The organism is Ochrobactrum sp. S1502_03, assembly GCF_044435015.1.
GTDB lineage: Bacteria > Pseudomonadota > Alphaproteobacteria > Rhizobiales > Rhizobiaceae > Brucella > Brucella chromiisoli.
This window is the reverse complement of sequence record NZ_JAYEXN010000016.1, coordinates 1-54339: the sequence shown is the minus strand read 5'-3', so window position 1 is coordinate 54339 and position 54339 is coordinate 1. Positions and strand designations below refer to the sequence as shown.

Genomic DNA, 54339 nt, shown 5'->3' with positions numbered 1-54339 from the left:
TTCGGTGGGACTGTTCGGCGTTGCTGTTGGCCAGCTCCTGAATGATCGGGCAGTCGGGGCGATTATCCCCATGGCAGTTATGCGCGAGGTGACGCAACGTGTTGGCCATGTCCTGAAGCTGGCGCATCTTGGCCTCCAGTTCTTCAACATGAATAAGCGCAACCTTCTTCACATCCGATGATGCACGATTGCGATCCCGCCAGAGCGCGAGCAGTGCTTTGATCTGATCGACCTGAAATCCGAGATCACGGCTTGAGCGAATAAAGCGCAGCGTTTCGACATCTTTTTGCGTGTAGACGCGATAGCCGGAACTGGTCCGATCGGCGGCGTCGATCAGTCCGATGGCTTCATAATGGCGGATCATTTTCGCCGATATGCCCGATGCGGTGGCTGCCTGTCCGATATTCATCCCGTTCCTCGCCGCTTATAGAGCATTTCCTGTTTTGATTGAATTATTGGAAATGCTTTCTCTTTGCCAGCATATAGGAACGCTTACTCGCTATTTATAGATCTAACCCGGAATTTGTCCCATACGTTTTGCAAGCAGACGTTCAAGCGCCTGAAAGCCATCGAAAATCAAAATAGCAAGCGCGGCCACCACCAGACCGCCTTGCATAATGAAAGCCAGATTGTTGGAAATTAGCCCGGCGATGATGACTTCGCCGAGCGTCTTTGCTGCGACCGTGGAGCCGATTGTGGCGGTTGCAAGTCCGATCACCGCAGACAGCCTGATGCCGCCCAGAATGACCGGTGTTGCAAGGGGCAATTCCACTTTTACAAGGCGCTGCATGCTGGTCATTCCCATGCCGCGGGCAGCTTCGACCACGGGCGCGGGTAGGGTGGTCAAACCTGTGAGCGTATTCTCAAAAATTGGCAACATCCCATAAAGAAACAGGGCGATAAGTGTTGGCTTATCGCCAAAACCAAACACCGGAACGGCAAGGGCGAGCACGGCAACAGGCGGAAAGGTCTGCCCGATATTCACAAGGCTTCGTGAAAGCGGAAGAAACTCCGCACCCGATGCACGCGTAACCCCGATTGCCATTGCAGTGGCGATGAGCGCTGAAGCACATGTTGCAGCGGCGACAAGCCCAAGATGCTGCAATGTCAGGGTCAGCAGACTTGCGCGCTCATAAATGACCGGTGCGCCTTCATTGACAAGCGGACGCAACAGCGGTTCGAACATATGCGGATGCAAAAGAAACAGCAACAACACGACAAAAAGCAGCAGGCGCGGCGCGAGATACACAAGAAACTTCATCTGGGACGCTCGGCCTGATGCAGAAGTGTTTCCAGCGTCACGCGGCCCAGAGACCTGCCGTCATGATCGTGAACCGGCAGCGCTTTACGCCCTGACCAAAGCAGCTCCGCCAGTGCATCGCGCAGCGACGCTGTGACGGGAAAGGCTGCGCCTGTGGCGTCTCCCGGTTGTAGCACCGTTTTAAGGTCGGTTAATGACAAAAGCCGGAACGGGCGTTCACCGGTGCCGACCAGACGCTCCACGAATTCGCTTGTCGGATGTGCGAGGATTTCCGCCGGTGCGCCATATTGCAGCAACTTTCCATCGTCCATCACCGCAATACTGTCGCCAAGCGAAATCGCTTCCTCCATATCATGCGTAACCAGCAGGATGGTCGTGCCAAGACGTTTTTGGATGGCTTTGAGATCTTCCTGTGCCTTCAACCTGACAATGGGATCAAGTGCTCCGAAAGGTTCGTCCATCAGCAGAATATTCGGGCTTGCTGCAAGGGCGCGGGCCACCCCGACACGCTGCGCCTGCCCGCCTGAAAGCTCATGCGGATAACGGTCGCGATAATCTTGCGGCGCAAGCTGGAATAATTCGAGCAATTCATCGACACGGGCTTCTATACGGCTTTTTGACCAGCCTAAAAGAACAGGAACCGTGGCGATGTTTTCGGCGACGCTGCGATGGGGGAAGAGCCCATGTTGCTGGATGACATAACCGATACGCCGCCGCAGTTCATAGCCTGGCACATCGTGAATAGTTTGGCCGTCAATGCGGATTTCGCCATGTGTTGGCTCCTCCAGCCGGTTGACCATGCGCAGCAAGGTTGTTTTGCCCGAGCCGGACGTTCCGACAATCGCTGCAATGCTGTGCGGCTTGATCATGAAGCTGACGCTGTCAACGGCTGCCCGTCCGTTATAAAGCTTGGTAATGCGGTCAAACTCGATCATGCGGTTTTCTCTTTTTGGGCAATGTCTATGATGGTATCGAGAATGACACCCGCAGCAAAGGCCAGCAGAACGGTGGGGAGCGCGCCCAAAAGCACGAGATCCATGGCGTTCTGTCCAATGCCTTGAAACACGAAAACGCCAAAACCGCCGCCGCCGATCAATGCAGCAATGGTGGTCAGTCCGATATTCTGAATCATCACGATGCGAATGCCAGTCAGAATGACCGGAAAAGCCAGAGGCATTTCGGTTTTAAAAAGGCTTTGCAACCGCGTCATGCCCATGCCGCGCGCCGCATCGGTGATGGGTGCAGGAACATTGGTCAGGCCTGTCACGGTATTGGCAACAATTGGCAGCAGCGAATAAAGAAACAGCGCAACAAAGGCTGGCGCGGCACCAATGCCGCGAATGCCAAGGCTGGCCGCCCACGGAAACTGCATTGCAAACCAGCCAAGCGGAGCGATCAACAGCCCGAAAAGCGCCATGGACGGGATTGTCTGCACGATGTTGAGACTGTTGAGAACATATGCGCGCAATCTGGGCAGGCGATAGCAGACGAGACCGAGGGGGACGCCGATCACGGTTGCGGCAATAAGCGATCCCAGGGCCAGTTCCACATGTCGGCGCGCTTCGTTCCAGAAACTCTGTGCCCGGCTTTGATATTCCTTCATAAAGGAAATGTTGTCCCAGAGCGTAGACGATAACAGCAACCCCAAGAGCACGGTTGCAAAAAGCAGCAGCCCGATGCGGGCGAGCGGTTGCATCTGCAAGCGCACCAGACTGTCAGCCACATAAAGCCCAGCCATGAAAAGCAAAAGCCAGAAGCCTGAGGCGGGCGAAACACGGGCATAGGCGTTGCCCTCCGGCATGAGGTGGGACGCCGCACTTCCCAGCGCCACAAGCAAACATGCAAGGGCAATGCTGCTTGCGGCAAGCCTGAGAAGCCGGGTGTTGACAAACAGCGCAATCATCAGGCTTGCTACAAGGACCGCGAGAAGCACCGCGCTCACTGAACTTGGCAAGGCATCCAACAGGAAGCGTGCCTCTCCCTGCACAATACGGTTTGGACGCAATGTCGCAAAAGGCAGCAGCACTCCGCCCATGCCCAAGACCGCGAAAACCAGTCCGAGTTTGTCAATCAAACGTTTTTCAGTCCCGTGCGATGGGCGGTGATGTGTGATTGTGTCTGACAAGAATTCGCTGCCCTGTCAGCTTAGTTGATAAAGCCGTTTTTCTTGAGAAAGTCTTCAGCAACGGCCTTTGCCGGCTCCCCGCCAAGCTGGACACGACCATTGAGGTCCTGAAGTGTGGTGAGGTCGAGTTTCTCAAAGACCGGCTTCAACAAAGCTTCAATTTCGGGATTCTTCTTAAGGACGTCTTCGCGAATAATCGGCGCTGGCTGATAGACTGGCTGAACGTGCTTATCATCCTCTAGCACCACCAGACCCGAAGGGGCGATGCCGCCATCGGTGCCATAAACCATAGCCGCATTTGCCCCGCTTGTCTGACTGGCTGCCGCTGAAATTGTTGCTGCCGTATCGCCGCCAGAGAGCGTAATGAGCTGATCGGGTTTAAGCGTGAATGCATAGGCCGTTTGGAATGCGGGCAAGGCCGCAGCCGAATTGACAAATTCAGACGATGCAGCAAGCACCACCTTGCCGCCATCGGCGGTGTATTTCCCGAAATCGCTCAAGCTTATCAGCTTGTTTTCGTCGGCGATATCCTTGCGAATGGCAATGCCCCAGGTGTTATTGGCAGGCGAAGGCGTAAGCCAGACAATTTTATTGGCATCATAATCAAGCTTTTTGGCTGTCTCATAAGCCTTGAGTGGATCTTTCCAGAGCGGATCATCCGCCTTGTTGAAAAAGAACGCGGCATTGCCGGTATATTCAGGATAAATATCGATTTCCCCAGCCGTTATGGCCTGACGAACAACAGGCGTGGCTCCAAGCTGGATGCGGTCCTTGGTTTCAATATTGTTGGCGTTGAGAACCGCGATGATAATATTGCCAAGCACGCCACCTTCGGTATCGATCTTGGAGGATACGACAACCTGTGCCTGCGCCACGCTCGCGAGCGCGCTTGCACCGGCTAAAAGGGCGAGTGCGAAAGCAGACCCCTTCAAAAGGCTTTGATAAAACATGTTTCTTTTCCCACTGCGCTGGTTTCATTCCATGTCGGATAAACTATGGCACGCGGGCAAAAAGAAAAGTTTATATAAAATTCCCTCCTGACAACAGTCTGGCAGGAGGGACCAATTCAAGTCAAAAGATCAGGCCGCGAAATCGTTTTGCGTGCCGTGTGCTTCGATAGCCTGCGCAAGACGTTCCAGCGCATGAACATAAGCGGCGGTTCGAAGACTGACATTATGTTGTTTCGCGTGGTTCCAGATGGCGCGTCCCTCGCGTTCCATGATGGTTTTGAGGCGTTCATGGATTTCTTCGAGCGTCCAGTAATAACCCTGACGATTCTGAACCCACTCGAAATACGAAACTGTCACGCCACCGGCGTTTGCCAGAATATCCGGCAGCACAATCGTGCCGTTCGCAGCCAGAATCTTGTCAGCCTCAGCGGTCACAGGACCATTGGCAAGTTCGACAATCAACTTGGCTTTGATGGAACCGGCATTCTCGGCATGGATCATGTTTTCCATCGCGCTTGGCACCAGAACATCGCAATCCACGGCAACCAGTTCACTGGCGGTAATGGCTTCATGCCCCCTGGTGCCAGCGGTGGAAACAACCGATTTGTTCTGTGCCTTGGCTTCCAAAAGGGCATCAAGATCAAGCCCATCAGCGCAGTAGACGGCTCCTGATGAATCCGAAACGGCAACGATCTTGTGGCCATCGCTGGCCATCAGCTTTGCAATAAACTGACCGGCGTTGCCAAAACCCTGAACCGTGACGCGAAGCTGCTTTGAGAGGCCGAGGTCATCTGCAAGATGGCGCACCAGATAAAAGCCGCCGCGTGCTGTCGCATCGTTACGACCCAGAGAACCGCCCAATGCCAGCGGCTTGCCGGTGATAACAGCGGGCGAAGACTGGCCGACGATCTGCGAATACTCGTCTGCCATCCAGCCCATAATCATTGAGTTGGTGTAAACGTCGGGTGCCGGAATATCGCGATCTGGGCCGATAATGCCGGAGAAAGCCTGAATATAGGCGCGCGACAGACGCTCCAGTTCAGCTTTCGAGAGCTGACGCGGATCAACCTGAATGGCACCCTTGCCGCCGCCATAAGGCAGGTTCATGACCGCGCATTTGAAGGTCATCCAGAAAGCGAGCGTTTCGACTTCTTCAGCGGTTGCTTCGGGATGGTAGCGAATGCCACCTTTGGTCGGTCCGCGCGTGTCGTCATAACGGCAGCGCCATGCAAGAAAGGATTTGCGCGATCCATCATCCATGCGGATCATCAACCGCACTTTCATGGTTTCGCGGGCGTATTTCAGCTTTTCGATAACATCCGGATCGATATTGATATGACTTGCAGCCTCATCAAGACGAACGAGAGCGCTTTCGAGTATATTCTCCTTAGTCATAAAATCACCTTTCTTGCTTTTATCCCTCTTTAAAGGGGTGTTTATGAGCGCTTGAGTAGCGCTTCACGCAATAAAAGAAAAGAGAAAAGGACAATATTGTTGTCCTATTAGTATGAAATCTTTTTGAAGATTTCTAATGTGGTGTCTTTTACGAAATACGAAGAACGAAAGGCCCAAAGGCCTTTTGGCGACAATGTCGCGAAATGGTGGTCATGTCGTATTTGTGTCGTCTTTTGACGCAAGTCTGCTGTCGATTTTATGCGCTACCCAATACAAATATCGTCAGAGGTTTTTCATGCGCCACAGGAGAGCATGAACCGTAAGACTGGTGGTTTGTATATGTCCCGCTTTTCGTTAGCTTCCATCGTTGGCAATGCGCTGTCCGGCAACAAGAACTGGAAACCGCAATGGCCGAATGCCGAACCCAAGGCCGAATATGATGTGATCATTGTCGGTGCTGGCGGGCATGGTCTGGGTGCAGCCTATTATCTGGCGAAAGAACACGGCATCACCAATGTTGCGGTGATTGAAAAAGGGTGGCTTGGCGGCGGCAATACTGGTCGAAACACCACCATTATCCGCTCCAACTATCTCTATGACGAGAGCGCACATCTTTACGAACATGCGATGAAACTGTGGGAAGGGCTGAGCCAGGACCTCAATTATAACGTTATGTTCTCGCAGCGCGGCGTGATGATGCTGGCGCACACCGTGCATGATGTGCAGAGCTTCAAGCGGCACATCCATTCCAACCGTCTCAATGGCATCGACAATGAATGGCTGACCAAAGAGCAGGCGAAGGAATTCTGCCCGCCGCTCGATATTTCAGCCAATGCGCGGTATCCTGTTGTTGGTGCCAGCTTGCAGCGACGCGGTGGTGTTGCCCGTCACGATGCTGTTGCATGGGGCTATGCACGCGGCGCAACTGAACGCGGCGTCGATATTATTCAGAATTGCCCGGTAACGGCTATTCGTCGCGATGCCTCTGGTCGTGTGACCGGCGTTGAAACGCCGCGCGGTTTGATCAAGGCAAAGAAGGTCGCAGTGTCGGCGGCAGGTAGCACTTCCGTCGTGATGGATACGGCCGGTGTGCGTATGCCGCTTGAAAGCTATCCGCTACAGGCGCTTGTATCCGAGCCGGTCAAGCCGATCTTCCCTTGCGTGGTCATGTCCAACACGGTCCATGCCTATATCAGCCAGTCCGACAAGGGCGAACTGGTGATTGGTTCGGGCACTGACCAGTATGTCTCTTATAGTCAGCGCGGCGGTCTGCCGTTGATCGAGCATACGCTGGCTGCCATCTGCGAAGTTTTCCCGATTTTTACCCGTATGCGCATGTTGCGCAAATGGGGTGGTATCGTTGATGTTACGCCGGATCGCTCGCCGATTATCGGCAAAACGCCGGTGCCGGGCCTTTATGTCAATTGCGGCTGGGGCACGGGCGGCTTCAAGGCGACGCCGGGTTCTGCCAATGTCTTTGCGCATACGATTGCCCGTGACGAACCGCACTGGATCAATGCACCGTTTACGCTTGAACGCTTCACCACCGGTCGCCTGATCGACGAAGCGGCTGCTGCCGCTGTGGCGCACTAAGGAATAGGGGAAACACAAAATGCTTCTTATCCGTTGCCCTTATTGCGAGATGGAACGTCCTGAACTGGAATTCGCTTATGCAGGTGAAGCGCATATCGCGCGTCCAGCCGACCCCTCGACGCTTTCCGATGATGAATGGCGTGATTTCCTGTTCACACGCTCCAATCCACGCGGCACCCATTATGAACGCTGGCGGCATATCAATGGCTGCGGTCGCTTCTTCAATGCGGTGCGTGACACGGTGAGCGACAAGTTTGTCACCACCTACAAGGCCGGTGAACCCCGTCCTGCTTTGGCAGAAACTCCGGCTGCGGAGACAAAATAATGACCGATATGCGCATTCATAACAAAGGCCGTGTCAATAAGGCCAAATCCGTACGGTTCAGCTTCAATGGCAAATCCTATGCGGGTTTTGAAGGCGACACGCTGGCCTCCGCTTTGCTTGCCAATGGCGAGCATCTGGCCGGTCGTTCATTTAAATACCACCGTCCGCGCGGTATTCTTTCCGCAGGTTCCGAAGAGCCGAATGCGCTGATGGGCGTCTCAAGAGGACCGGGTCGCTACGAGCCGAATACCCGCGCAACGGTTCTCGAACTCTATGAGGGTCTGAAGGCCGAAACGCAGAACCACTGGCCGTCGCTGAAACACGATGTCGGCGCGATCAATGATGCGCTCTACATGTTCTTCTCGGCAGGCTTTTACTACAAGACCTTCATGTGGCCGAAGAGCTTCTGGAACAAGGTCTATGAGCCTTTCATCCGTGGCGCTGCCGGTCTTGGCAAGTCGCCATCCGAACCGGACCCAGACACTTATGCCAGCCGCTATGCTTTCTGCGACGTGCTGATCGCTGGCGGTGGACCTGCCGGTCTGGCTGCCGCGCTTGAGGCCGCAAAGAGTGGTGCGAAGGTTATTCTCGTTGACGAACAGGCCGAATTTGGCGGCTCGCTTCTGTCGGAACCAGAGCCGGTCATCAATGGCCGCGCAAGCTGGGACTGGCTCAGTGAAACTATTGCGGTCCTTAAAGCCAATCCGAATGTCACGCTTTTGCCGCGCACAACTGCCATTGGCTATTATCATCAGAACATGGTCGGGCTTTGCGAGCGCCTGACCGATCATCAGGCAAAGCTCGCCACCAATGCCCCGCGTGAACGCATGTGGCGCGTGCGTGCCAAGCAGGTGGTTTTGGCGCAGGGCGCGATTGAAAAGCCGCTGGTCTTTGCGGGCAATGACCGCCCCGGCGTGATGCTGGCTTCCGCTGCCCGCACCTATCTCAACCGCTATGGCGTCAAGGTCGGCAATCAGGCGGTTGTCGTCACCTCGCATGACAGCGCATGGCTTGCAGCTTTTGATCTCGCGGTTGCAGGCGTGAAAATTCCGGCCATCATCGATGTGCGTTCAAGCGTTGCCGACAGCCTTATCAATCGTGCAAAAATGCTCGGCATTGAAACGCTCACGGGCTGGACTGTGACGGACACAGGCGGTCGCCATCGCGTATCGTCGGTGCGCGCTAATCCGGTTTCCAATGGTTCGGTCGGTGCTGCGCGCACGATTGCCTGTGATGCTCTGCTGATGTCGGGCGGCTGGAATCCGAGTGTGCATCTTTTCTCGCACACCAAAGGCTCGCTGATCTGGGACGAAGCACGTCAGATCTATCTGCCGGGCGAACGCACCGAGGAAAGCCGCTGTGCCGGTGCTGGTAATGGCAATTTCGATTTGCAGGCCGCTCTTCGTGAGGGTGCGGAAGCGGGTGCTGCCGCTGCGAAGGATGCAGGCCATAAAGCCAAGGCATCCGAATATGCGGTTGCCGGTGATTTCATCTGCGATGGCATCAGCGTGCGCGAACTGCCAACGGATCGCGATCCGGGCAAAGCCAAGGCTTTCATCGATTTCCAGAATGATGTGACCGCCAAGGATATTCGTTTGGCTGTGCGCGAAGGCTTTCACTCCATCGAACATGTCAAGCGCTATACCACCAACGGCATGGCGACCGATCAGGGCAAGACGTCGAACATCAACGGTCTGGCTGTAGCAGCCGATGCGCTCAAGCGCCCGACACCGCAGGTTGGCCTCACCACCTTCCGTCCGCCTTATACGCCGACGACCTTTGGCGCTTTCTGCGGTTACAATCGCGGCAAACTGTTTGATGTCACACGCAAGACACCGATTGATAGCTGGGCCGAACAGCATGGCGCAGCTTTCGAGCCGGTTTCGCTGTGGCGCCGCGCATGGTATTTTCCGAAAACCGGCGAAAACATGCATCAGGCCGTAGCGCGTGAATGTCGTGCTACACGTGAATCATTGGGCATGTTCGACGCTTCAACGCTCGGCAAGATCGAAGTGGTTGGCCCGGATGCGGCCGAATTCATGAACCGTATGTATACCAATCCATGGACGAAACTTGGTATCGGTCGCTGCCGTTATGGTCTGCTGCTCGGCGAAGATGGCTTCATCCGCGATGACGGTGTTGTTGGTCGTCTGACACAGGATCGTTTCCATGTGACCACCACGACCGGCGGTGCAGCTCGCGTGCTCAATATGATGGAAGATTATCTCCAGACTGAATGGCCGGACTTGAAGGTCTCGCTCACATCGACCACTGAACAGTGGGCTGTGGTCGCAATCAATGGCCCGAATGCACGTAAGCTCATTGAGCCAATGGTTGAAGGTCTGGATATTTCCGATGAAGCTTTCTCGCATATGTCGGTCGCGGAATGCAAATTCCTCGGCGTACCGGCGCGTCTGTTCCGCATGAGCTTCACCGGCGAACTCGGCTATGAAATCAACGTCCCCGCTCGTTACGGTCTTTCGCTGTGGAAGGCGCTTTATGAAGCGGGTCAGCAATATGACATTACGCCTTATGGCACCGAAACCATGCATGTTCTGCGCGCGGAAAAAGGCTATATCATTGTCGGTCAGGATACGGACGGCACGGTAACACCGGATGATGCAAGCCTTGGCTGGGCTGTTGGCAAGCAGAAACCGGATTTCGTCGGCAAGCGTTCGCTGACACGCCCCGATATGCTGAAAAAGGATCGCAAGCATCTGGTCGGCCTTCTAACCAAAGATCCAAAGCTGGTGCTCGAAGAAGGTGCACAGATTGTCGCTGATCCAAAGCAGGCCGTTCCGATGACGATGCTTGGCCATGTCACGTCGTCTTACTGGAGCGAGGCGCTGGGCCGGTCTATCGCCATGGCTGTGGTATCGGGTGGCAAGGATCGTATGGGCGAAACGCTTTATATGCCGATGCCGGATAGTAGCGTACATGAAGCAGTTGTTTCGGGCATGGTTTTCTATGATCCCGAAGGCAAGAAACTGAACGGATAAGGATTGAACCATGCTTGTTGAGACAAAACCTTATTCGAACCGCAAGGTTGTCATTCCCGGTCGTCTGGAAATCTTTGCTGCAGAAGATGCAGCCCGTTTCATTCTGCGCATTGCGCCTGAAAAACTGGGCTTGGCTGAAAAGGCGCTGGGTGCAAAAATTCCGGCAAAGATCGGCGATCTTATCCGCACGGATGATATTGCGGTCGCCTGCCTTGGGCCGGATGAATGGTTTATCTGGGCTGATGAAAGCAGAGGCGCAGCGATTACGCAGGCTTTCGCAAAGCTTTATGAAAATGAGCCGCATAGCCTGACGGAAGTCAGTCACCGTGAAACCGGCATCGATATTTCCGGTTCCAAGGCCGAATGGTTGCTCAATGCCGCTTCGCCGCTTAATCTTGCCGAGATGGGGCATCCGGGTGCTGCGCGAACAATCTTTGATCACGCCCAGATCATTTTGTTGAAATGGGATGCTGATCATTACCGCATCGAAGTGTGGAACTCGTTTGCGGATCATGTGTGGACCTTGCTGGAACTGGCCAGCAATGAAGTCTGATTGATCCCCTGTGTTACTGAAAACGCCGCCCAACCGGGCGGCGTTTTTGTATTCTGCGCTTCATTTCGGTCTTGCCTTCCATTAATCCATATGTGAAGACTATATTCACATAAGAAATTCATGAGGAGGGGATTTCCCAATGTCGGAAAGCGAACTGCCGCTGAGCGGGCTTGTCGTTGTCGATATGAGCCAGTTTCTGTCGGGGCCTTATTGTTCGTTGCGTCTGATGGATCTGGGCGCACGTGTTATCAAGATTGAACGGCCCGATGGCGGCGACCTTTCGCGCAGACTTTATCTGAGCGACACGGAAATCGGCGGCGATTCCACGATTTTTCATGCGATCAATCGCGGTAAGGACAGTCTTGCGATTGACCTCAAAAATCCTGACGATCTCAACGCGCTGAAGAAACTTCTCACACAGGCTGATGTGCTGATCCAGAACTTCCGTCCCGGTGTTATTAAGCGTCTTGGCCTTGATTACGAGGCAGCGAAAGAAATCAATCCGCGTCTCGTTTATGCATCGATCAGCGGCTATGGCGAAGAGGGCCCATGGGTCGGGCGTCCGGGACAGGACTTGCTGGCGCAGGCGCGTTCGGGCCTGATGTGGCTCAATGGTGATGAAGGGCAGGGGCCGGTCCCCTTTGGTCTGGCGGTTGCGGATATGCTGGCAGGGGCTGCGGCAGCACAAGGTATTCTCGCTGCACTGGTCCGCCGTGGCATCACCAACAAAGGTTCGCATGTCGAAACCAGCCTTCTCGAAGCACTGGTTGATTTCCAGTTTGAAGTGCTGACCACCCATTTGAACGATGGTCGTCGTCTGCCAAAGCGTTCTGAGTTCCGCAGTGCCCACGCTTATCTTTCAGCACCCTATGGGGTTTATCCGGCGTCGGACGGCTATCTGGCGATTGCCATGATGCCGATTGCGAAACTCGCACCCCTGCTTGAAACAGATACACTTACGCCTTTCATGGACGATCCGAAGACCGCATTCGCGAAGCGCGATGAAATCAAACGTCTGATTGCTGCGCGTATTGCGGAGAAAACCGTCGATGAATGGCTCGCCATTCTGGAACCGGCCGACATCTGGTGTGCCCGCGTTCTCAACTGGGAAGAACTGCTCAAAAGCGAAGGGTTTTCAACCCTCGACATGCTGCAAACAGTCACCCGTGCGGATGATGTTTCCATCACCACGACGCGTTCGCCGCTGCGCATCAACGGGCAGCGCCCGAAGGTCGCACGCGCCGCGCCGCGCATTGGCGAGAACAGCAAGCAAATTCGCGAGGAATTCGGACTATGAGCACGATTAAGCTGAAAGGCATGACCTGGAGCCACCCGCGCGGCTATGATCCGATGGTTGCGGGTGCTCAACAATGGCTTGCTGACAAGGGCGTTGAAATCGAGTGGGAAAAGCGCTCGCTACAGGATTTCGAGACCTTTCCGGTTGAGGAACTGGCGCGCAATTTCGATATGATCGTGATCGACCATCCGCATGTCGGCCAGATCACCAAAGAAGGCTGTCTGCTGCCGCTTGATGTGCCGGGGCGCGAAGCGGAACTTGCGGCGCTTGCCGATGGCTCCGTGGGCCAATCTTTTCCAAGCTATAACTGGCAAGGCCGGCAATGGGCATTTCCAGTGGATTCAGCGACACAGGTTCAGGCATGGCGTCCTGACCTGATGGATGATCCGGCCATTTCATGGGGCGAAGTGCTGCGTCTTGCCCGCGCTGGCAAGGTGCTTTTGCCCTTGCGCTCACCGCATTCGTTGATGAGCTTTTATACACTCGCCGCCAATGCCGGAACACCTTGCTCAGTGGAAGGCGAACTGATCTCTGTTGAGGATGGCTCACACGCTTTCGAACAACTGCGCGAACTGGCTTCGTTGGTTGCGCCTGAATGTCTCGGCATGGATCCGATTGCCGTGTTTGAAGAAATGGCAGCGCCGGACTCTGAAATCGCCTGCTCCCCGCTGATTTACGGCTATGTGAATTACGCCATGCCGGGCTTCCGTGACCGGCTGATCCGCTTTGCCGATATTCCATCGGGGCCGGCGGGTGTTGCGGGTTCTGCTCTGGGGGGCACGGGCATTGCCGTTTCAGCCTTCAGCAGGCATCCGCAAGCCGCGATTGATTTTGCTTACTGGATTGCAAGCGGTGACGTGCAAAAGGGGCTTTATGCTGCTTCCAACGGCCAACCGGGGCATGCGGGAGCCTGGGAAGACGATGCAGTCAATGCTGCGACGTTAGGCTTTTATCGCGACACCCGCTCGACGCTGGAAGGCGCATGGGTGCGTCCGCGTCACGATGGCTATATGCCGTTTCAGGAAGCGGCCTCCGAGCGCATCAACAAGGGCTTGCAGCAAAACGAAAAGGCGGAACATGTCGTCGCCGATCTTAACCGGCTTTTCCGCGCAAGTTTTTAATCAAAAAATATTGGGCTGGCGATCAACTCGCCAGCCCAATCAGTTTATAGCTTCCAAAGGCGCCTTGCATTATCCGCAAGCAGCAGCGCCTTTTCGTCTTCGCTGCATCCTTTAATCAGCGCATGGGTTGTCGCCACCCATGTGGAAAGACCGGCATCGACATTGCTCGCTAAGGTGCAGACCGGCCAATCGCTGCCCCACACGATCCGCTCCCAGCCGAAGGACTGAATCACATGCTCGACATAGGGGCGCAGGGTCTCGACCGTCCAGCATTCAGGCTTTGCATAGGCGACCACACCTGAAATCTTGGCGACCACATTATCGCGCTGCGCAATCTCGGTGATGCCCTTCTGCCAGACTTCCAGCGCGCCCGATTTGATGTCCGGCACGCCGCAGTGATCAAGCACGAATTGCAGGTCCGGTGCGAGGTCGGCCAGTGCCAGAACCTTGTCAATCTGATGCGGGAGTGCGCAGAGATCAAAGGTCAGGCCCGTGCTTTGCAGCCGCTTGATATTTTCGCGAAACAAAGCACCTTCGGACAGTTCGTCCGGCACCACATGCAGCACACGGCGAAAACCTTTGATAAAGGGATTGCGCAGGCTCTGCTCCAGATACGCGGCAAATCCCGGTTCCTCCGGGCGACATGAGGCTATTGCACCTTTGATGAAGCCACCATTGGCGATGGAAATATCCTGAATATGCTTGGTTTCAGCTTCAATCGCATCCGCTGCAACGTCCACTTCCATATGCAATGCGGCATGAATGCCGCAGCGTTCTGCCTGTTGTCTGTATGTCTCAAACAGGAAGTCGCGGTTGAGCGCAGGCACGTCCGCAAGCCATGGATAATTGAGCGTGCTTTTGTCAATCAGATGCAGATGCGTATCGATAATCATAAAAACTCTCCTCCGATTGCATAATTTCAAAAAAGAAGAGAGTTTTCAAATACGAATTTACTCTTTAGCCTTAATCAGTTGTGCCAATATCTGATCCGACGAGCCTGGACAGATCTTTGACGGTTTTTTGCAGCAGGCTGATGGTCTGGGTAATGTCAGGCGCGGAAGCTGAATTCACCAAAGTCACATAGGGGCAGGTGAGGGCTGCAATACAGGAACCATCCGGCCCGAGAATGGGTGCGGAGAGGTTATAGACGCCCGCAACCTGTGCACTGGGCATCATTTCATAGCCGCGCTCACGGATTTGGTCGAGCCGCTCATAGAAGCTTTCATCGAGATTGCCGCTTTCGCCGTGTTTGACATATTCGGCGATCATCATCTTGCGCTCTTCCGGTGTGCGGAAGGCGAGCAGCACATGACCGGACCCTGTGTCAAACAGGCTGATATGTGAGCCGACGCGGATCGAAATACCCCAGTATTCCGGGGCTTCCTGCTGCGCAATCACCACAACGGAACCGCGATCAAACACGGCCAGCTGATTAGCCTGTCGTGAGCGATCCGCAAGTTCGCGCATGAAAGGGGTGGCAAAGGAAGCAAGTCTGCGTACCGGCGCATGAAGATGCGCAAGGCCAAACAGCTTGAGCGTCAGCGAATAGCGGTCACCTTCGAGCTTGGTCACGTAACCACGCTTCACCAGACGGTCCAGCATCCGGTAAAATTCGTTGGGGCTGCGGTCGAGATATTTGGCAATCTCGGCCTGACTCAAACCTCCATCGACACTGGCCAACAATTCGAGAATGTCCAGTCCTTTGTCGAGTGCAGGAGCGCGATAACGATCGTCTGTTTCCAAGTTCAGTCCCCTTATGAATATCTCATTTTATATGCGAATACCGCCGGCGATGAAAGACGGGATCATATCGAAAGCGCCTTGACCCATTGTGAATATTATGTTTGCATATAAATATAGAATTCACAATTGGGGGCGGATATGGGAGTGTCCGTCATGAGGAGGAAAGCATGAGGAATTTTACGACTTCTGTGCTGGCAGGTTCTGTTCTGCTGGCGACAGGGATGATTTCTGCGGGGGCGGCCGATCTTCCGGGTAAATTCGAAGGCGTTACAATCAACGCCAAGCTGATTGGTGGCCAGCAATATGAGGCGCTTTATTCGCGGATCGCTGAATGGGAAAAAGCGACCGGCGCAAAGGTCAATATTCTCTCCAAGAAGAACCACTTCGAGCTCGACAAGGAAATCAAGTCGGACATTGCATCCCGCTCCATCAACTGGTGCGTCGGCTCCAACCATTCCTCATTTGCCCCGCAATATCCTGACCTTTATGCAGACCTGAACGGCTTGCTTCCCAAAGAGGAACTGGAAGGCTTTGTTCCGTCCACGATCAAAGCTTCCACACTCAACGACAAGCTGGTTATGCTGCCGCGCGCGCAGTTTGACGTTTCGGCGCTCTATTATCAAAAGAGCCTTTACGAAGATGACGCCAAGAAGGCGGCTTTCAAGGAAAAATACGGCTACGATCTCGCACCGCCTAAGACCTGGAAAGAAGTGTCCGATCAGGCGGTATTCTTTGCTGATCCACCGAATTTCTACGGCACACAGTTTGCAGGCAAGGAAGAAGCCATCAATGGCCGCTTCTATGAAATGCTGGTCGCTGAAGGCGGCGAATATCTGGATGCTGACGGCAAACCAGCTTTTAACTCAGAAGCCGGTGTACGTGCGCTCGACTGGTTTGTTAATCTCTATAAAGACAAGGCTGTTCCGGCTGGCACCACCAATTATCTCTGGGATGAGCTGGGTGCTGGCTTTGCGTCGGGCACCATTGCGCTCAATCTGGACTGGCCGGGCTGGGCAACCTATTTCAACGATCCAAAGTCGTCGAAAGTTGCTGGCAATGTCGGCGTTGTGGTTGCACCTGAAGGTTCCGCGGGCAAGCGCACGGGCTGGTCAGGTCATCATGGCTTCTCAGTCACAGAATCCTGTGACAACAAGGATGCTGCTGCATCGCTTGTCTGGTTCCTGACCAATGAAGACTCGCAGAAGCAGGAATCAGCCGCAGGCACGTTGCCAACTCGTACTGCTGTCTGGGATTATGTGATCGAGCAGGCCGCTTCTGATCCATATAAGAAGGAAGTGCTCTCCGTGTTCCAGGAAACGGCAAAGACCGCGTTCCCGGTTCCGCAGACCCCATCATGGATCGAGATTTCCAATGCTGTCTATCCTGAACTTCAGGCAGCTATCCTTGGCGACAAGACCTCACAGCAGGCACTTGATGATGCAGCCAAGAAGTCAACGCTGATCCTTGAGGATGTAGGCGAGCTGTAACCTCGTTTAATACCCCCGTGGCTCGCCTTTGGAAAACCAATGGCGGGCCGTTTTGACAGGGTTTCCCGCTGATACACCGCCTCGGAAGAACAATGTTTAAACGAATTTCCCCGCCGGTTTTGCTTTTGCTTCCGGCCTTCATCATTCTCGCAGCGGTGGTTTTGTTTCCCCTCGCGCTTTCACTTTATTCAAGCTTCACGCCTTTCCGGCTGACGCGTCCTGACAGCCTGTTTACCTTTATCGGCCTGCGCAATTATCAGCGCATCATGACCGACTGGGTGTTCTGGGCTGCATTCATTCGCACGGTGATCTTCCTCACCATTGCGCTCAATCTGGAAATGCTGCTCGGCCTTGGTCTGGCGCTGCTCATCAACAAGGCCACCCATGGCCAGCGCCTTTTGCGCACACTGATGATGTTCCCGATGATGTTCTCGCCGGTTCTGGTCGGCTTCCAGTTCAAGTTCATGTTCAACGACAATATTGGTCTGGTGAACAATGCGCTGCAATCGTTAGGCATCACCAGTCAGGCTATTCCGTGGCTGATCGACGGCAATCTGGCGCTGTTTGCCATTCTGCTGGCAGAAGTCTGGATGTCCATTTCCGTATTCGCGATCCTCATTCTCGGCGGTCTTCTGTCGATGCCGCAGGATCCTGTGGAAGCGGCGCGTGTTGACGGCTGCACACCATGGCAGACCTTCCGCTATGTCATCTGGCCCTATCTGATGCCATTTGCGTTCATCGCGATGACCATTCGTTCGCTCGATGTGGCACGCGCTTATGACATCGTGAAGATTATGACCGATGGTGGACCGGCACGCCGCACCGAGCTGATCTGGACGCTGGTCGGACGCACCGCCTATTCGGATGCGCAGATGGGGCTGGCCAATGCCATGGCCTATGTCGCGATCCTGCTTTCGATCCTCTTCACCGTAATGTTTTTCCGCAAGCTGGCAGCCGCACGCGCGCAAATCGGAGCGGAGTGGTAATCATGGCTCACGCAACACTCTCTAATGATCAGCATCGCCTGCTGCGCCGCGTCAAAAAAGTCGCCTATCTCATTGGCCTGTTTCTGGCGATGGCGATCATCTGTCTTCCGGGTTTGTGGATCGTGCTTTCGTCGTTGCGTCCCCCCGTTGAAATCATGGCAAAGCCTCCGGTCTGGATTCCGCAGGAAATCACGCTCGATGCTTATTATGCGATGTTCTCAGGCGCAGGCGGTGGCGGTATTCCGGTCTGGGATTATTTCCGCAATTCGCTGATTATCTCGGTCACATCGACCCTCATTGCGCTGGTTGTCGGTGTTTCGGGTGGCTATGCCTTTGCGCGCTTCCGCTTCTTTGGCAAATCGACGACATTCCTTGGTCTCATGCTGACGCGTTCGGTGCCGGGTATAGCGCTTTCGTTGCCGCTCTTCATGCTCTATTCGCGTATTGGCATCATCGACACGCATTTCGGCCTGATTATCACCTATGTGGCGCTCAATGTGCCTTTCACCATCTGGCTGATCGACGGCTTCTTCCGTCAGGTGCCAAAAGACTTGGCGGAAGCAGCGCAGATTGATGGCTGCACACGCTGGCAGGCTTTCTGGCAGGTGGAGTTTCCACTGGCTGGTCCGGGCATTGCGACCGCAGGCATCTTCGCTTTTCTCACCTCATGGAACGAATATGCGCTGGCTTCCCAGCTCACCCGTTCTATTAATTCCAAGACCCTTCCTGTTGGTCTTCTCGATTACACCGCTGAATTCACCATCGACTGGCGTGGCATGTGCGCGCTGGCGGTTGTGATGATTATTCCGGCGCTGACCCTCACATTCATCGTTCAGAAGCATCTTGTTGCTGGTCTGACGTTCGGCGCGGTTAAAGGTTGATATAAAATGGCTCAGCTTTCCATTAAAAATCTTGTCAAGCGTTATGGCACTGTCGAAGTGGTGCATGGCATCAATCTCGAAATCGCCGACAAGGAATTTGTTGCGCTTGTTGGTCCTTCGGGCTGTGGCAAGTCCACGACGCTGCGCATGATCGCAGGTCTTGAAAGCATCTCGGATGGCGCGCTCGAAATCGGCGGCAGGCAAGTCAACGATTTGCCGCCGCGTGATCGCAACATCTCCATGGTGTTCCAGTCCTATGCGCTTTATCCGCATATGTCGGTGCGTGAGAACATGGGCTTCTCGCTCAAAATCGCTAAGCAGCCGCAGGCGGAAATCGACCGCCGCGTGAATGAAGCATCCAGCATTCTTGGCCTTGAAGCGCTGATGGAACGTCGTCCGGCGCAGCTTTCAGGCGGTCAGCGCCAGCGCGTTGCCATGGGCCGCGCGATCGTGCGCAATCCGGAAGTGTTTCTGTTTGACGAACCGCTTTCAAACCTCGATGCGAAGCTGCGCACGCAGATGCGCACTGAGATCAAGAAGCTCCATGCCAAGGTTCAGTCGACAGTTGTTTACGTGACGCATGATCAGGTCGAGGCCATGACGCTGGCTGATCGTATCGTCATCATGCGCGATGGCCATATTGAGCAGGTCGGAACACCGGATGAAGTGTTCAAGCGTCCGGCAACGCAGTTTGTCGCTGGCTTCATTGGCTCGCCGCCGATGAATATGGCTGAGGCAACGGTTCAAGGTGCAGAATTGGTTTTTGCCACGGGTGAACGTCTGCCAGTGCCCGCACAATTCAAAGCCAAGGTCACGGAAGGCGCGAAGGTGACATTCGGCCTTCGCCCGGATGATCTGTTCCCGACCGGCCACGGCATTTCTACCGGCGATGCCGGAACATCGCATGAGCAGGATATGACTGTCTCGATCACCGAACCGCTTGGCAATGAAACGCTGGTCTTTGTCGAGTTTGCCGGAAAGGAATGGGTGGCGCGCATGCTCAACCCGCGTCACCTTAACTCCGGCGAAGCGATCTCAATGCATTTTGATCTGTCGCAGGCGCATCTGTTTGATGCGGCAAGTGGTAAGAGTTTGGCGGTTTAATCATGGCACGGATTGAAAAAGTCGAACTGCGCATGGTTGACCTTCCGCCGAAGGTTAAGCGTACCGATGCGATCCAGAGCTTTGTCAGTCAGGAAACGCCAATCGTCACCATCACCGACAGCGATGGTGCTGTCGGCACTGGCTACAGCTACACGATCGGTACAGGCGGCTCATCCATCATGCGGCTGTTGAGCGATCATCTGGTGCCGCTGATTATCAACGAGGATGCCGATTGCATTGAGGCGATCTGGCGCAAGCTCGAATTTGCAACCCATGCCACAACCATTGGTGCGATTACGGCCTTAGCGCTTGCCGCAATCGACACGGCCCTCTGGGATCTGCGTGCGAAAAAGCAGAACCTGCCACTGTGGAAACTTGCGGGTGGTGCCAAGGATCGCTGTCCGCTTTACACGACCGAAGGCGGTTGGTTGCATATCGAGAAAGAAGCACTGGTTGAGGATGCACTAGTTGCCAAGGCCAAGGGCTTTTCCGGTTCCAAGGTCAAGATCGGCAAGCCGCATGGTTCGGAAGACTATGCACGTCTTGCGGCTGTTCGTGCAGCCGTTGGTAATGGCTTTGAGATCATGACCGACTGCAATCAGGGCTTTAGCGTGGATGAAGCGATCCGCCGCGCCGAGCGTCTGAAAGAACTTGATCTTGCATGGATTGAGGAGCCGCTTCCGGCGGATGATCTTGACGGCCATATCCGCCTGACCCGTTCCACACCGACACCGATTGCGGTGGGTGAATCGATCTATTCGATCCGCCATTTCCGCGAATATATGCAAAAGGGCGCGTGCTCTATCGTGCAGGTGGATGTGGCGCGTATCGGCGGCATTACGCCATGGCTGAAAGTGGCGCATACGGCTGAAGCTTTCGACATTCCGGTCTGCCCGCACTTCCTTATGGAACTGCATGTCAGCCTCACCTGTGCCGTGCAGAATGGGCGCTATGTCGAATATATTCCGCAGCTTGATGATCTGACCACAAAGGGCATGGAAATTCGTGATGGCCACGCCATTGCCCCATCGGAAGCTGGCATTGGTATTTCGTGGGATTGGGATTCTGTACGCGCTCGTTCGGTTTCCGAATTCACCCGCGAGATCGTGAGATCGTAATGGTTCAAAGAATGGGTATGGTGATCGGGCTGAAGCCTGAAAAGATCGCAGACTATAAAAAGTTGCACGCGAGCGTGTGGCCGGAAATTCTCGCACTCATTTCCGAATGCAACATCACCAATTATACGATCTTTCTCAAAGAGCCGGAAAACCTGCTGTTCGGCACCTGGGACTATGTCGGCACCGACTTTAGAGCCGACATGAAAAAGATGGCCGACAATCCCAAAAATCAGGAATGGTGGTCGGTCTGCATGCCATGCCAGAAGCCACTTGAAACCCGTAAAGACGGCGAGTGGTGGGCAATGATGGAGGAGGTTTTCCATCATGACTGAGGTCTTTGATCCAAAAGCCCTGCGCCAGTGGTGGCCGAAGCCCAAGCAGCCAAAGCCGATCGTGATTTTCGGTGCGGGCAGTATTGTCGGCGACGCGCATCTGCCAGCCTACAAGCAGGGCGGCTTGCCAGTTGCGGGCATTTTTGATCCCAATTTTGAAAAAGCATCAGCACTTGCTGATCAGTGGGGCGTGAAAGCTTTCGCAAACTTGCAAGAGGCGCTTGCGGTTGAAGACGCAATCTTTGATCTGGCAACGCCGCCCTCAGCCCATGCTTCGATCCTGTCGCAATTGCCGGAAGGTTCTGCGGTTCTGATCCAGAAGCCGATGGGCAGCGACTTGGAAAGTGCTACGAAAATCCTGAAAGTCTGCCGTGCGCGCAATCTCAAAGCCGCGGTGAATTTCCAGCTGCGTTTTGCGCCGATGATGTCGGCACTTTACGATGCCGTGGATAAAGGCTTGCTTGGCGAAGTGGTGGATTTCGACGCATGGCTGGCGCTTGCGACCCCTTGGGGTCTGTGGCCGTTCCTCAAAGGCCTGCCGCGCATCGAGATCGCCATGCACTCGATCCATTATCTTGATTTCGTGCGCGGTCTGCTTGGCAATCCGCAAGGTGTTCATGCCAAAACCATTGGCCATCCGAACCACGAAGTCGCCCAGACCCGCACGGCTGCTATTCTCGATTACGGCAACCGCGTGCGCTGTGCGCTGTCGATCAATCACGACCATGATTTTGGCCGCAAGTTTCAGGCCTGCGAGTTCCGCATTTGCGGCACCGAAGGGGCTGCCTATGTGAAACTCGGTGTCAATCTTGACTATCCGCGCGGGGAACCGGACGAGCTTTGGATCAAGCCAAAGGGTGGCGACGACTGGGTGCAGGTGGAGCTTCAAGGCGCATGGTTCCCGGACGCTTTCCTCAATCGCATGGCACAGTTGCAGCGCTTCGCCACTGGTGAAGATGCAGAACTGATCGGCTCGGTCGAAGATGCATGGCACACCATGGCGCTGGTCGAAGCCGCTTATCAGTCGAGCAGCCAGCCCGCCACGCCGCTCGCTGCAAAACCGGAGTTCTGATTATGTCTGAACAGACGATCTATTTTGAAGACTATGAGCTTGAGGCTCAGCGCATAACTTATGGCCGCACGATCACCGAAACGGATTTCGTGGTGCATGCCGGTCATACGGGTGATTTCTTTCCGCACCACATGGATGCGGAATTTGCAAAAACTCTGCCGGGCGGACAGCGTATTGCGCATGGGACAATGATCTTTGCAATCGGTGTCGGTCTGACTGCGACGCTGATTAACCCTGTTGCGTTTTCCTATGGCTATGATCGCCTTCGCTTCGTGCGTCCGGTGCATATCGGCGATACGATCCGCACGCGCGTGACGATCAGCGCAAAGGAAGACGATCCGAAACGGACAAATATGGGCCGCGTTACTGAGCGGTGCGAAGTGCTTAATCAGCGGGACGAAGTGGTGCTGGCTTGCGACCACATCCTGCTTGTTGAACGGAAGGCATGACTATGACGATACGATTTGATGGAAAAACAGCGCTGATCACAGCGGCTGCGCAGGGCATTGGCCGTGCCAGTGCTTTGGCATTTGCGCAAGCCGGTGCAAAGGTCTATGCGACCGACATCAACGAGGCAGCACTCAAAGAACTCGAAGGCGTTTCCGGCATCATCACACGCAAGCTCAATGTGCTTGACGAGGCCGAAGTAAAGACGCTCGTTGCCGAGATCGGTCAGGTCGACATTTTGTTCAACTGCGCGGGCGTCGTGCATGGTGGTTCTATCCTCGAAATGAAGGACGAAGACCTCGACTTCGCGATTAATCTCAACGTCAAGGCCATGATCCGCACGATTCAGGCCGTTCTGCCGGGCATGCTGGAACGCCAAGACGGCGCCATCGTCAACATGGCCTCCGTTGCTTCGAGCGTCAAAGGCGTGCCGAACCGTTTTGCTTATGGTGTCACCAAAGCGGCTGTCATTGGTCTCACCAAGGCTGTTGCTGCTGATTATGTTGCCAAAGGCATTCGCTGCAACGCCATCTGCCCCGGTACGGTTGAAAGCCCGTCGCTTCAGGATCGTCTGCGCGCACAGGGCGATTACGAAGAACAGCGCGCCGCTTTCATCGCGCGTCAGCCAATTGGTCGTATTGGTCAGCCGGAAGAAATCGCCGATCTCGCGGTCTATCTCGCAGGTGCCACTTACACGACTGGTCAGGCGTATAACATCGACGGCGGCTGGACAATTTAAGTTCGCTGCTGCAAATCCCCACAAGGAGTAAACTTATGAAATTTCTTCGTTATGGCGAAACGGGTCAGGAAAAGCCGGGCCTTCTCGATGCAGACGGCAATATCCGTGATCTTTCTGCGCATATCAGTGATCTGTCCGGTGCCGTTCTCAGCCCTGAAGCGCTCGCAAAGCTTGGCTCGCTTGACGTCAACGCACTGCCAAAGGTTGAAGGCAATCCACGTCTCGGCCCATGTGTTGCAGGCACTGGCAAGTTTATCTGCATCGGCCTCAATTATGCCGATCACGCAGCAGAATCCGGTATGGCTGTGCCGCCAGAGCCAGTTATCTTCATGAAGGCAACTTCGGCTATCGTTGGCCCGAATGATGATCTCATCATCCCGCGTGGCTCGGAAAAAACCGACTGGGAAGTCGAATTCGGTATCGTTATCGGCAAGACCGCGAAATATGTCTCGGAAGACGATGCGCTTGATTACGTTGCTGGCTATTGCACGCTGCATGACGTCTCGGAACGCGCTTTCCAGATCGAACGCGCGGGCCAGTGGACCAAGGGCAAGTCTTGCGACACATTCGGCCCGACCGGTCCATGGCTGGTGACAAAGGACGAAGTTGCTGATCCGCAGAACCTCAAAATGTGGCTCACGGTCAATGGCGAAACCATGCAGGACGGCTCGACCAAGACCATGGTCTATGGCGTGCGTTATCTGGTTTCCTATCTGTCGCAGTTCATGTCATTGCAGCCGGGTGACATCATCTCCACTGGGACGCCTCCCGGCGTTGGCATGGGCATGAAGCCCCCGCGCTATCTCAAGGCTGGCGACGTTGTTGAACTTGGCATTGAAGGCCTCGGCACACAGAAGCAAAACGTGCGCGCCGACGTTTAATTATTTTGGGCATGCCCCCAAACGGTTGAGGTTTGGGGGATCATGCTCGGATAACGGATAAAACATGACCAAAATTACTGATCTGCGCGTCTTCGATCTGCGCTTCCCGACTTCGCAAAGTCTGGATGGCTCTGACGCAATGAACCCGGACCCGGACTATTCGGCCGCTTATGTCATTCTCGATACGGATGACGAGGCGTTGAAGGGCCATGGTCTCACTTTCACCATCGGTCGCGGTAATGACATTTGCTGTCAGGCCATTCTTGCCATGCGTCATCTGGTGGTCGGCGTTGACCTTGACGTGGTCCGCGAGGCGCCGGGCAAGTTCTGGCGCCATCTGACAAGCGACAGCCAGTTGCGCTGGATCGGCCCTGAAAAGGGTGCGATGCATCTGGCAACTGGTGCTGTCGTCAACGCGTTTTGGGATCTGCTGGCAAAGCAGTCGGGCAAGCCGGTTTGGCGTCTGGTTTCAGAACTTTCCGCTGAGGAAATCGCCGACATCGTCGATTACCGCTATCTGACCGATGTGCTGACCCGTGACGAAGCTGTCGAAATTCTGCGCAAAGCAGAAAGTGGCAAGGCTGAACGTATCGCTAAGCTCGAAGCCACGGGCTATCCTTGCTACACGACTTCTGCTGGTTGGCTTGGCTATGATGATGAAAAGCTGCGTCGTCTGTGTCAGGAGGCCATTGATGAAGGCTTCAATCACGTCAAGATGAAGGTTGGCCGTGATCTCGAAGACGATATTCGTCGTCTCACCATTGCGCGTGAAGTGATTGGCCCGGATCGTTATCTGATGATTGACGCCAATCAGGTCTGGGAAGTCGATCAGGCAATCGCGTGGGTTAACAAGCTTGCCTTCTCTAAGCCGTTCTTCATCGAAGAGCCGACCAGCCCGGATGATGTTGCAGGACATCGCAAAATCCGCCAAGCCATTGGCGATGTGAAGGTTGCAACTGGTGAAATGTGCCAGAACCGCATCATGTTCAAGCAGTTTATCGCCGAAGGCGCTATCGATATCGTCCAGATCGATTCATGCCGCATGGGTGGCCTGAATGAAGTTCTGGCCGTGCTGCTGATTGCTGCGAAATACAACAAGCCTGTTTGGCCACATGCCGGCGGCGTTGGCCTTTGCGAATATGTGCAGCACCTGTCGATGATTGATTATGTTGCCGTTTCCGGCACTATGGATGGTCGCGTGATCGAATATGTCGATCATCTGCACGAGCATTTCATTGAGCCATGCATCATCAAGGATGCGGCCTATATGCCGCCATCACTGCCGGGCTTCTCAATTGAAATGAAGCCAGAGTCGATTATGCAATATACGTTCAAGGGCTGATACAAAAGCATTTGAGCTCGAAGCCGCGCTGCCGAAAATATCTTTCGTAGCGCGGCTTTTTATTATTGATCGCTTAAGAATACTCTGTTCCTTTGGGAACTGTTGATTTGGCAAAGGTGTTAAGATGAAAAAGGCAATTTGGATACTCGGTGCTTCCGTTCTTTTGGCGGCAACATCATCCGGCTCTGCGCAGGTTAGCGCTGAAGTCGGCGTGCTTTCTTGCGATGTGTCCGCCGGTATCGGCCTGATCATCGAGCAGAAGCAGAAGGTTAGCTGTACGCTGTCGAACGGCAATGGTTTGTCACAGCAGTATAAGGGGTCGATTGATCAATATGGTCTGGAACTGGGTGAAACGACCGGCGGCCAGATGACCTGGACTGTTCTTGCTGCAACCACAACTGTTGAGCCGGGCGCACTTGCTGGCACCTATGCGGGCGCGCAGGCGGATGCAAGCCTTGGCCTCGGCGCAGGCGTTCAGGTTCTGGTCGGCGGAACCGGCCAGTCTTTCACATTGCAGCCGCTGGCTGTCGATACCGAAAAGGGAACAGCTCTCTCTGCCGGTGTTGAAACGCTGACGCTGGAATATGTTCAGCCGTAAATTGGGTTGCTGATGGCTTCAAAAAAAGCGCACCAAAGGTCGGTGCGCTTTTTTATTTGAGCATTTCCATTGGGTCAATCAAACAGGAAAGGCACGGGCGATGATGGCGGCTTGGACAGCTTTGTCATGAGCCGCAAAGCACTGCGGCACGAAGGCCGCGCTCACGAATCGTCGCTTTAAAACCCCAAATGAAAGCATCGCAGAATGAAAAATCAGCTGTTGCATGGGAAGTATTGTGCTAAAGCACGTCGCAGCTAAAGGGGCTCATTTAGCATTTGCAAATATGCGGCAATGACACGCTTTAAGCGCGACATATTCTAGTGCTCCTCGCGATAAATAGAAGTATGGAAATCTTCAAAAGATGGAATGGATTCCTATAGTTTTGATGGGGTTCAAGGTTGTCGTATTAGGCGTGGCCATGTTCTTTGCCATCAAGTGGCATTACGATAAAGATAAGGCGAAAAAGGATAGCGAAACAAACCTACCGTAAGTATTCGCAAATCGCGAGCAACCATGTTTGAGGGCAGAATCCTGAAACTGCATGTCATACCACGGCTCGCCGATCCGCGCGACAAGCCCGGATTTACCAGAAGCCGAGTTTGCGATTTTGGCGCGGTGAGGCATTGAGGCATTATACCATTGCTCCCGAATAGCCCACTCTAAGCGGGCTTTTTCGTGCGCGTAATAAAATGGGCCTGCAATAACGCTCGTTCTTATTGCAAGATTGTCAGTTTGTTATGAATCTAAAAACGAAGGACTTTGGGGGAGTGTGAATGGTGCCCGGAGACGGATTTGAACCGCCGACACGCGGATTTTCAATCCGCTGCTCTACCAACTGAGCTATCCGGGCATCCTCGCAGTGATTTCTCACCATGTGGCGGTGTTGGTGTCCGCCGGAAGTGGGTGCGTTATAGCATTAAATTTCACGCTGTCCAGCACCCTATCGCAATTTTTATAAGATTTCTTATAAGCTTGCTAAACTACCGATTTGACTGTGGAAATCAGAGCCACACATACTCAGTTGTCGTTCTCTTCCTCTTCATCAATCGGCTTACCGGGAATCACATAGCTTCCCGAAAGCCAACGATTGAGGTCAATGCTTTTGCAACGCGGTGAGCAGAACGGATAAGCATCACGAACCGATGGCTTGCCACATTCAGGGCAGGGACGAACAGGGCGCAAGGGCGTGACGCGAGCGTCCGGCGCTGTGGAGATATCTTTCTTGTCGCTCATGGGATTTTCAGACCTTGCCGTTTTGCCAATTGGCGTAGACAGGATAGCCACCATCGGCCAGCAGGCTCACCGTTTCCTGCAAGGGAAGCCCCACCACGCTGGTGTAGGAGCCAACAAGCTTGACCACGAAGCTGCCTGCAAGTCCCTGAATGGCATAACCACCAGCCTTGCCGCGCCATTCGCCGGACGCGAGATAGGCGTCGATCTGCAAGCGCGTCAAACGCTCAAAACGCAGACGTGTTTCAACAAGTGTCTGGCGCAGATTTCCATTGGGCAGAACAAGGCAGACACCGGTAAAAACCTTATGCGTACGCCCTGACAAAAGACGCAGGCATTCCCGCGCTTCATCGTTGATCTCGGCCTTTGGCAAAATGCGGCGCCCGACGGCAACAACCGTATCAGCCGCAAGAACAAAAGCTTTGCCGAAATTTTCATCGCCCTGCAATTGTTCCTGCGCAGCCTTTGCCTTTTCACGCGAAAGCCGCCGCGCCAGAGAACGCGGATGCTCCGCACGCTGGGGCGTTTCATCAATATCAGCTGGCTGAATATGATCCGGCTCAATGCCGGCTTGACCCAGAAGCTCAATTCTTCGGGGGGAGCCGGACGCAAGAACCAGCTTATGTTGCGCGCTTATAGACAAGGCTTTTTCCGAAAAAGCGAGTGATTGGCTTATTTGAAGCGGTAGGTGATACGGCCCTTGGTCAGGTCGTAAGGGGTCATTTCGACCAGAACCTTGTCGCCAGCGAGAACGCGGATGCGGTTCTTGCGCATGCGGCCGGCAGTGTGGGCAATGATTTCATGTTCGTTTTCGAGCTTCACGCGGAACATTGCATTTGGCAGCAGTTCCGTAACAACACCCGGAAATTCGAGGACTTCTTCTTTCGCCATGCGATACCTGTTTCTTTCTTTGATAGAATTGGCCCGAAACCGGGCCATAGCTTTAAATTTGGCCGGAACCTATATGATTAGACGGCATTTGTGAACAACCGAATTGGATGATGTTATTTTGGAGCTAAACGCTCTGTAATCTGGTGCTTCAAACGGTCTCGCACATCACGATAAGCATCCAAAATCTGCCCGCGGCTGCCTGTAACAAGTGTAGGGTCCGGTGTCGGCCAATATTCGACATCGACCGAAAATCCGCGCATACGTTCAAGCACCGTATGATGTGCAAGCGGAGTGAGCGTGATGATAAGGTCAAAATAGCCATCCGCCAGCTCTTCCAACCCGCGAGGTTGCCGGTCATCAAGCGACAAACCTTCTTCATTCAAAACGGCATCAACAAACGGATCACGCTCACCGCGCTGCACGCCTGCCGACGCAATATACATATTGGGCGACAACAGCTTTCTTGCAAGAAGCTCGGCCATTGGAGAACGGATTGCGTTTTTGCCACAGACGAAAAGTATAGACGTGGGCCGTTTGGCAGCTTCGGCGTCTTCCGCTTTTTCAACCGCATCATCACCGTGCATTTGATCTCAGCCCCGCCAATGCAGCACGCATACCAGTGTGAAGAGACGCCGCGCCGTCGCAAAATCAACTTCAATCTTGCCGTTCAGACGCGTTTGCAGCGTTTGGGATCCTTCATTATGCAGGCCGCGCCGTCCCATATCGATGGCTTCAATCTTGCTTGGAGACGCGGAACGGATTGCCTCGTAATAGCTTTCGCACACCATGAAATAATCGCGAACGATGCGTTTCAATGGTGTCAGCGATAGAATGTGGGTCGCAACGTTTTCACCGTTTTCACGTGTGATCGAAAAAATGAGTCGCGTTTCCATAAGCGACAGGCGAAGCTTGTATGGCCCACCTGTGGCATCGCCGACCGGATAGAAGGTATTTTCCTCAATCAGATCAAAAATAGCGACTGCGCGTTCATGCTCGACATCAGGCGTCGAGCGCCCGATGGTTTCATCCAGCTCGACGTCGATCAATCGGGCATTAGGAACGCCGACAGTCATGATCCCTCATAGGTTGAGCCGGATGGCAACGGATTGCGCGTGGGCGTCAAGGCCTTCTGCGCGAGCGATTTCAATAGCGGCAGGTCCAAGCGCACGCAGCTGATCGGGACCGAGCTTTAGAAGTGATGTGCGCTTCATATAATCAAGCACCGACAGGCCGGACGAGAATCGCGCCGAACGTGCGGTCGGCAGAACGTGATTGCAGCCGCCGACATAATCGCCGATCACTTCCGGCGTATAGGCACCAATGAAGATTGAGCCGGCATTGCGAATTCGGGGCAGCAAGGCTTCGGGATCGGCAGTGGCGATTTCCAGATGCTCGGCTGCAATGCGATTTGCCAGCGGGATGGCAGCATCAAAGTCCTCAACCAAAATGACTGCGCCAAAATCGCGCCAGCTTGCCGCTGCCGTTTCTGCACGCGGCAAAGTTTTCAGCTGGCGCTCAACGGCGTCTTCAACAGCCTTCGCGAAAGGCTCGTCATCGGTCATCAGGATAGATTGCGCGGCCGTATCGTGTTCTGCCTGCGCGAGAATGTCGGCCGCCAGCCAGTCCGGATTGTTGTCCTTGTCGGCAATCACCAGCACTTCGGAAGGTCCGGCAATCATGTCAATGCCGACCGTACCAAAGACAATGCGCTTGGCAGCCGCAACATATGCGTTGCCGGGGCCAACAATTTTTGCAACCGGCGCAATGGTTTGCGTACCAAAGGCGAGAGCCGCCACAGCCTGCGCGCCGCCAACACGGTAGATTTCTGAAACACCGGCAAGGCGGGCTGCCACCAGAACCAGCGGGTTGAGCTTGCCATCAGGCGAGGGCACAACCATCACAATCCGCTCAACCCCTGCAACCTTTGCAGGCACAGCATTCATCAACACCGAACTTGGATAGCTCGCAGTGCCGCCCGGCACATAAAGACCGACGGCTTCTATGGCTGTCCAGCGCGAACCGAGTTCCACGCCAAGCGCATCGGTGTAGCGATCATCCTTAGGGAGTTGGCGCGAGTGGTGTTTTTCAATACGTTCATGCGCCAGTTTCAGCGCTTCAATGGTTGAGGCAGGTGCTTGATCGAAAGCCGCATCGATTTCTGCTTCCGTAACCCGAATGCCGGTTTTATTCAGATCGATACGATCAAAACGCAGCGAATATTCAATCAGGGCGGCATCGCCTTCGCGGCGTACACGATCAACGATTTCGCGGGCAGCGCGATCCACATCTTCAGAGACCTCGCGCTTGCCGGTCAGGAAAGCTGCAAAGTTCTTTTCAAAATCGGGGTCGGTTTGTCTGAGCGTCGTGACCACGCTGGTATTCCTTTAATTGTCGGTCCGGGCAAAGCCCTGTTGTCTTGTGTAATGAGAAATCTTGTCGTGAACCGCAATCAGGCGTCGTGTCGCGGTACGGAACTGGTTTCCCACGCAGCCCCCAGATCCGTCAGCTGCGCTTCGATACATTCCACATCCAGACGGATAGCGGCATTTGCTGAAAAAGTCAGTTCCAAAGTTCCAGCAGGTGCTTCACCAGGAATAAAACGAATGGCCAGCAGTGACAAAACCTCTTCGGGTTTCTGCCGGTCGATGCCGCTGCCTTTGACAGCCGTGACGCGGTTAAAATGCAAAGCAGTGCGGCGACGCTGATATTGCGGCTTTCGGAAAAGCTTCGGTTTGACCTTTTCCCACGCAAAGCGATTGAGTGTCAGCACGAAGCGCTTCTCCGCCGCCAGATATTGCAGATCTGACACTTTGAGAACCGCGTCCTGAAGATGGGCGGACAGGACCTGCAAATCTTCTTCATCCAGCGCCACAAGCTTCAACATTTCCATATCTGGCCCATATCTTGCGTTGTTCCCTGCTACTCTCAAATATCGTGTGTGCAACTTTGCATGTCAGCACAAAAAAATCGACAGGCTTTTCAGCCTGTTGACGAATAAGCCGGAAATGAAAGAAAAGCCGGACTGCATTAGGCAAATCCGGCTTTTAAATGATTAACCGCTGATGCGCTCAACATGAGCGCCACAGCGCGAGAGCTTTTCTTCCAATCGCTCAAAGCCGCGATCAAGGTGATAGACGCGGTTGACGGTTGTTTCACCCTCAGCAGCAAGGCCCGCGATAACCAGTGAAACCGATGCGCGCAGATCCGTTGCCATAACCTGTGCACCCTTGAGACGTTCTACACCTTCAACGGTTGCAGTCTGGCCCGACAAAGAAATCTTTGCACCCAGACGCGCCAGCTCCTGCACATGCATGAAGCGATTTTCGAAGATCGTCTCGGTAATGCGTGATGTCCCCTGTGCCATCGTCATCAGGCCCATGAACTGCGCCTGAAGATCGGTCGGAAAGCCGGGGAACGGATCGGTGGTTACATCGACTGGATGAATACCATGGCCATTGCGCACGACACGCAGGCCGCTGTTGGTTTCGGTGATTTCCGCGCCCGCCTGACGCAAGGTTTCAAGCGCTGCGGTAAGCTGGCTTTCCTGTGCGCCTTCAAGCAGCACATCACCGCCTGTCATGGCAACAGCCATGGCGTAAGTGCCGGTTTCAATACGGTCTGGGATAACGCGAACGCGTGCGCCCGACAGGCTGGTAACACCCTGCACATGGATTGTGTCGGTGCCTGCGCCGGTGATTTTTGCGCCCATGGCATTCAGGCAGTCGGCGAGATTGACAACCTCCGGCTCGCGCGCAGGGTTTTCGATAATTGTTTCGCCTTTGGCAAGTGCTGCTGCCATCAGCATGACGTGGGTCGCGCCAACTGAAACCTTTGGGAAGCGATAGCGTGCACCAACAAGGCCGCCCTTTGGTGCGCGCGCCTTTGCATATCCATTCTCAATGTCGATCTGCGCACCGAGCGCTTCAAGGCATTCGAGCAGCAGATCAACCGGGCGTGTACCAATGGCGCAACCGCCAGGCAGCGAAACGGTTGCTTCACCCATACGCGCCAGAAGCGGGCCGATGACCCAGAAGCTCGCACGCATCTTGGAAACCAGCTCATAAGGAGCAACGGTATCGACAATGTTGCGCGCCGTGAAATGGATGGTGCGCGAATAGGCGCCATTCTGATGTTCGCGGCGCCCATTGACGGAATAGTCAACGCCATGATTGGAAAGAATGCGGATCAACTGCTCGACATCGGCGAGGTGCGGCACGTTTTCAAGCGTCAGCGTATCGTCGGTGAGAAGCGAAGCGATCATCAATGGCAGCGCTGCATTTTTAGCGCCAGAGATAGGAATGACGCCGTTGAGCTTGTTGCCGCCGATGATTTTGATGCGATCCATGCTGTTTCACCTTCTGGGCCGAAGCTTTTGCCCGGCAATCGATATTTGCAAATTCCGCAGCACTTGAGACTGGCAGCGTTGCATTAAGAAATGACTGTTCATGCGGCGGAATTACGTCGAACACGAATCACAGTCGTATCGCGGTACCACCGAGAATTGATCTGTGCTTTTAACGCAGCCGCTTTCTATCTTCAAGGAAGGCTTTATTACATGATATTCTGCTTGAAAAGCAGCGCCGAACGCGCAGGTGCTTTTTAGCGGGGAAAGGTTCAGTCTATGTCTTCTTTGCCCGCGGTTATGCCATCATTGCGTTCATCGGCATCGCCTGCACGTCGTGAGCGCGATTGCACTTTGCGCCGCATGAGATTCGCACGCAATTGCTCAGCGCGCCGCTTCTCGCGCGGATCGATATGATTTTTTTTGTCGTCTTTGGTCTTTTTTTCGCTCATGGCTACTATGTACTCCGGTAAAAACCCTTCGAAAAGCGGGTTTTAAAGTGAGTATCCAATGATTTCCACATTAAGTGAAAAGAAATGCAATTGCTTGCTTGCGATTCACGCAATGATGTGGCAGAAGTCCGCCGCGTTCAAGAGAATGCTGCGGTAGCTCAGTGGTAGAGCACTCCATTGGTAATGGAGAGGTCGAGAGTTCAATCCTCTCTCGCAGCACCAGCAACCCCCTGATATTCAAGGCAAGTTTTCATTCCCGGTGGTTAGCCATAGGGAACAAATGCGCACCTCTATGCAGTGTTTGGCACACCTGTGCGGCACATATCTGGCACAGCCTGTTCCACTTCCGTTCTCAATTTCAGGTGATTTGCTCCAACCTTACGCTCAGATCGTATGGTTGAAATTGCTAACTGTTGGCAGTTTGAAAAGCGACACGGTGTCGGGTTTGCGCTCCCCGATTTTGGGGAGCAAAGAAACTGAAACGTGAAACTGTGCAAATTTGCATAGTTTAGCCGTTAAACGTCCGTTGAAATTATTCGCTGGTTTTCTTGAGATAATTCGGCTGAGACTTTACCGAAACGAAAAGATAATTCCGTCGAAAATGGTTGCAGGTTCAATTAAAACAGGGACTTGCAATCTCGAACGTGATTATTAAATTGATGCCGCTTGCCGGGGTCTTTAAAACCCTGTGGCTCCAAGGCAAGCGGCCCCGTGACGTTGGGAGACGTGCCGGGGCTTTTCAATTTCCGCCAGAATTGCTAATTGGGAGTGCGTTCAACGGTTTCTGATCATTTCGTGAACGCTCGGCCCCAGCACCCCCGTGTTGGGGCTTTTCTTTTGCCTTGACCACCCGCCGCGCCTCTGCCAGCTTGCGGCAAAGGGGCTTACATGCGGACAATCTTCATAATCATCAGTTGGATAGCTGTGGCGGTATTTGCCGCGTATCTCGCTGGCGTTCGCGTGATTGTCATTCAACCACTCAAAGGAATGCCGAGCGGCGGTACTGCTATTGTCTGGGGAATATCCGGCTATCGTCTAATAGACAGCCCTGACGCTAAATGTCGAAGAGACGAAGGGGCTGAAAATATTTATTGCCGGATCGCGGTAATGAAGGACGTTGCAGAAAACGGCAAAGTTCTGTTCAGGCTTCCGTACAGTGGTTTCTTAGAACAGGTATCAGATTGGTAGGCGGGTTTATGGGCGAATTTAGTCTTGAGATAGCAGAAACTTCTTTATGTGAGCAGTGCGAGACGGAATTAGAAATAAGCATTCCGTCTTGTACCAATTGTGGCGCCAATACCTATAGACGAACTTTTCCTGACTTTATCTCAGCTTTAGAACACTTTCATCTCCAAGACGCTCGATATGGTGGCTTAGTTTTAGGGCGAACAGGACCTGAAGATGACATCCCGATGTATACTTATGCAGGAAAAGGTATTTATGCCTTGGCCGGCTTAATGCAAGGTGGGGAATATATCTTATCTCAGGCTGCAACACTGAAGTACATGGAGCGCCTCCATGAAATTAACAGTGAAAAGGGTGAGCACTTAATTCCATTCTACCCGATGAATACCGAATATAGCTCTATCATCAATACGAATTTCATGCCCTACATGGGTGGGCTTTGGATTAGTGGGAGACAATTCGTAATCAATCGAGTTGCTACACAACGGCACTACGCAGAGTTGGAACACCTGAACTGGGAAGCAAATCAAGATCTTGCCTCCCAAAATCCGATAGTGGAAACCTAAGCCGCCTGCTTGAACATGTAGTCGAAAACAATTGGCGTGAGTTCTTTTGGTTGCCAACGACCACTGACGAGCCGCGCCATTTTCTCCCGACAATACGCGCCACAGTACCGTGCATTTGCAGCTTTACTGCTGAATGCCTTGAAACAGAACTCGCACTTATGGTCATAGACCTTTGTTGAACCATGTTCGTATTTGCATTCATTGGAACAGAAAAGCCGGTCGCGCCTGTCTGGTTGAAATGACTTTCCGCATTCCTTGCAGTTGCGAACGGGAACAATCCGCCTTGCATCGTTTCGGCATTTGACCGAGCAATAAATCTGCTTGCCACCATTGCCCCCCAGAGATGCAGGATGGAAGCTTGTGAGACAATGCGCACACGCCCTTAATTCCGTCCTGCTACGGGATATGATGCGATAGGCTGAATTGCCAATCTCGGTTTGCTGGTAATGACGCTCGAATTGCCGATGCTCTAAAGCTGATCGTGCGCAAACTTCCGAGCAGAACCTATCTTTGCGCGTTCCAGAATAGGCTTCCTCCGGTAAGTCCATAAAGCACCACAGGCAGTTTTCGCGTGGCGTGGTGTACCAAGCTTGCGCCTGATCCCATGTTGGCCGCTTTGCCCCCAGACGATGAAAAGCCTCGTTGATCAAGCCCTCTGCCTCAAGATCGGCTTTGTTCCATCCGTGCCCTTTCATGCACAATGCCGAACGCAATCCGGCTCTCATTGTGCCTTCATGCTCGAACGGTGACGAACGCCAGTCCCGCAAGGCGTCCATGATTTCGCCTATGCGTGTTTCTCTGGCTTCACCATTGAATATCTTGCCCGATGAGCGCCCTTTCTTGATCCTCATCCGAACACCGCGTCAAACAGTTCAGGAGTGAGTTCCTGTTGTGAGATTGTCGGTGTTGTCTTCACGCCGCTGCGTTCCCGCTCACGTCTTGAATAGAAGTCATCCGTATAGGCAGCATCCATCAGTCTGAGAACTGCCACGTGGTCGGGCGACATGTTCCAGCGATGCAAACGGGCATAGGCTTCAATATCCGCGTAGGTGATCGGATTTGGCCCGTTCTGATGCCATGTGCGGGCGGCGTTCAAATCCATAAACCAGCCCCAGACCAGTGAGCCACCGGGCGGCACTGGAACCGATTTGGACGATGCGAGCGCTTGCTTGATTGCAGCGACCATAGCTTGTTGAAGGCGATTAACTGCGCTCATCGGATCAATCCTCTCCGGTTTGCTTCCATGCTGTCGCGCTTAAATCGGGAAGGCCCAGACCTGTCATATCGGGCGATACCCTTCTGGCTCACCTGTTCAGCAATCCCAACCATTTCAGCTTTGAGGTTCATGTTTTCATCAACCGACACACGCACATCAGCGACGTAGGGAACCTTCTCGACCGACAAACCACCGGATGCACCAAGCATATGATTTGGGATCACCTGAGAGTTACGTGGCAGATTGACCAGTTCCGGGCCACGTTCACCGACCAATGCCACGCCACCCGGCGCTGCGTTCGTGCCTTTCGCAAACTTAGGGATAGGCGGGAAATAGTTCGTACCAAAGCCAGAACCGCCGCCGAATATGTTGCCAAAGATGCCTCCAAACCCACCGCCGCCGAATAGAGCGTCAAGGCCGCTATTCAGGAACCGATCAGCCAGACGGCCAATTGCATCAATCAGCACCTCAGTAGCATCGGCACCACTTAGCATTCCAGAAGCAAGCGTTCCGGCGAACTCACGGCCAGCGTCATTGAGTTCCTGCATGGCGGCTTCTGACTTGTTCCAAGCCTCGGTCTGGCGATAGGTGCTTTCAACCAGTGCCTCAATTTGCTTCTTTTCCTCACCCGTTGCAGCGGCACCGGCTTGGCGAAGGGCAATCATTTTCTCTTTCTCAATCGCGGATTTACCGACGAGAGAGGCTTCAAACTGCAAATCTTCGATCAGGGCTTTGACGGCTTCACGCTCACGATCTGCGGCTCTTGCTGCCTTTTCGCGCTCACGATCTGCATCAGACTTCTTGCTGCTGCCGGGCTTTTCAGGCGGTACGTATGGCTTGAATGTCGGACGAAGTGCATTGTTCGCCTTGGCTTCATCCTCGGTGCGCTGGCTCAAGATTGCGATAATCTTATCTTCTTCGGCGTTGAGCGCGTCCATGCGCTGCTTGAGTTCACCGATTTGACCTGTGAGAATGCCGGGCGAGCCGCCGCCGCCTTTTGTCAGTGCATCGCGTTCGGTTTCAGCCTCACCAATTTCAGCAGCAAGGGCATTCTTCTCGCCCATAATCGCGGTCTGGCGGTTTTGCAGGGTGCGGCGCGTCTGGTTTTCAAACTCCCTGAATTTATCCATGAAGTCGAACAGTGCTTGCGCAGCGTCAACAATTGCGCCCTTCAACACAGTGCCAACGGTTGTCGAGATTTGATTGAACTTCTTGTCAATCTCAGCAGCCCTATCAATCCACTCCTTGTCGAATATGCCGCCCATCTTATTGGCTTCATCAATGGTTGCAGAGATACCTTGACGGCCTTGCTCAATGAGCCGCACAAACTGCTCGCCACCTGAACCGCCCAGAAGCTCATCAAAGATGCGGACGCCTGCCGCTGTGTCTTTCAGCTGTCGGGTGCGCTCAATCAGTTCCAGCATGAACGCGGAAGGGTCTTTGATACGCTGCTTTACTTCGTCTGGGGACATCCCCAGACGCTGGAAGCTTTCAGCAGCCGAACCCTTGCCAGTCTGAATATACTCATCAGCGCGAAGGTTTAATTCTTTGAAGCCGTCAATCATGGCATCAATGCCAATCTTGTTCTGATCAGCAACATATCGCCAGCGCTGGAAGTCCTCGACATTTAAGCCGGCTGTTTTGGCTTCACGGTCCAATTCGGCAAAAGACGATGTGACGGTTTTCACTGATGCAGTGATAGCAGCCAGCCCAGCCGTGGCTATACCGCCCACCAAGCCAAGGCCGAATGCCTTGCCATAGCCGCCCACCTTTGTGCCAATGGTTGCGAATGCCTGATTAACCCGGCTTGCGGATCGTTTGGCATCCTGTTCCATCTGCGCAGTTGCAGAACGGCTACCCTTTTTCATTTCCCGATAAGCGGCATTGGCGACACGTTGCGCCTTGTTCATACCTTTTTCGAGTTCATTCACACGTGCCTCAAGCAATACGACGAGGCGTTCTTCGTTCTCAGCCATTAGATAAAGTCCTCAATATTGCCTTTGAAAGTGTCATAGCTTGAGCGTCCGCTGTCGCCTTCTGAGCAACGCGAGACGGCCATTGCAGCAGCCACAGCGCCGTCGATGGAAAGCCATTGTTTGGGTTTCGTGAACTTGGCGACATGGCCCTGATCGTTTCGCTTGACGACCACGTTTGAAAAGCAGTGCCGCAATACCGGATGACCGCCGTGACGGAACTCACCGGCCAGAATAGCCCGTTCAAGCTCATGAATGGCTGGCATCATCAGGGAAGGCACCTGTCGCATGTCCACGGCTGGCAGGCCCATATCCAGCAGCTTAGGCTGCACCTGTCGCGCAAGGTACGGATCGAATGCGATTTCCTGCACGTTGAAGTCTTCGCACAGTTCAATGATTTTGTTTTCGATTGCCTGATAATCGATTGTCGGGCCTTCTGTGGCTGTAATCAGCCCATCATCCACCCAGCCACGATAGGAACCGCCTGACATATCCTCACGCTCATCCACGTTCGTCTCAGGGCAGAAGAACCAAGGATGTACGACATAGCCGTCAGCATCGCGCCAGCAAGCCAGAATGACGGAAAGATCGATTGTCGATGAAAGGTCCACACCGATCCAGCACGGCAATTCTTTGAGGGCATCAAGATCAACGCGGCCTTTTCCTGCATCATAAATATCCATGTCCACAAACGGGTCTGTGGCAGCATCCAGCCAGATGTTGAGCTTTAGCTGTCGAAGTGATTGACGCTCGCCCACGCTGCGCTCTGAGCGTTTGGCATGGCGTCTAAATCCATCAAGGGACGGATAGCCGTGGCGCAAGCCGGGATTGACCTCATGCCAGATGTTTTCATCACGCCAGTCATCATTGCGATCAGCTTCAAAGATAATCGGGAGAATAGACGGATCGTCCACCTCACCACGCGCAACCTTTCGCGCATCCTCGACCACGTCCCACGCAAGATTGTCCTGTCCACGTCCTGCCGTGGTTGCGACAACCAGCAACGGGTTATCGGTCTTATCCAAGCCGGTTGTGAGTGCTTCCCAGAGGTAACGGTTCGGCCAGATATGGATTTCATCGGCAAGGACGAATGCAGGGGTGCGGCCGTGCTGTGTGCCAGCATCGCCCGATATGACTTCGAGAAACGAGCCTTCTTTTGGATAAACAATTTTCTTGGCGCTGTTGTGCGCGTCATAGACACGGGTTGCAGCCGTGACACGCTTGTCAGCCCGGATGATCCCCAGAGCCTCCTTAAACGCGATACCCGCCTGTTTACGGTCTGCTGCTGCGAAGATGCATTCACCTTCAGGCACGCGCTCAGGCCCGATTGTGTGAAGCAACGCAAGGGCAGCGGCTAACGATGTCTTGCGATTGCCACGCGGCAACAGCAACACAACAGTTTTCACCACACGCGAACCGTCTGGATGACGTGGCCCATAGATGCGCCTGACAATCCGCTCCTGCCATTCGTCCAGCTGAAAGGCATTCTTCGGAAGGATGGACTTCGGATGACGCAAGGCGCGAAGGAACTGCACGGCGCGTTCACCGCGTCCGAACGGGTCTTCAATCTCCGAACCGTCATATATCCAATGGGGATAGGTCTTCGCCGTCATCGGAAGCCTTTCTCACGGCTGGGCGCGAACGCGACACAGGTGTTAATCCGAGTTCGGCGGCAAGCTGTCGGGCCGTGGTCATAGCCTTATCCTGTGCGCGGAACAGTGGCGGCTCAAATCCCTCTTGCAGTTTCGCCTCAAGCTCACGAACGCGGCCCATGGCAATGCAATAGTTTTCGAGCGATCCAATATCGCCATTGGTCAAAATACGGCGCTCGATCAGCCCTTTGATAACCCTGCGCCATTCCTTCTTTGCAGCATCAGAGAACCAAGACGGCGGCGATGGAACGCGCTGCATGGCGTCATTGTCGATGACAAGCTGTGGTTTCGTTCCCTTCATTCCGGCCTCCTGACACAGCGGACTTCCAACCCCTGACGGCGACCAAGCTCCTTGACTTCCTTGATGTCGTATTCACCGCCGCCATAAGTGATGCGGTCTTCAGGCGTCACACCGTCAATAAATCGGGTACGAAAAATGATGACAGTCTCGTCACTCGCACCATACGAGCGGATAAATTCCTCAGTGCTTGCCTGCACGATCTGGGCGCGAATGTCCGCGACCTTCGCCCATACCGGGTCTTGACCGCCATGGCCGTCATCTGTGTAACCGTCCGGGCGCTCGACACGTATCAGCCTATCCAGTTTACCGGCTCTCATGCGACCTCCTGAACGATTGCCCTGACAGTCACGACACCATGGCTAAAATCTTCATCGCGAAGAAACAGCGTGTCAGACACAAAACAATCGGCAAAGTGATAGCCGTCCACGGCCTCAAATCGGGCTTTCTTGACGGCTTTGGTTATGGCTGCGGCGATGAACTTTGCACCGATCAAGCCCGTTTCTTTCTTCCAGATATGCAGCGTGTGATAGACGGTCGTCACATCGCGCTCGATATAACCAGCATCCACACCCTGATCGGTGCCAATGGTGATTGACGGTTCGACAACAGGCCGCGCATTCCGGTCCAGAATTTTCATTGCAGGCACCAATGCAGTCACGCCAACGTCTTCACGTAGGCGCTTGAGCAAGGCATCTTGCAGAGCGATTTGTGGGCTGCTCATAAAATGGTCCTCCTGTGCAACCAAAGACGATGCGCGTGACCGGGTTTCTTACGAGCCTTGCGCATGATGCGGCGCACTTGCAGCGTCCACATGAAACCGCGTAGGCGATGAATGAATGCCTTCATCACTTGCCCCAATTCTTTTTCACGGCGCGGGAAATGGCCGTCTTGATTGCCTTGGTTGCCTTCGGATTGCGCTCCCTCACTACGGGCCAGAAGAACGGTTGCTCTTTCGATTTCTTGGTGCCGAACTCGACCAGATGCGCATAGCGCACGTCCTTGTTTCCAGCCGTCACCGCTGCCGTGGTTTCAGGGATGACAACCTCACCGCCCGGCTGCGAATATGGCGGGGTGCTTTCTTCCGGCCCTGTCACGACGATGCTGTCACGCAAAGCACCGCTGACATGAGGGGCTTTCTCCTTCATCTCTTTCGCCATGAGCTTAGCTTGAGAAACAACCGCCTTCACCGCTGCCTCTTTCACCTGTCCGGGAATGGCGCGAAGTCGATTGTTCAAACGTGCAAGTCCACCATCATCAGCCATGTCAGAAGCTCCATTTCCTGAACTCATTGACGATAGGCCAGACACCAAACGGCAATTCCTGCGCAGACACACCAACCAGAACAGCCTCGCGGTTCTCGTACCAATGCGCTGCCGTTTGATAGATCACCTCAACCAATGCAGCAGGCACCGGCTCCTGATCTTGTCCGCCATAGGTTTCAGCCAGTTTGAAGCCAAGCAAGCTTTCGATGTAGCTCTGCGCAGCGACCAGCTTCCGGCGCAACAGATTGTCATCACCCCCGCCCTGATCAGCCGTCAAATTCAGTTGCTCTTTCAGGGCTTCCAGTGTTAAAAACTCATCCATTCCCGAAAACTCCATTTAGATGCTGGCTTGTGCCGTGGCCCCCCCGCCGGTGCCCATGAGGGGTCGAAAGTCTCAGACCAGCCCCCCCCCCCCCCCGGTGTTTCACGGTCGATGTTTCACGGCTCATCATGCTGCCCTCACGATGTTTGATTGCAAAAGCAGACCGAATGACCAGCTAACGACACTGTTGGCCTCGTCCATCACCTGATTGGCTGACACCACATGAGCAACGAACATGCGTCTGGCACCATCTGCGAGCATGATCTGGAATGAATAGGGATCGATGCCATGCTCTGCGGTAAGCATAAGCAACTGGCCTTCGTCTTCATCGTTCTGCGCTGCGACCACTTCCATTGTGTAGGCTGGTCGCGCCACCTTCTGATGATCAGGGATAGGCGGATTGTCTGGGTCGTTTGGATCAGGCAGCGTGGTCGCCATGGTCTGCCACTCGCCACCGATACGACCGAGGCTTGTCAGGCCGTTAACCCTTGTCCACGCATCACCTGCGAAGTCAGACGCAATAACCTGCTGCGCTGTCCATTCCTCACGAACAGTGCCTATTGAGAATGATGCGCCTGACGTTGCTATATGCATGATTAATCCTCAGCGCTGACACGAACGATGTTCGAGTTAATGCCAAGGGTGACATTGAGCTTCATCACATTGTTTGCCGTGTCCAGTGCTTCGGCTGCACTCATCACCTTGGCGATGAATAGACGCTGTGACGGCGTTCCGCCTGCGGGAGCATCATTGAACTCCAACTTGAACGCATAGTCGTGAATGGTCTTCTCTGCGGCGATAATGGCAAGCTGTCCAGCATCGGCATAATCGATACCAAGAACGATTTCCTGATTGCCAGCGTTCCGGGTGCCTTTCAGCTTCTGGGTGCGGCCTTTGCCGATGTCATCAAAGGTGACTTCCGTCGATGTGTCGCCAATAGTGCCAAGACCTTCGAGATTGTTCACACGAACGAATGTCTGAGGCGTGAAGTCTGCCGCAACAAAGTCGTCGGGCTTTGCGTCCAATACACCGCCAATAAACAGCTTTGTGCCTGATGTTGTTACTATAGGCATGATTTGCCCTCGCTAAGTTTGCGCCGCTCCTGTGCGGCTTCGATTGCATTGCAGCTCTGACAGCCGGGACGCCAGTTTGAGCGCACCATGCGAAGATCAGGCCGTGTTCGGATTGATTGGATGTGCATCACTACGGTGGCTTTCGATCCACACCGCGCACAGCACTGGTTTTCAGGCTGGGAAAGAAAAGCCTTAGCCTCTCTCTCCCATTCCCTGTCATAGCCACGCTGGGTTGCATTAGGCCGCTTCTTATCGAAACGGGCTTTGCGCTCCTTTGCTAAACGCAACACTGTGGCGCAAGGGTTCTCACGGGTGTGAGCCTTACGACAATGCTGGCATATCGAGGGAGCGCGGCTTGTCATATCAGGCCACCGGCGCGAGTGCTGGATGACCGAGGATGGCGACCACGCCAAGGGCGATGCTTGTGCCGCCTGCCTTTGTGGCAACCGCACGAACATAGCGCTTACGCTTGGAGCCGATATAACCGATGCGATAAGCTGCATTGGCTTCCAGAGTGGCAGGAGCGCCGCCCAGAATGTCCGCTGCCGCCACATCAGCCCAGCCGCTTGTTCCGGTATCGCTTTCCTGAAGCTTGATACCAAAGTCGCCAGCCGCATCGATTGCGCCGGTATTGACCACGAATAGAGCGCTGTCGAAGCCCTTAAGGTCCACAGTGATGCCATTCGTGTTTGCGGCCACTACTGCCGGGGCAATAGCCTGAACGGCCTTGTTGTCGTGATAAGTGTCTTTCATGGCTTGAACTCCTTAGCTCGCAGCGATCTTGAGGAACTTGACCGCATTGAAGTCGCCAGCACCGCCGCCCACGCGCTTGTAGACGTCGAAGACAATCCGGCCCTTCTGGGTGAGTTCATCACGGTTGATACGGACGCCCTGACGGTCCACGATGACGTAACCCTGACGGAAGTCGCCAAAAGCGATTGGCAGGGTGTTTGCGCCAATGTCGGGCATGGTTTCGTCAATCTCGACGCGCTGGCCGAGAAGCGGGTGTTCAATGCCTTCGATCAGATTGCCAGTCGGTGCCCAGAGATAGCGGCCATTCTCATCCTTGATCTGGCGCAGGCGGATTGCCGTGTTGCTGTTCATCAGGAATGCTGCATTGCCCTTGTATGGGCGGCGCAGAGTGGCAACGAGCTTGATAAGAGCATCGCCAAGCTGGCTATCGGACGGGCTGGCGCCTGAAGGCACATACTGGAAATTGCCCCATGCGCGTTCAAAGTCCTTTTCCTTCGCAGTCGGATAGTCGAGCAGACCACGCGGGGAACCGTCCACACCATCGCCGGTCATGAAAGCTTCGCCTTCAGTTTCAGCAAAATCGTGCGTGGCGTTGTTGATCAGCCAGGACGCAATGTCAGTGGCAGCATCATCGAGCAGATGACGGGTTGCGACAGGAGCGGCATAGAGTTCAGCTACACCATACGAGTGCTTGATCAGTTCAGGGCGAGCCGTGTCCTGTGGACGCTCTTCGCGTTCCGATACCCACTTAGCACCGCGTTTACCCATCGAGTAAAAGCGCTCGTACTTGTCGGTTGAAATGCTGACAACTTCCGCAAGGCCGCGCATAGGCGACAAATCGGTCATCAGTGTGCGAATTGTCAGGTCAACAGTCGGAAGGACGAAATAGCCGCCTTCTGGGTTGTTGTCCGATGCCGCCGCCTTCACTTCAACGTCAGAGCCGGTTCGGGCGAAGTGCGAGAGTGCCTTGCGCTCGATGTCGTTCTGCTCTTCATTGCTCTGCTTACCGCTGATGCGACCAGCCTTCTTTTCGATTTCGTCAAGACGATCAGTGATAGCCTTCACATCAACGCCTTCAACCTTCTTGAAGCGCTCATCAATCGATGCGCTCAGGTCAGACAGCGCCTTGGTGACGATATTTGTCGGATCGTCCTCTTCGCCTTTGAGGGTGATTGCCACGCTGCCTCGCAGCGCCTGCTTCGTGACATGGTTCATGTCAGTTTCTTCCAATCTGCGCGGCTGCGCGTTGAATAGCAGCGGCGATACTCAGCGCCTGAACTGCCGACTTGGCCGAAGTCACCTTCGCGCCGGGATGCATCGGAATTGTCACGAGGGACGCTTCCAGAAGCTCAAGGGATTTGATTGTGCGGCCACCGCCTGATCGGCTGGTCGCCTGCTTGGTGATGAAGCCAATGGACACACCACGAACAGCACCCGATTTGACCAGTGCGCGGACTTCACGAGCGCGGGGCACTTCATCAATCAGCAGCTTACCAGTGAGGTGCAGACCGTCTGATTTTTCCTCTGCGATGTCCCATGTGCCAATCGGGTCGTTCATGTCGTGGCCGAATAAAAGTGGAATGGGCATCTTGGCCGATTTGAACGCACCGGGCAGGATGTCATCGCCCACGCGGTCGGGTGTGCCGAACTTCCAAGCAAGCCCGGTTATCAGGCCGCTATCGTCGGCAATCATCTTTGTTTCAACGAATAGCCGATCCATCACATCACCTCACGAAAGAGAGAGCGGTTGCTGGCAAAGGTATCGACCTGTGCTTCAACCCATGACACGCGCAGCAAGCGAATGATGTTCTTGTGGCTGAGAACGTCGAAGCCGCCATGCTCGTCAGGGATTTCCCAGCGAACAATAAGACGTGCCAAGCTATTGAGCCGTGCGCGTTCACGGTCTTCACCGGACACAGTGCCGTCATGCCGGGTCATTTCCATAAGCTCGTCGGTCATGGCGATACGCGCATCATGAGCCGTCTTGCTGTCAGGCCCGACAATCGTCAGCCTGATCCCGGTTCCTTCGCCTGTGACTGGATCGGTAAGCTCGCATACGCGCCCACGATCCTGTTCCGCCACGTCAGCGAGAATATCTTCAAGCGTCTTCATTCTCATCCTCTTCGGGCTTTTTTGGACCGTCTAAAGCAGGGCCACCGTTGTGACCGATGCCTGGCTGACTGGATCCAGTGTTTGGATTTTCAAAGGTGTCGCCATCATCGACCGGCTCAAGATCAAGCCAGCTACGGGCCTCATTGCGGGTCAGAACCATTGAAGAGCGCAACGAACTGATTGCAGTCGCACGAGCCGTCAAATCGACGTTGGTGAAGTCGTCACGATCAAATCGAATGGCGAATTTCTTTCGCTCATCCTTGTTGAACAGTGCCCGGCGCAATGCGCTTTCGAGTGATTGCAACCATGGCTCAAGGCACAGCTGCAAGAACTGGCGATGCATTTCAGCACTGTTTGACCAAGTGGCTTTTGAAAGGTCGCCAAGCAATGTTGCTGGCAGATTGAAGGCGCGAGCTATTTCCTGCATTTGGAAAAGGCGAAGCTGCTGGAATTGAGCATCAACCGATGACATGGTCATAGGCACCCACTCAGCATCATCATGCAAGATTGCAGTTCTGCCTGAATTGTCAGGGCCTTCCATTTGCAGGCGGAAGGCATCGATCATGTTCTTTGCGCCTTGATCGCCAAGGGGCTTTTTGGTGCGCAGAATACCGCTAGGACGCGCACCACGACCGAACAGCTTTGCAGCGTGTTTTTCCATGACGATAGCAACGGCAATGGCCTCACGGCACAGTGTGACCGGGGATTTGTCGAAGGTGCCTTTGAGATGGATTATTTCGGATGCGTTACGAACAATGCCGTTAATCCGATAGCGGGGCTGCAAGGTATCATCTGGATAATCGACATTGATAAAGCCGGGGCGATACCGGATCATTTCAAGCGGACGCTGGTCAGAGCTGCGCGTGACCAGTGCAAGCCCACCCTGATCACGACAAAGCGCATCAACCATGATCGAACGGATAAATTCAAACCCACTCGTCCAGTCGTTCGCATCGTGGCGCAGAAGGCTTAGAGCCGGATGATCGGGAGCTTCTTTCTCGGTGCCATCGGCGGCAATCTCAACCACCTTCACCTTGAGGCTGGCGGCGGCTTCCGAAATGGTACGGACAGCGGTCGCAACAGCAGGGACGCGCAGAGCAGTCTCTATCGAAACTGGAATGCCGGTCGCAGTCGGCGCACCCTGTCCGATTAGATCAAGTATCTGATCGTCGGTAAGTGCTTTCTTTCGATAAAAGGGCCATATCTTCATGACCCAGAACATGAGCGGGAACGGCTGCGATTGCCATTCCCGAAAATCAGTTAATTGACGGTAAAATCAGTTACTTACGCTATTTCGGATCGTTCGCATTCAGCCAGACAACAATTTCCGTCCGGGTGCAGTAATAACGCCCTGCCTTCATACGAATTGGAGCATCCTTTCTCAAGGCCAATTTTCTCACAAAGTCATCAGACACGCCCATGTATCTCGCTATGCTCGCAGCGCCCCATAGAGCCTCGCTGGCAAGCGTTGAGCGTTTTGGGGTGGTCATATAGCCGGAAGCCCTTGGCGAGCCTCCAGCACCTATCCCTGCCGTCATTTCGTCGTATATCTCCGGGGTGAGTGTCTTCAAATCGCTCTGCTCCTGATTAGCCTTGCTTCTGTCGCTGCTTGGCTGGCTTCGAGAACAGTCAGGCCGAACCGCTGGCGCAGTCCTTCCATGACCGGATGCGGCTTTTCACTGTCAGGCGTTACAGCAAGCCATTGTGCGGCCTCGACAACGCGGGGATTGCTTTGCTCGGTCATGCTGCACCTTTCATCGGAAACGGAATGACGTTTGATTGTGGAACTGGCGGCTCACTATCCCACGCCTTAAAAATATCGGTCGGCTCTGGATAGGGTGGATGATCAGCGATACTTGCAGGCTTTCCATACCTCAATATCCAGTCAGGCAGGGGCGGTAATCCTTGATATTCGGCGCGTTGCTGGATTGACACTGGGGATGATGGTTCGTTCCATTCACGAGGAACAATATGATCTGCGCGGAAGCGAATGATGTCTCGCATAGGCTCAGGATAGAGGTCAGCGTAATGTCCGCCGTTCTGAATGCATTTCACCAAGTTCTCAAAACCGGCATGCTGCAAAGCCATATCAGTTAAAAACGTATTGTTCTGTTTTGCTGCCTTTGTACGGAAATCCGCAAAGCCCGTACGCGGGTTCACCGAAAGAGGAATACCCCAGCCTCGAATACGATCATGCATAAACACCATGAAATCAATTGCATCATCTTCGGTCATTTCACGTCCTTTCTGACCATTTAGACATAGCTCCCGCCCTTTCCGCCTTGAGGTATGGGAAGCAATCCCTTCTCAAGCCCCCGACTATGGGGAGTGCCGAAGCACCGCGTACTAAGTGATCCTTTTCTCTCCGCAGAGAGACCGAGGCATTGTCCCTACCTCGTCCGCCGGTGGATTTTCTCGGCTCCACCACGATCAGTAATGGTCAGGTCGTCATCCCGATGACATCAACCAATCGTTCTCAACCGTTCCGGGGGTTGCCCGGCCTCAAGGCAGCGGATGGAATGGGCACACCAGAGCCGCGTTTGTTTTGTTCCGCATATTCGCTTGGGCTGCGGCAGGCCCGATGATCTTCATCAGCACCGATTTGGTGACAGGCAGGGTCAAGATCGTGAAAAGACCGCCCGTTTGTTACATCACTGCATTTTTGCCACCGGGAACCTCCGAGCAGACATGGTTCGAATGCAGGCTGTAGATTTGAACTTCAGAAACTTCGCTTCCTAATCATTACGGTTGCGAAATATTCATGGGGTTGGTATATTCAGTTTGAAACCGCCGCAGAGGTTTCTCTATCCCAGCGCCGCTTCCTGTCTCGTCAACAGGGCGGCGTTTGTTTTTAGGCGGCGGGTTCTGGTTGAGTTTCAAGAATTTCGATGAGCTTCTCGACTGACTTAGATGCTGCCTGCTTACCGTTTTCGATGCGCCAGACAGAAGGCTGAGAAACTCCAAGTTCGTGAGCCATTTTTGCCTGTGACCAGCCAAGTCGCTCGCGTAGTTCTGAAAGACGTTTATTCATTTGTTTACCGTATTAACGATTAATCCAACAGGTATTAATTCATCTGGTATTATTGGCTCAATGTCAATACGGGTTGGATTAAATGTCGCAAACAAAAGCAGACCGTCTCAGGCAAGCGCGGATTTTCGCAAAATTCCATTCAGCGTCTGAAGCTGCCCGATCTTTGGGCGTGTCCACGCCTACTTACATCCATCACGAAAACGGAACTCGTGATTTCAGTACTGATGCAGCGCGGCTTTATGCACTACGTTTCCATGTCTCTCTTCCTTGGCTTCTGCTGGGGGCAGGAGAGATGTCGTCAACACATATGGAAGAAGTACGTGACAAGGATGCAGAAGTAAGGGACGCGGCACTAGAAGCGGAAAGTCGAAGTGTGTTCGACCTTGGAGCGGGCTATGACGTACGTTCAAGGAAAGCGGCCACACGTTTTAGAAAGGCCGACGCGGTTCCCATGATTTCCCCGTCTTTTAGCCGTACTGACCTCGACGGAGTGAAGGAAGATTTTGTTTGGAAACGCCATGTGGGAGTGACTGAAACCGTAAACCATGAAGTCACTGGCTTCTTTGGTTTCCCTCAGAACTTCATCAAAAATCGATTTGGATCTGATGCGGAAAGCACAATCACGTTTCCCATAATAGGTGACGCCATGTCGCCTTCCCTCAAAAATGGGGACATAGCGATTTTAGATACGGGTATTCAGGACTTCATTGTAGATGGGCTTTATTTGATTAGTGACGGAACCAGTAACCCCGAAATCAGAAGGGTGCAGAAAGTTTTATTTTCCGACCCTATGATGGTGAGGCTTAGTGCGGACGATGAAAAAATATCGCCCTTTGAGGCGCAAGTAGACGCCTTACAAATCATTGGAATAGTCCGAGGGAAAATCACATCGGCCTAAACATTGGATTAAATTAATACATCGTGTATTGACTTGGTTAATCCAAGGTGTATTAATCCCATCAGGCAAATCGCCTGATGGAGAACAACATGACGAAAAATGAAACCTCTGCTTATTCCAGACTTCGTACAAAGACATTGATTGATGAGGTGTGTGATCGCCTCATCGACCTTTGCTGTGAAACGGTACGCGACGAATTGATCAGTGGCGTTAATATTCTGCGGGAAACGGCAAAAGCTAATCCGCAAATGCTCGCTACTCACCGAGCCAATATTATAGGAACCATCCAACACGACGACAGTCAGCTCTCCGTGGCTGCTGCCTTAGAGCAGTACAATCGCCAATGGGATCAGGTGCGCGACCTTATCGAAGGTTCGCTTCACTAATCATCAAACTGATGCGCCACGCCATGTGGCGCTCCCTTCAAGTTGGAGAGAGCTATGACCTCTGCGCGATTAACTGAAACTCAAATGGCTATAGCTGAGCTGGCTGTTGAAAACCGTATCAGCATGGAAGCTTTGGAAAAACTTGCCTTCGAGCGCTATCCAAATGCAACAAATGACGATTTTCTCATTGGCCTGAATGCAGCTGCCGACATGCTTGATGACGGTGCTGACAGGGCTGAGAGGGAGCTTGAGGCTCTTAAACTGGTTTCGACACTTTTCGATGGGATGCCATCGGGTATGACGCTGGAAGAGTGTGCGGTTGCCAAAGCCGCACAAAATGATCCCGTAGCAATATCATACCTCGCATTCATGAAGTTATCGAATGGAGGCGAGCAATGACAGTCGTTCATCCAGCCTTTGGCATCCCGGTTAATCCGGGACGCCTTTCCAGCGTGGTCCGTAAAGTCGTGGGCTTTGGCTTAACTCTTACCGCCGATGACGATTTAAGCCTCGAACTTGGTAATGGTGGCCGTGTGCCAGAATATGACGTTCTGATGCCAGACGATCAGGATTTTGTTTTCTACGCCGCGACTGCTGCCATTTATCAATACAATGTAGCCGATCTGATTGACGCTATCGTCTCAGACTGGATCAAGGACGGCGCACCACTCTAAGCGCCAATTATCGACAATCTGGAGAATAGCAATGCCGACACAACCAAGTCAGGCAACCGCCGAAGGTATGCCTATCGACCGCGCACAACGCATTAAGAATACCGCCGAACAACTCGCCAAGAGCGTGAAGGCCGGGAACGTCAATCCAGATTATGATTTCACCAATCATGACGCGATCTGGCAATGTATGCGCCTGCGCAGTGGCGAGAAACTCACCAAGGAAGAGGCTTACAAAGCCTACACCGATGCACTGATTAATGATTTGCCAGCAGATAAACCGGAGTTGCCGGTGCAGCGAGTAAACAGGCTCGCAAAGGAACTGTCAGCCGCGCTGAACGACATGGACGATCATTATCTGGTCTTGGTCTATCCGTCATCATCGCGTGAATACCCGGTTCATATCTGCCTTGATCGAGACTTTGCCGACCTGATGCAGAAAGCAATCAAGTATCTGGAAGGTGACAAGTGATGGCTGATCAAAAAGAATTTCGTAGCCGGGTTATGGACCTCGAAAGCCCTATTCGTGATGCCAAGAATGCAGTTTCGCTGATGAACTTGCAACTGGATAAGCACTTTACCAGAAGCCACGAGGCTCTCACCAAGCACACAGATTATTGGTATCTGTCCGCTGATGACATTGACGATTTGATCTTCACGGCGAGGCTTTTGAGCCAGTTAGTAGGGAAAACAATCAAAGACTGGGAAGGCGCTTTGGAGGTGATGGAATGATGCTCATCCATTCACTTCGCAATCGGTTCTGGCAGTGGCTTGCCTTGTGGGTCTGCAAACGTGCTGACGCCTCCTATGCTGCTTATTTTGAAAGGTATGATCCCCATGACATTACCCGACTGGACTAAGTCACTGGTGCCGGTCGGCATGGATGACGCGGCGATGCTGCTCGGTGTGTCCAGACGGTTTTTAGTAGACAAACTTAAATCGCACCAATTTTATGAGCGGCGCGGGTCGAAGAAAGTCTTTTACCCGGAACACATAGCACTCTTGCGGGAGGCACTTTCATGTCAAACCTTGAACTTAAAAGCCGAAACGGGGTCTGGTATGCCGTTGGCACAATCGCCGGAAAGCGCATACGAGAAAGCCTTGGCACTCGCGACAAGCAAGTCGCGGAACAAATCCGGGCGCAATATGAAGCGCGGCTCTGGAAAAGTCATACCTATGGCGAGGAAGCAGTAAGGCTTTTTGAAGAGGCTGCAACCAGCTATATGCAGCAGGGAGGCGAGGGGCGCTTCCTTGCGCCGATTATCAAATATTTCAAAGGCCGCGCCATTGGCACGATAAAGCCTGCTGAGCTGCGAACCATGGCCATAGCAGTTTACCCCACGGCGGCGCCTACAACGCGCAACAGGCAGGCGATAGCGCCAGCCAGAGCCGTTATCAATCATGGTCATGATCTGGGATGGTGCAGCCCGATCAAAGTAAAGATGTTCGATGCTCCGAAGTCGAATAAGCACAAGCCGGTTGATCGCGCATGGCTTGATAAGTTCATGGCGCAAGCTGACGCTGACAAGCTGTTTCACCTGTCGGGCATTGTCCTATTCATGAACCAGACAGGCGCTCGTGTGTCCGAGGCTGTGCGTCTCACTGGTGAGCATGTCGATCTGGGCAAGCGAATAGCAATGCTGGAAAAGACCAAGACTGATGAATGGTCTGTGCGCCACCTGACAAGCGAACTGGTCACGCGAATGGCTGCGCTCGGTCTGGCTGATGGTGAGCCGGTATTTCGATACACTGACACCAAGGCCGTTAATCGCCGGATCGTGGCTGTGTGTAAACGGGCAGGGATTGAGAAGCGCACCACGCACTCGGCAGGCCGTCATTCATTCGGTACGAACGCCATGGCGGTGCCTGATGCTGACATTAAGGCTGCGATGGATGCCGGTGGCTGGAAATCAGCAAAGCTGTTTCTGGAAACATATGTGCATAGTCACGATGCAGGTAAAAGCCTTGCTGAGAAGTTCGACAAGCAAACTGGTCTCGTTGGCACAGATTTGGCACAGGCCAATTCAAGAAAAGGCTATCGTTTTGGAAAGAAACGGTAAATAGGCACTCATCAACTTGCCTTGGTAATGGAGAGGTCGAGAGTTCAATCCTCTCTCGCAGCACCAGTCTTTTCCATAACAGAGTCAAAAGTTTAGCGTTTTCCGTGGCTTCCATCAGTGTGGATTGCGATTGAATCGTGCTTTGGCTATGGTTTTTAGGCGATGGCGGATGAGGGGCTCTTGAAACAAAAAGCTTCTGATGCTTGGCCGGACCGGTTTAGAATTCCAGAAGAGGCTTTGGCGTGAAAAGGCGCGGCTCACTGAGCTAGGCATCTCCGATATCGGTAAGAGTCAAGAATTTGCGCAGTCTACAGGGTGGGCTTTGAAAACAATCAAAGTTTATCACACGGGATGGGGCAGTTTGTCCTGGGGCAATTCTAGGTGTTAGAGGCGAGCTAAAGCGTATCCGGGGGGCACAATAACCTCAACTTATAAAATTCATCCATTTCAATTTCTTAGATGAAATATCTGGCGGAGAGAGCGGACTCCCGCCTAGAAATATTTCAGCCGTAGCGCACTGAAAATAAAGGATAAAATACGATAGGTTCGCGCGCCGCGCGTACCGATTTGTGTACCAACCAAGGGGCAGGTCTGGCACCCCTTGGTCTCCATGAAACTTTTAAAGTTTATCTATTGCAAAATGCAATCGCTGATCCAGCCTCTTCATCTCTTCAATGATCTGGTTCTTTTGCTTGTGGTACATGATTACAATAACCAGTATCAGTGGGAAAAATAGGACCACAAAGATCAGCAGTGTGATCCAGAACCAACCATTTGTACTGACTTTCCCATCATATATGTACCTACATTGCCCATTCTTGATGCTCACATCAAGTTTGCCTTTGAAAGATGCTATGGGGTTGAACACTGATGTCTTGACCCGCCCAGATAAGATCAAGCCATTGGAGCCATCCTTGGATTTAACCTTATTGAAAGTGCTGGTAAGCTCCCTGACAAAGATCTTCTCAAAGTCAGCAGCAGTATCAATCTCATTTGTCTGAATTTTACCTGATACAGAAAAATCACTCATTATTATTGTTCCCACATTCTTGCTGATAGCTGCTTCTGCTCAGTGCCAATTGCATTGGTATAAATTGCTGTGACTTCAATGGCTGAATGCCCCATCCACTTAGAGAGCATGTTGAGAGGCACACCAGCCGAGATGGCATTCACTCCATAACCATGCCTGAGCCCTTTTGGAGATGTATGAGGACCTTCTTGAATTTTGGCATCTGCCATGACTGCTTTGATATGCCTCCAGGCAGTGACCCTAGACCATTGCCATAGCTTGCGATTCAGCTTGCCGGGCTTCCTGATTTGGTGGACCAGGTCGAGTGTATTCAGCAGGACCTGTGGGACAGGAACAGCCCTGTAGATTCCAGTCTTTCTTTTTTTAAGGGTTTCAAAAACTACAACCTCATTTTCAAGGTCGATCCGGTCGACAGTGAGGTTTAGAGCCTCAGAAATTCTGCAACCTGTGAAATGAAGGGTTTCACAAAATGATCTGATTTCACCTGTCAACGGCGGAATAAAAACAGGCCAAATGGCGGTGTAAAATCAGGCCAGTTTATGCCGCAATCGGGGAACGTCGGAAGGGCGTAGCCCGACCAGAGT

At 53.5% G+C, this 54339-nt stretch carries 66 protein-coding genes and 2 tRNA genes (1 of these 68 only partly in view); 28 read left to right on the top strand and 40 right to left on the bottom strand.

Annotated features, from left to right (window positions below):
* The 6 genes from cueR to VBH83_RS12105 form a co-directional block, all read right to left on the bottom strand.
* Nucleotides 1-409, bottom strand: the 5' portion of a protein-coding gene (gene cueR / locus VBH83_RS12130) for a Cu(I)-responsive transcriptional regulator (protein ID WP_265982793.1). 41 nt of this gene lie to the left of the window's left edge; the window shows 409 of its 450 coding nt (coding positions 1-409); its start codon is at nucleotides 407-409; its stop codon lies beyond the left edge, outside the window.
* Between the two features lie 102 nt (nucleotides 410-511).
* Nucleotides 512-1261 (bottom strand): ABC transporter permease, encoded by a 750-nt coding sequence (locus VBH83_RS12125; protein ID WP_265982795.1) that lies wholly within the window; start codon nucleotides 1259-1261, stop codon nucleotides 512-514.
* Nucleotides 1258-2196 carry an ABC transporter ATP-binding protein gene (locus VBH83_RS12120; RefSeq protein WP_265982796.1) on the bottom strand — a complete coding sequence of 313 codons (939 nt, stop codon included), beginning with the start codon at nucleotides 2194-2196 and terminating at the stop codon, nucleotides 1258-1260. The genes VBH83_RS12125 and VBH83_RS12120 overlap by 4 nt, the downstream gene beginning before the upstream one ends.
* Complete coding sequence (locus VBH83_RS12115) at nucleotides 2193-3296, bottom strand: ABC transporter permease (RefSeq protein ID WP_265983830.1); 1104 nt, start codon at nucleotides 3294-3296, stop codon at nucleotides 2193-2195. The genes VBH83_RS12120 and VBH83_RS12115 overlap by 4 nt, the downstream gene beginning before the upstream one ends.
* A gap of 110 nt (nucleotides 3297-3406) precedes the next feature.
* Nucleotides 3407-4336 carry an ABC transporter substrate-binding protein gene (locus VBH83_RS12110; RefSeq protein WP_265982798.1) on the bottom strand — a complete coding sequence of 310 codons (930 nt, stop codon included), beginning with the start codon at nucleotides 4334-4336 and terminating at the stop codon, nucleotides 3407-3409.
* 129 nt (nucleotides 4337-4465) lie between these two features.
* Entirely contained in the window at nucleotides 4466-5731 is a 1266-nt protein-coding gene (locus tag VBH83_RS12105) for a Glu/Leu/Phe/Val dehydrogenase (RefSeq protein WP_265982800.1), read from the bottom strand.
* A gap of 339 nt (nucleotides 5732-6070) precedes the next feature.
* On the opposite strand from VBH83_RS12105, the gene VBH83_RS12100 reads away from it, so the two are divergent.
* From VBH83_RS12100 to VBH83_RS12075, 6 genes are all read left to right on the top strand, one after another.
* A complete protein-coding gene (locus tag VBH83_RS12100; RefSeq protein ID WP_265983831.1) occupies nucleotides 6071-7324 on the top strand; it encodes a sarcosine oxidase subunit beta family protein in 1254 nt (417 codons plus the stop codon).
* Nucleotides 7325-7343: 19 nt separating this feature from the next.
* Nucleotides 7344-7649: a sarcosine oxidase subunit delta gene (locus VBH83_RS12095; protein ID WP_007873390.1), complete on the top strand. Its 306-nt coding sequence runs from the start codon at nucleotides 7344-7346 to the stop codon at nucleotides 7647-7649.
* On the top strand, nucleotides 7649-10648 hold the full coding sequence (locus VBH83_RS12090) for a sarcosine oxidase subunit alpha (RefSeq protein WP_265982803.1): 3000 nt from the start codon (nucleotides 7649-7651) through the stop codon (nucleotides 10646-10648). The genes VBH83_RS12095 and VBH83_RS12090 overlap by 1 nt, the downstream gene beginning before the upstream one ends.
* Nucleotides 10649-10658: 10 nt before the next feature.
* Entirely contained in the window at nucleotides 10659-11201 is a 543-nt protein-coding gene (locus tag VBH83_RS12085; protein WP_265982804.1) for a sarcosine oxidase subunit gamma, read from the top strand.
* 139 nt (nucleotides 11202-11340) lie between these two features.
* The gene (locus VBH83_RS12080; RefSeq protein WP_265982805.1) at nucleotides 11341-12498 is read left to right on the top strand and encodes a CaiB/BaiF CoA-transferase family protein; all 1158 of its coding nucleotides are present in this window, start codon (nucleotides 11341-11343) and stop codon (nucleotides 12496-12498) included.
* Entirely contained in the window at nucleotides 12495-13619 is a 1125-nt protein-coding gene (locus tag VBH83_RS12075) for an extracellular solute-binding protein (RefSeq protein ID WP_265982806.1), read from the top strand. The genes VBH83_RS12080 and VBH83_RS12075 overlap by 4 nt, the downstream gene beginning before the upstream one ends.
* A gap of 44 nt (nucleotides 13620-13663) precedes the next feature.
* Here the strand turns inward: VBH83_RS12075 and VBH83_RS12070 are convergent, their stop codons facing one another.
* Together VBH83_RS12070 and VBH83_RS12065 are read right to left on the bottom strand one after the other, a co-directional pair.
* Complete coding sequence (locus tag VBH83_RS12070; protein WP_396997884.1) at nucleotides 13664-14512, bottom strand: amidohydrolase family protein; 849 nt, start codon at nucleotides 14510-14512, stop codon at nucleotides 13664-13666.
* 70 nt (nucleotides 14513-14582) lie between these two features.
* Entirely contained in the window at nucleotides 14583-15377 is a 795-nt protein-coding gene (locus tag VBH83_RS12065; RefSeq protein ID WP_265983833.1) for an IclR family transcriptional regulator, read from the bottom strand.
* 152 nt (nucleotides 15378-15529) lie between these two features.
* On the opposite strand from VBH83_RS12065, the gene VBH83_RS12060 reads away from it, so the two are divergent.
* The 12 genes from VBH83_RS12060 (at nucleotide 15530) to VBH83_RS12005 (ending at nucleotide 26349) form a co-directional block, all read left to right on the top strand.
* Nucleotides 15530-16849, top strand: coding sequence for a sugar ABC transporter substrate-binding protein (locus VBH83_RS12060; protein WP_396997882.1), 1320 nt, complete (start codon nucleotides 15530-15532; stop codon nucleotides 16847-16849).
* 92 nt (nucleotides 16850-16941) lie between these two features.
* Nucleotides 16942-17835 carry a carbohydrate ABC transporter permease gene (locus VBH83_RS12055; RefSeq protein ID WP_396997880.1) on the top strand — a complete coding sequence of 298 codons (894 nt, stop codon included), beginning with the start codon at nucleotides 16942-16944 and terminating at the stop codon, nucleotides 17833-17835.
* A 2-nt stretch (nucleotides 17836-17837) separates the two neighbouring features.
* A complete protein-coding gene (locus VBH83_RS12050; protein ID WP_265982813.1) occupies nucleotides 17838-18716 on the top strand; it encodes a carbohydrate ABC transporter permease in 879 nt (292 codons plus the stop codon).
* Nucleotides 18717-18722: 6 nt separating this feature from the next.
* The gene (locus VBH83_RS12045; protein ID WP_265982814.1) at nucleotides 18723-19820 is read left to right on the top strand and encodes an ABC transporter ATP-binding protein; all 1098 of its coding nucleotides are present in this window, start codon (nucleotides 18723-18725) and stop codon (nucleotides 19818-19820) included.
* 2 nt (nucleotides 19821-19822) lie between these two features.
* Nucleotides 19823-20938, top strand: a complete 1116-nt coding sequence (locus VBH83_RS12040; RefSeq protein ID WP_396997878.1) for a mandelate racemase/muconate lactonizing enzyme family protein — start codon at nucleotides 19823-19825, stop codon at nucleotides 20936-20938.
* Nucleotides 20938-21270 carry an L-rhamnose mutarotase gene (locus VBH83_RS12035; RefSeq protein ID WP_265982816.1) on the top strand — a complete coding sequence of 111 codons (333 nt, stop codon included), beginning with the start codon at nucleotides 20938-20940 and terminating at the stop codon, nucleotides 21268-21270. Before VBH83_RS12040 ends, VBH83_RS12035 begins: the two co-directional genes overlap by 1 nt.
* Nucleotides 21263-22342 (top strand): Gfo/Idh/MocA family protein, encoded by a 1080-nt coding sequence (locus tag VBH83_RS12030; protein WP_265982817.1) that lies wholly within the window; start codon nucleotides 21263-21265, stop codon nucleotides 22340-22342. The genes VBH83_RS12035 and VBH83_RS12030 overlap by 8 nt, the downstream gene beginning before the upstream one ends.
* Before the next feature lie 2 nt (nucleotides 22343-22344).
* Entirely contained in the window at nucleotides 22345-22791 is a 447-nt protein-coding gene (locus VBH83_RS12025) for a MaoC/PaaZ C-terminal domain-containing protein (RefSeq protein ID WP_265982818.1), read from the top strand.
* A gap of 2 nt (nucleotides 22792-22793) precedes the next feature.
* On the top strand, nucleotides 22794-23528 hold the full coding sequence (locus VBH83_RS12020; RefSeq protein WP_265982819.1) for an SDR family oxidoreductase: 735 nt from the start codon (nucleotides 22794-22796) through the stop codon (nucleotides 23526-23528).
* A 35-nt stretch (nucleotides 23529-23563) separates the two neighbouring features.
* Nucleotides 23564-24409 (top strand): fumarylacetoacetate hydrolase family protein, encoded by an 846-nt coding sequence (locus VBH83_RS12015; protein WP_265982821.1) that lies wholly within the window; start codon nucleotides 23564-23566, stop codon nucleotides 24407-24409.
* A gap of 64 nt (nucleotides 24410-24473) precedes the next feature.
* Complete coding sequence (locus VBH83_RS12010; RefSeq protein ID WP_265982822.1) at nucleotides 24474-25751, top strand: L-fuconate dehydratase; 1278 nt, start codon at nucleotides 24474-24476, stop codon at nucleotides 25749-25751.
* Nucleotides 25752-25875: 124 nt separating this feature from the next.
* Nucleotides 25876-26349, top strand: a complete 474-nt coding sequence (locus tag VBH83_RS12005; protein WP_396997874.1) for a DUF992 domain-containing protein — start codon at nucleotides 25876-25878, stop codon at nucleotides 26347-26349.
* A 774-nt stretch (nucleotides 26350-27123) separates the two neighbouring features.
* On the opposite strand, the gene VBH83_RS12000 is transcribed toward VBH83_RS12005, so the two are convergent.
* From VBH83_RS12000 to VBH83_RS11955, 10 genes are all read right to left on the bottom strand, one after another.
* Nucleotides 27124-27199: transfer RNA gene (locus VBH83_RS12000), tRNA-Phe, on the bottom strand.
* Between the two features lie 167 nt (nucleotides 27200-27366).
* A complete protein-coding gene (gene yacG, locus VBH83_RS11995; RefSeq protein WP_265982824.1) occupies nucleotides 27367-27582 on the bottom strand; it encodes a DNA gyrase inhibitor YacG in 216 nt (71 codons plus the stop codon).
* A gap of 7 nt (nucleotides 27583-27589) precedes the next feature.
* The gene (locus tag VBH83_RS11990) at nucleotides 27590-28216 is read right to left on the bottom strand and encodes a Maf-like protein (RefSeq protein ID WP_265983834.1); all 627 of its coding nucleotides are present in this window, start codon (nucleotides 28214-28216) and stop codon (nucleotides 27590-27592) included.
* A 35-nt stretch (nucleotides 28217-28251) separates the two neighbouring features.
* A complete protein-coding gene (gene infA, locus VBH83_RS11985; RefSeq protein ID WP_002965531.1) occupies nucleotides 28252-28470 on the bottom strand; it encodes a translation initiation factor IF-1 in 219 nt (72 codons plus the stop codon).
* A gap of 113 nt (nucleotides 28471-28583) precedes the next feature.
* Nucleotides 28584-29054, bottom strand: a complete 471-nt coding sequence (locus VBH83_RS11980) for a low molecular weight phosphatase family protein (protein ID WP_265982825.1) — start codon at nucleotides 29052-29054, stop codon at nucleotides 28584-28586.
* A 6-nt stretch (nucleotides 29055-29060) separates the two neighbouring features.
* Nucleotides 29061-29543, bottom strand: a complete 483-nt coding sequence (locus tag VBH83_RS11975; protein ID WP_265982827.1) for a UPF0262 family protein — start codon at nucleotides 29541-29543, stop codon at nucleotides 29061-29063.
* 6 nt (nucleotides 29544-29549) lie between these two features.
* A complete protein-coding gene (hisD, locus tag VBH83_RS11970) occupies nucleotides 29550-30842 on the bottom strand; it encodes a histidinol dehydrogenase (RefSeq protein WP_265982829.1) in 1293 nt (430 codons plus the stop codon).
* Between the two features lie 77 nt (nucleotides 30843-30919).
* Nucleotides 30920-31360: a DUF2948 family protein gene (locus VBH83_RS11965; protein WP_265982830.1), complete on the bottom strand. Its 441-nt coding sequence runs from the start codon at nucleotides 31358-31360 to the stop codon at nucleotides 30920-30922.
* A 162-nt stretch (nucleotides 31361-31522) separates the two neighbouring features.
* Nucleotides 31523-32815, bottom strand: coding sequence for a UDP-N-acetylglucosamine 1-carboxyvinyltransferase (murA, locus tag VBH83_RS11960; protein WP_396997861.1), 1293 nt, complete (start codon nucleotides 32813-32815; stop codon nucleotides 31523-31525).
* A 269-nt stretch (nucleotides 32816-33084) separates the two neighbouring features.
* Nucleotides 33085-33264 (bottom strand): hypothetical protein, encoded by a 180-nt coding sequence (locus VBH83_RS11955; RefSeq protein WP_265982832.1) that lies wholly within the window; start codon nucleotides 33262-33264, stop codon nucleotides 33085-33087.
* A gap of 147 nt (nucleotides 33265-33411) precedes the next feature.
* On the opposite strand from VBH83_RS11955, the gene VBH83_RS11950 reads away from it, so the two are divergent.
* From VBH83_RS11950 to VBH83_RS11940, 3 genes are all read left to right on the top strand, one after another.
* A tRNA-Thr gene (locus tag VBH83_RS11950) sits at nucleotides 33412-33486 on the top strand.
* A 666-nt stretch (nucleotides 33487-34152) separates the two neighbouring features.
* Entirely contained in the window at nucleotides 34153-34452 is a 300-nt protein-coding gene (locus tag VBH83_RS11945; RefSeq protein ID WP_396997859.1) for a hypothetical protein, read from the top strand.
* 8 nt (nucleotides 34453-34460) lie between these two features.
* Nucleotides 34461-35015: a hypothetical protein gene (locus VBH83_RS11940; protein ID WP_396997857.1), complete on the top strand. Its 555-nt coding sequence runs from the start codon at nucleotides 34461-34463 to the stop codon at nucleotides 35013-35015.
* Here VBH83_RS11940 and VBH83_RS11935 read toward each other — a convergent pair.
* From VBH83_RS11935 to VBH83_RS11840, 20 genes are all read right to left on the bottom strand, one after another.
* Nucleotides 35012-35866 carry a hypothetical protein gene (locus VBH83_RS11935; protein WP_396997855.1) on the bottom strand — a complete coding sequence of 285 codons (855 nt, stop codon included), beginning with the start codon at nucleotides 35864-35866 and terminating at the stop codon, nucleotides 35012-35014. The genes VBH83_RS11940 and VBH83_RS11935 overlap by 4 nt on opposite strands.
* Entirely contained in the window at nucleotides 35863-36231 is a 369-nt protein-coding gene (locus VBH83_RS11930) for a hypothetical protein (protein WP_396997853.1), read from the bottom strand. The genes VBH83_RS11935 and VBH83_RS11930 overlap by 4 nt, the downstream gene beginning before the upstream one ends.
* Nucleotides 36228-38207, bottom strand: a complete 1980-nt coding sequence (locus tag VBH83_RS11925; protein WP_396997851.1) for a hypothetical protein — start codon at nucleotides 38205-38207, stop codon at nucleotides 36228-36230. Before VBH83_RS11925 ends, VBH83_RS11930 begins: the two co-directional genes overlap by 4 nt.
* Entirely contained in the window at nucleotides 38207-39817 is a 1611-nt protein-coding gene (locus tag VBH83_RS11920) for a terminase large subunit (RefSeq protein WP_396997849.1), read from the bottom strand. Before VBH83_RS11920 ends, VBH83_RS11925 begins: the two co-directional genes overlap by 1 nt.
* Nucleotides 39783-40157: a phage terminase small subunit P27 family gene (locus VBH83_RS11915; protein WP_396997847.1), complete on the bottom strand. Its 375-nt coding sequence runs from the start codon at nucleotides 40155-40157 to the stop codon at nucleotides 39783-39785. The genes VBH83_RS11920 and VBH83_RS11915 overlap by 35 nt, the downstream gene beginning before the upstream one ends.
* A complete protein-coding gene (locus VBH83_RS11910) occupies nucleotides 40154-40474 on the bottom strand; it encodes a phage head closure protein (RefSeq protein WP_396997845.1) in 321 nt (106 codons plus the stop codon). Before VBH83_RS11910 ends, VBH83_RS11915 begins: the two co-directional genes overlap by 4 nt.
* Nucleotides 40471-40878: a DUF3168 domain-containing protein gene (locus VBH83_RS11905; RefSeq protein WP_396997844.1), complete on the bottom strand. Its 408-nt coding sequence runs from the start codon at nucleotides 40876-40878 to the stop codon at nucleotides 40471-40473. The genes VBH83_RS11910 and VBH83_RS11905 overlap by 4 nt, the downstream gene beginning before the upstream one ends.
* 124 nt (nucleotides 40879-41002) lie before the next feature.
* Complete coding sequence (locus VBH83_RS11900; protein WP_396997843.1) at nucleotides 41003-41419, bottom strand: HK97-gp10 family putative phage morphogenesis protein; 417 nt, start codon at nucleotides 41417-41419, stop codon at nucleotides 41003-41005.
* A gap of 1 nt (nucleotide 41420) precedes the next feature.
* On the bottom strand, nucleotides 41421-41741 hold the full coding sequence (locus VBH83_RS11895; RefSeq protein WP_396997841.1) for a head-tail connector protein: 321 nt from the start codon (nucleotides 41739-41741) through the stop codon (nucleotides 41421-41423).
* Nucleotides 41742-41867: 126 nt separating this feature from the next.
* Nucleotides 41868-42335, bottom strand: a complete 468-nt coding sequence (locus tag VBH83_RS11890) for a hypothetical protein (RefSeq protein ID WP_396997839.1) — start codon at nucleotides 42333-42335, stop codon at nucleotides 41868-41870.
* A 2-nt stretch (nucleotides 42336-42337) separates the two neighbouring features.
* Nucleotides 42338-42814, bottom strand: coding sequence for a hypothetical protein (locus VBH83_RS11885; protein ID WP_396997837.1), 477 nt, complete (start codon nucleotides 42812-42814; stop codon nucleotides 42338-42340).
* A 363-nt stretch (nucleotides 42815-43177) separates the two neighbouring features.
* Nucleotides 43178-43567, bottom strand: a complete 390-nt coding sequence (locus VBH83_RS11880) for a hypothetical protein (RefSeq protein ID WP_396997835.1) — start codon at nucleotides 43565-43567, stop codon at nucleotides 43178-43180.
* Between the two features lie 12 nt (nucleotides 43568-43579).
* Nucleotides 43580-44782 (bottom strand): phage major capsid protein, encoded by a 1203-nt coding sequence (locus VBH83_RS11875; RefSeq protein WP_396997833.1) that lies wholly within the window; start codon nucleotides 44780-44782, stop codon nucleotides 43580-43582.
* 1 nt (nucleotide 44783) lies between these two features.
* Complete coding sequence (locus VBH83_RS11870) at nucleotides 44784-45287, bottom strand: HK97 family phage prohead protease (protein WP_396997832.1); 504 nt, start codon at nucleotides 45285-45287, stop codon at nucleotides 44784-44786.
* Complete coding sequence (locus VBH83_RS11865) at nucleotides 45287-45679, bottom strand: hypothetical protein (RefSeq protein ID WP_396997830.1); 393 nt, start codon at nucleotides 45677-45679, stop codon at nucleotides 45287-45289. Before VBH83_RS11865 ends, VBH83_RS11870 begins: the two co-directional genes overlap by 1 nt.
* The gene (locus VBH83_RS11860; protein WP_396997828.1) at nucleotides 45666-46889 is read right to left on the bottom strand and encodes a phage portal protein; all 1224 of its coding nucleotides are present in this window, start codon (nucleotides 46887-46889) and stop codon (nucleotides 45666-45668) included. Before VBH83_RS11860 ends, VBH83_RS11865 begins: the two co-directional genes overlap by 14 nt.
* Nucleotides 46890-46968: 79 nt before the next feature.
* Nucleotides 46969-47250, bottom strand: coding sequence for a hypothetical protein (locus tag VBH83_RS11855; protein ID WP_396997826.1), 282 nt, complete (start codon nucleotides 47248-47250; stop codon nucleotides 46969-46971).
* Nucleotides 47247-47423, bottom strand: a complete 177-nt coding sequence (locus VBH83_RS11850) for a hypothetical protein (RefSeq protein ID WP_396997824.1) — start codon at nucleotides 47421-47423, stop codon at nucleotides 47247-47249. Before VBH83_RS11850 ends, VBH83_RS11855 begins: the two co-directional genes overlap by 4 nt.
* Entirely contained in the window at nucleotides 47420-47914 is a 495-nt protein-coding gene (locus tag VBH83_RS11845; RefSeq protein WP_396997822.1) for a hypothetical protein, read from the bottom strand. Before VBH83_RS11845 ends, VBH83_RS11850 begins: the two co-directional genes overlap by 4 nt.
* Before the next feature lie 616 nt (nucleotides 47915-48530).
* Nucleotides 48531-48710: a helix-turn-helix transcriptional regulator gene (locus VBH83_RS11840; protein ID WP_396997820.1), complete on the bottom strand. Its 180-nt coding sequence runs from the start codon at nucleotides 48708-48710 to the stop codon at nucleotides 48531-48533.
* 82 nt (nucleotides 48711-48792) lie between these two features.
* On the opposite strand from VBH83_RS11840, the gene VBH83_RS11835 reads away from it, so the two are divergent.
* The 7 genes from VBH83_RS11835 to VBH83_RS11805 all read left to right on the top strand — a co-directional run bounded on the left by VBH83_RS11835 (nucleotide 48793) and on the right by VBH83_RS11805 (nucleotide 52725).
* Nucleotides 48793-49608 carry a S24 family peptidase gene (locus VBH83_RS11835; protein WP_396997818.1) on the top strand — a complete coding sequence of 272 codons (816 nt, stop codon included), beginning with the start codon at nucleotides 48793-48795 and terminating at the stop codon, nucleotides 49606-49608.
* A gap of 89 nt (nucleotides 49609-49697) precedes the next feature.
* On the top strand, nucleotides 49698-49994 hold the full coding sequence (locus VBH83_RS11830) for a hypothetical protein (RefSeq protein WP_396997816.1): 297 nt from the start codon (nucleotides 49698-49700) through the stop codon (nucleotides 49992-49994).
* 84 nt (nucleotides 49995-50078) lie between these two features.
* A complete protein-coding gene (locus VBH83_RS11825) occupies nucleotides 50079-50393 on the top strand; it encodes a hypothetical protein (protein ID WP_396997814.1) in 315 nt (104 codons plus the stop codon).
* Nucleotides 50390-50668: a hypothetical protein gene (locus tag VBH83_RS11820; protein ID WP_396997812.1), complete on the top strand. Its 279-nt coding sequence runs from the start codon at nucleotides 50390-50392 to the stop codon at nucleotides 50666-50668. The genes VBH83_RS11825 and VBH83_RS11820 overlap by 4 nt, the downstream gene beginning before the upstream one ends.
* A gap of 31 nt (nucleotides 50669-50699) precedes the next feature.
* A complete protein-coding gene (locus tag VBH83_RS11815; protein ID WP_396997810.1) occupies nucleotides 50700-51137 on the top strand; it encodes a hypothetical protein in 438 nt (145 codons plus the stop codon).
* The gene (locus tag VBH83_RS11810) at nucleotides 51137-51397 is read left to right on the top strand and encodes a hypothetical protein (RefSeq protein ID WP_396997808.1); all 261 of its coding nucleotides are present in this window, start codon (nucleotides 51137-51139) and stop codon (nucleotides 51395-51397) included. The genes VBH83_RS11815 and VBH83_RS11810 overlap by 1 nt, the downstream gene beginning before the upstream one ends.
* Before the next feature lie 287 nt (nucleotides 51398-51684).
* Nucleotides 51685-52725, top strand: a complete 1041-nt coding sequence (locus tag VBH83_RS11805) for a tyrosine-type recombinase/integrase (protein WP_396997806.1) — start codon at nucleotides 51685-51687, stop codon at nucleotides 52723-52725.
* A 619-nt stretch (nucleotides 52726-53344) separates the two neighbouring features.
* Here the strand turns inward: VBH83_RS11805 and VBH83_RS11800 are convergent.
* Together VBH83_RS11800 and VBH83_RS11795 are read right to left on the bottom strand one after the other, a co-directional pair.
* On the bottom strand, nucleotides 53345-53755 hold the full coding sequence (locus VBH83_RS11800; protein WP_396997804.1) for a hypothetical protein: 411 nt from the start codon (nucleotides 53753-53755) through the stop codon (nucleotides 53345-53347).
* Between the two features lie 2 nt (nucleotides 53756-53757).
* A complete protein-coding gene (locus VBH83_RS11795) occupies nucleotides 53758-54246 on the bottom strand; it encodes a tyrosine-type recombinase/integrase (protein ID WP_396997802.1) in 489 nt (162 codons plus the stop codon).
* Between the last annotated feature and the right edge of the window lie 93 nt (nucleotides 54247-54339).

Excerpts from the sequence above, each read along its gene's own strand:
- VBH83_RS11890 (WP_396997839.1), bottom strand. The coding sequence starts at position 42,335 with ATGCATATAGCAACGTCAGGCGCATCATTCTCAATAGGCACTGTTCGT.
- yacG (WP_265982824.1), bottom strand. The coding sequence starts at position 27,582 with ATGAGCGACAAGAAAGATATCTCCACAGCGCCGGACGCTCGCGTCACG.
- VBH83_RS11980 (WP_265982825.1), bottom strand. The coding sequence starts at position 29,054 with ATGCACGGTGATGATGCGGTTGAAAAAGCGGAAGACGCCGAAGCTGCC.
- murA (WP_396997861.1), bottom strand. The coding sequence starts at position 32,815 with ATGGATCGCATCAAAATCATCGGCGGCAACAAGCTCAACGGCGTCATT.
- VBH83_RS12090 (WP_265982803.1), top strand. The coding sequence starts at position 7,649 with ATGACCGATATGCGCATTCATAACAAAGGCCGTGTCAATAAGGCCAAA.
- VBH83_RS12010 (WP_265982822.1), top strand. The coding sequence starts at position 24,474 with ATGACCAAAATTACTGATCTGCGCGTCTTCGATCTGCGCTTCCCGACT.
- VBH83_RS11815 (WP_396997810.1), top strand. The coding sequence starts at position 50,700 with ATGCCGACACAACCAAGTCAGGCAACCGCCGAAGGTATGCCTATCGAC.
- VBH83_RS12020 (WP_265982819.1), top strand. The coding sequence starts at position 22,794 with ATGACGATACGATTTGATGGAAAAACAGCGCTGATCACAGCGGCTGCG.
- VBH83_RS12035 (WP_265982816.1), top strand. The coding sequence starts at position 20,938 with ATGGTTCAAAGAATGGGTATGGTGATCGGGCTGAAGCCTGAAAAGATC.
- VBH83_RS12015 (WP_265982821.1), top strand. The coding sequence starts at position 23,564 with ATGAAATTTCTTCGTTATGGCGAAACGGGTCAGGAAAAGCCGGGCCTT.
- VBH83_RS11930 (WP_396997853.1), bottom strand. The coding sequence starts at position 36,231 with ATGAGCGCAGTTAATCGCCTTCAACAAGCTATGGTCGCTGCAATCAAG.
- VBH83_RS11865 (WP_396997830.1), bottom strand. The coding sequence starts at position 45,679 with ATGAAGACGCTTGAAGATATTCTCGCTGACGTGGCGGAACAGGATCGT.
- VBH83_RS12005 (WP_396997874.1), top strand. The coding sequence starts at position 25,876 with ATGAAAAAGGCAATTTGGATACTCGGTGCTTCCGTTCTTTTGGCGGCA.
- VBH83_RS12115 (WP_265983830.1), bottom strand. The coding sequence starts at position 3,296 with ATGGGCGGAGTGCTGCTGCCTTTTGCGACATTGCGTCCAAACCGTATT.
- VBH83_RS11820 (WP_396997812.1), top strand. The coding sequence starts at position 50,390 with ATGACAGTCGTTCATCCAGCCTTTGGCATCCCGGTTAATCCGGGACGC.
- VBH83_RS11850 (WP_396997824.1), bottom strand. The coding sequence starts at position 47,423 with ATGACCGAGCAAAGCAATCCCCGCGTTGTCGAGGCCGCACAATGGCTT.
- VBH83_RS11835 (WP_396997818.1), top strand. The coding sequence starts at position 48,793 with ATGTCGCAAACAAAAGCAGACCGTCTCAGGCAAGCGCGGATTTTCGCA.
- infA (WP_002965531.1), bottom strand. The coding sequence starts at position 28,470 with ATGGCGAAAGAAGAAGTCCTCGAATTTCCGGGTGTTGTTACGGAACTG.
- VBH83_RS11805 (WP_396997806.1), top strand. The coding sequence starts at position 51,685 with ATGTCAAACCTTGAACTTAAAAGCCGAAACGGGGTCTGGTATGCCGTT.
- VBH83_RS11940 (WP_396997857.1), top strand. The coding sequence starts at position 34,461 with ATGGGCGAATTTAGTCTTGAGATAGCAGAAACTTCTTTATGTGAGCAG.
- VBH83_RS11880 (WP_396997835.1), bottom strand. The coding sequence starts at position 43,567 with ATGAAAGACACTTATCACGACAACAAGGCCGTTCAGGCTATTGCCCCG.
- VBH83_RS11840 (WP_396997820.1), bottom strand. The coding sequence starts at position 48,710 with ATGAATAAACGTCTTTCAGAACTACGCGAGCGACTTGGCTGGTCACAG.
- VBH83_RS11870 (WP_396997832.1), bottom strand. The coding sequence starts at position 45,287 with ATGGATCGGCTATTCGTTGAAACAAAGATGATTGCCGACGATAGCGGC.
- VBH83_RS12025 (WP_265982818.1), top strand. The coding sequence starts at position 22,345 with ATGTCTGAACAGACGATCTATTTTGAAGACTATGAGCTTGAGGCTCAG.
- VBH83_RS12055 (WP_396997880.1), top strand. The coding sequence starts at position 16,942 with ATGTTTAAACGAATTTCCCCGCCGGTTTTGCTTTTGCTTCCGGCCTTC.
- VBH83_RS11830 (WP_396997816.1), top strand. The coding sequence starts at position 49,698 with ATGACGAAAAATGAAACCTCTGCTTATTCCAGACTTCGTACAAAGACA.
- VBH83_RS11895 (WP_396997841.1), bottom strand. The coding sequence starts at position 41,741 with ATGGATGAGTTTTTAACACTGGAAGCCCTGAAAGAGCAACTGAATTTG.
- VBH83_RS11945 (WP_396997859.1), top strand. The coding sequence starts at position 34,153 with ATGCGGACAATCTTCATAATCATCAGTTGGATAGCTGTGGCGGTATTT.
- VBH83_RS11825 (WP_396997814.1), top strand. The coding sequence starts at position 50,079 with ATGGCTATAGCTGAGCTGGCTGTTGAAAACCGTATCAGCATGGAAGCT.
- VBH83_RS12095 (WP_007873390.1), top strand. The coding sequence starts at position 7,344 with ATGCTTCTTATCCGTTGCCCTTATTGCGAGATGGAACGTCCTGAACTG.
- VBH83_RS12085 (WP_265982804.1), top strand. The coding sequence starts at position 10,659 with ATGCTTGTTGAGACAAAACCTTATTCGAACCGCAAGGTTGTCATTCCC.
- VBH83_RS11935 (WP_396997855.1), bottom strand. The coding sequence starts at position 35,866 with ATGAGGATCAAGAAAGGGCGCTCATCGGGCAAGATATTCAATGGTGAA.
- VBH83_RS12120 (WP_265982796.1), bottom strand. The coding sequence starts at position 2,196 with ATGATCGAGTTTGACCGCATTACCAAGCTTTATAACGGACGGGCAGCC.
- VBH83_RS11915 (WP_396997847.1), bottom strand. The coding sequence starts at position 40,157 with ATGAAGGGAACGAAACCACAGCTTGTCATCGACAATGACGCCATGCAG.
- VBH83_RS11800 (WP_396997804.1), bottom strand. The coding sequence starts at position 53,755 with ATGAGTGATTTTTCTGTATCAGGTAAAATTCAGACAAATGAGATTGAT.
- VBH83_RS12030 (WP_265982817.1), top strand. The coding sequence starts at position 21,263 with ATGACTGAGGTCTTTGATCCAAAAGCCCTGCGCCAGTGGTGGCCGAAG.
- VBH83_RS12040 (WP_396997878.1), top strand. The coding sequence starts at position 19,823 with ATGGCACGGATTGAAAAAGTCGAACTGCGCATGGTTGACCTTCCGCCG.
- VBH83_RS11910 (WP_396997845.1), bottom strand. The coding sequence starts at position 40,474 with ATGAGAGCCGGTAAACTGGATAGGCTGATACGTGTCGAGCGCCCGGAC.
- VBH83_RS12045 (WP_265982814.1), top strand. The coding sequence starts at position 18,723 with ATGGCTCAGCTTTCCATTAAAAATCTTGTCAAGCGTTATGGCACTGTC.
- VBH83_RS11860 (WP_396997828.1), bottom strand. The coding sequence starts at position 46,889 with ATGAAGATATGGCCCTTTTATCGAAAGAAAGCACTTACCGACGATCAG.
- VBH83_RS11885 (WP_396997837.1), bottom strand. The coding sequence starts at position 42,814 with ATGCCTATAGTAACAACATCAGGCACAAAGCTGTTTATTGGCGGTGTA.
- VBH83_RS11875 (WP_396997833.1), bottom strand. The coding sequence starts at position 44,782 with ATGAACCATGTCACGAAGCAGGCGCTGCGAGGCAGCGTGGCAATCACC.
- VBH83_RS12050 (WP_265982813.1), top strand. The coding sequence starts at position 17,838 with ATGGCTCACGCAACACTCTCTAATGATCAGCATCGCCTGCTGCGCCGC.
- VBH83_RS11975 (WP_265982827.1), bottom strand. The coding sequence starts at position 29,543 with ATGACTGTCGGCGTTCCTAATGCCCGATTGATCGACGTCGAGCTGGAT.
- VBH83_RS11955 (WP_265982832.1), bottom strand. The coding sequence starts at position 33,264 with ATGAGCGAAAAAAAGACCAAAGACGACAAAAAAAATCATATCGATCCG.
- VBH83_RS11845 (WP_396997822.1), bottom strand. The coding sequence starts at position 47,914 with ATGACCGAAGATGATGCAATTGATTTCATGGTGTTTATGCATGATCGT.
- VBH83_RS11920 (WP_396997849.1), bottom strand. The coding sequence starts at position 39,817 with ATGACGGCGAAGACCTATCCCCATTGGATATATGACGGTTCGGAGATT.
- VBH83_RS11900 (WP_396997843.1), bottom strand. The coding sequence starts at position 41,419 with ATGGCTGATGATGGTGGACTTGCACGTTTGAACAATCGACTTCGCGCC.
- VBH83_RS12105 (WP_265982800.1), bottom strand. The coding sequence starts at position 5,731 with ATGACTAAGGAGAATATACTCGAAAGCGCTCTCGTTCGTCTTGATGAG.
- VBH83_RS12080 (WP_265982805.1), top strand. The coding sequence starts at position 11,341 with ATGTCGGAAAGCGAACTGCCGCTGAGCGGGCTTGTCGTTGTCGATATG.
- VBH83_RS12060 (WP_396997882.1), top strand. The coding sequence starts at position 15,530 with ATGAGGAATTTTACGACTTCTGTGCTGGCAGGTTCTGTTCTGCTGGCG.
- VBH83_RS11925 (WP_396997851.1), bottom strand. The coding sequence starts at position 38,207 with ATGGCTGAGAACGAAGAACGCCTCGTCGTATTGCTTGAGGCACGTGTG.
- VBH83_RS12070 (WP_396997884.1), bottom strand. The coding sequence starts at position 14,512 with ATGATTATCGATACGCATCTGCATCTGATTGACAAAAGCACGCTCAAT.
- VBH83_RS11965 (WP_265982830.1), bottom strand. The coding sequence starts at position 31,360 with ATGGAAATGTTGAAGCTTGTGGCGCTGGATGAAGAAGATTTGCAGGTC.
- VBH83_RS12125 (WP_265982795.1), bottom strand. The coding sequence starts at position 1,261 with ATGAAGTTTCTTGTGTATCTCGCGCCGCGCCTGCTGCTTTTTGTCGTG.
- VBH83_RS12110 (WP_265982798.1), bottom strand. The coding sequence starts at position 4,336 with ATGTTTTATCAAAGCCTTTTGAAGGGGTCTGCTTTCGCACTCGCCCTT.
- VBH83_RS11810 (WP_396997808.1), top strand. The coding sequence starts at position 51,137 with ATGGCTGATCAAAAAGAATTTCGTAGCCGGGTTATGGACCTCGAAAGC.
- VBH83_RS12075 (WP_265982806.1), top strand. The coding sequence starts at position 12,495 with ATGAGCACGATTAAGCTGAAAGGCATGACCTGGAGCCACCCGCGCGGC.
- VBH83_RS11905 (WP_396997844.1), bottom strand. The coding sequence starts at position 40,878 with ATGAGCAGCCCACAAATCGCTCTGCAAGATGCCTTGCTCAAGCGCCTA.
- VBH83_RS12100 (WP_265983831.1), top strand. The coding sequence starts at position 6,071 with ATGTCCCGCTTTTCGTTAGCTTCCATCGTTGGCAATGCGCTGTCCGGC.